This window comes from Euzebya sp. (genome assembly GCF_964222135.1).
Lineage (GTDB): Bacteria > Actinomycetota > Nitriliruptoria > Euzebyales > Euzebyaceae > Euzebya.
Genome location: NZ_CAXQBR010000078.1, coordinates 1 through 48,216 on the forward strand (window position 1 = coordinate 1; position 48,216 = coordinate 48,216).

Below are 48,216 nucleotides of genomic sequence, written 5' to 3' on the forward strand. Positions count from 1 at the left end.
CCCCTCGAGGCGGTGGGCCTCCGCAAGTCCTACGGCCGCCGCCTCGCCGTCGCCGGGATCGACCTGACGATCCGGCCCGGCGAGTCGGTCGGCCTGCTCGGCCCCAACGGCGCCGGCAAGACCACGACGGTCAAGATGCTGCTCGGACTGGTCCACCCCGACGCCGGGCACGCCCGGCTGTTCGGCGTCGACGCGAGCGACCCCCGCGCCGGCACGGGGGTCGGCTACCTGCCGGAGACGTTCGCCCAGCCGGTCTGGGCGACCGGCCGCCCGGTGCTGGCCACCCACGCCCGCCTGGCCGGCGTCGACCCGGCCGGCTTCGACGGCGCGATCGACCACGCCATCCACACCGTCGGGCTGGCGGGCCGGGGCGACGACAAGGTCGGCGGGTACTCGAAGGGCATGCGCCAGCGCCTCGGGCTCGCCGCGGCCCTGCTCGGCGACCCCGGCCTGATCATCCTCGACGAGCCGACCTCGGCGATGGACCCGATCGGTCGGCGCGAGGTCCGTGACGTCGTGCGGGATCTGGCCGCCGGCGGGACCGCGGTCCTGCTCAACTCCCACCTCCTCAGCGAGGTCGAGGCGGTCTGTGACCGCATCGTGGTCATGCACCGCGGCAGGGTCCTCGCCGACCGGCCCGTGCAGAGCCTGCCGACCGGTGGGGAGGTGCGGATCACCGCTGACGCGCTGACCGACGCGCACCTCGCGATCGTCGAGGGCCACGGGGTCGTCGGCCACCGCGACGACCGCTCCGCCGTGGTCGTGCTGGACGACGCCGACGCGCTGCCCGAGCTGGTCGCCGCCCTCGTCGGCGCCGGCGCCGCCATCCGGGCGGTGGTGCCGCTCCAGTCGAGCCTCGAGGAGCTGTTCATCCGGCTGGTCGACGCCGACGACCTCGACACCGCCGCGCAGGACGCCGCCGCCCGCGACACCCGCGCGGGGGAGGGGGCGGGTCGATGACCGTCTTCCTCGATGCCCTCCGCGAGGCCCGCAGCCGGAAGATCCTCGCCGTCGGGATCGTCGTCAGCCTCCTCTTCATCGCGCTGTTCTGGCTGGCGTACTCGATCGGGTTCTCCCGCCTCGAGACCGACAACCCCCAGGACCGCGCGATCGCCGCGACCGCGATGACCGTCCTCGGCCTGTACGCGGTGCAGTTCCTCGCCGCCTTCCTCGCGATCCTGCTGTCGACCGGCGCGATCGCCGCGGAGGTCGACTCCGGCCGGGCCCTGTCGATCCTGGCCCGCCCGGTGCCGCGCTGGTCCTGGCTGGTCCAGCGCACGGCCGCGTTCGGCAGCCTGGTGGTCGCCTACGTCGTGGTGATGGTCATCGCCGTCCTCACGATCGCCGCCGGCATCGGCGGGTTCTCGGCGTTGGACCCCGGCCGGGCCATCGCCCTGCTGATCGCCGAGGTCGTCTTCCTCATCGCCGCCGGGGTGTGCCTGTCGACGCGGCTGTCCGCCATCGCCGCCGGCGTGGTGGTCGTCGTCGCCTACGGCCTCGCCTGGCTGGCCGGGATCATCGAGTTCGTCGCGGCCACCCTCGACAACCAGTCGCTCGAGCGCGTTGGCATCGCCATCTCGCTGGTGATCCCGAGCGACGCCCTGTGGCGCAGCGCCTCGTACTACCTGCAGTCGCCCGCGCTGCTCGCGGCCGGGGACTTCGGGCTCCCGTTCGCCTCGACGGATCCGCCGAGCGGCTGGCTGGTCCTCTGGGGCCTCGTCTACATCGCGCTGCTCGCCGCCGCAGCGATCTGGTCCTTCCGCCGACGCGACCTGTAGCCCCTCGAACGGGGTGCGTGCGGGACCGCCGGGTTGGGGACGGTAGGATGAATTCGAACGACTCCGAAAGGCCCGACGTGCAGGTCCGCTTCTACTTCGACCCCCTCTGCCCGTGGTGCTGGATCACCAGCTTCTGGCTCGACGAGGTCGCCCCGCACCGAGACCTCGAGGTGGATTGGCGCTCGATCAGCCTGCTGGTCCGCAACGAAGGTCGGGACGTGGACCCGGAGTACGCCGAGCGGTACCTGCCGGCCATGCAGCGCTCCTTCGGCCTGCTGCGCATCGTGGAGGCGCTCCGCGCCGACGGGCACGCCGACCGGATCCGGGACGTGTACGTCGCCTTCGGCCGCCACTTCCACCAGCCCGACGCCGAGTCGGGCGAGGCGGGGCTCGACTTCGACATCGCCGAGGCGCTCCGGTCCGCCGGCGTCGACGACGGCTACGCGAAGGCCTACGACGACACCGCCTACGACGCCGCGGTCCGCGCTTCCACGCGCGAGGCGGAGGAGGTGGCCGGCGACGACGTCGGCACGCCGATCGTGGCCGTCCAGGTCGGCGACGAGTGGAAGGGCTACTTCGGGCCCGTCATCCCGTCGGTCATCCGCGGTGACGAGGCGCTGCGGCTGTGGGACGGTCTGGCCGCGCTGGTGCAGACCGAGGGCTTCTACGAGCTGAAGCGCACCCGCACCGTCGGCCCGCAGCTCGAGACCGTGCCCTTGGACCAGCGCCGTCCCGCTGGACCAGGTCGGCAGTCGGACTAGACCGGACGGGTCATCCGCGGACCTCCTTCAGATCGCCATCCACCCCGCCGATGACGTAGGGGATGGAGGGTCAGGTGGAGGAGTCGGTCGACGCCCGGTTGGCGCGGGCCTTCCTCGCCGCGCCGAACGGGATGATCGTCGTCGACCGCGACGGCGTGATCGTCGCGACCAACCGCCGGGCGGCGGAGTTCATGCGCTGCCACGGCCAGGACCTCCTCGGCAACCTCGCACGGGACATGGTCGACCCCGCCGACCTCGCTCGGAACCTGCCCGCGATGAGCCGCCTGTGGCGCGAGCCCGGGGCGACCGTGACGATGCAGATGGCGTTGCGGGATGTCGACGGCAACCGGCTGCCCGCCGAGATCAAGGCCAGCCACGACCCCGTGAGCGGCGACGTGGTCATGTACATCGAGGACCTCCACGACCGCCTCCAGGTCCAGGCGCGCCTCGAGACCCTCAGCCGCTACGACGCCATCACCGGCCTGCCGAACCGGCGCAGCATCCTGGACCAGATCGGCCACCACCTCGCCGACGCGTCACCGGCACGGCCCTGCGCGGTGCTCGCCGTCGACGTGGACCGCTTCCAGGCCGTCAACGACCTGTTCGGGCAGGAAGCCGGCGACTGGGTCCTCGCCACCCTCGGCGAGCGGCTCGGATCCGTCGTCGGCCACGCGGACGTCGGCAGGCTCGGCGCGGACGAGTTCGTGGCGGTGGTCCCCGACGTCCCCGACGCCGCCGCCGCGTTCGCGATCGCCCGGCAGCTGCAGGACGCGGCGTCGCAGGGGATGTCGCGCAACGGCGTCCCGCTCCGCCTGACCGTGACCGTCGGGATCGCCCTCGCCGGCGAGCCGGTGGACCCGGCCTCGCTGATCCAGCGGGCGGAGATCGCGCTGCACCGCGCCCGCGCCGCCGGGCGGTCCGCCGACCTCGCCGAGAGCGCCGACGTCGCCGAAGCCGTGCGCGACCTCCGCCTCGAGACCGCTCTGCAGGCGGCGGTCCACGACGACGACCTCGACGTCGCCTTCCAGCCCCTGATCGACATGGCCGGTGAGGTCGTCGCGGTCGAGGCGCTCGTCCGCTGGCCTGGCAGCGGCGTCTCGGCCGGGCAGATCATCGAGGCCGGCGAGCGCGCGGCGCTGATCGTGCGGGTGGGGGAGTGGGTGCTCGACCACGCCCTCGCCGCCCTGCCGGCGCTGTCCGCCGCGGCCGGGCGTGACCTGCGGTTGAACATCAACTGGTCCACCCGGCAGCTGAACCGGGGCGGGCTGGTCGAGACGATCCGGACGGCATGTGACCGCCATGGGCTCGACCCCTCGCGGGTGTGCGTGGAGCTGACCGAGACCGCCGCCATGCTCGACCAGGCCGCCACCGTGCAGACGCTCCGGGACCTGGCCGCGCTCGGCGTCCGGGTCGCCGTCGACGACTTCGGGATGGGCTACTCCTCGTTCGCCTACCTGCGGGACCTGCCCGTCGACGAGGTCAAGCTCGACCGCACCTTCGTGCAGCGGGCCGGCACGGACGCCTCGGCCGCCGACGTGCTGGACGGGATGAGCCGGCTTTGCCGCGGCCTCGGGCTCGACGTCGTCGGGGAGGGGGTCGAGAACTCCCACGAGCTCGAGCTCGTCCGCAACGCCGGCTGCACCTACTGGCAGGGCTACCTGGGCGCCCGTCCGATGGCGGCCTCGGAGCTGGTCGAGAAGCTCGCCGCCTGGCCGGACCGGATGGGCTTCGCGCTCGGCTCCGACGAGGACGCCGCTGCCGCCGACGCGGACGAGCGCGACGTCCTGCAGGCCGTCCGCGGTCTGCTGCGCTACGACGGCAGCGACGTGGCGGGGGCGTTGGCACACCTGCTCGCGGTGCTCGTCGACGCGCTCGGGTGCGACGTCGGCGTGGCGTGGACGGCCGAGACGGGCGCGGTCGGCCACGGCCTCGCGGTCACCGACGCCGTCGGTGCGGCTCTGGCCCGGAGCGTCAGCCGGGGCGGCCAATGCGTCCAGCACGCGGTCGCCGACGACCTGCCCGGCGACCTGGTCCGGCGTGCCGGCATCCGCTCGTGGTTCGCCCTGCCCCTCCACGGCCGTGACGGCGCGGTGCTGGTCGCCCACACCGGCGACCGGGACTTCAGCGGCATCGCCCAGCGCCTCGCCAGGACCGTGCTCGAGTCGAGCGACGTGCTGTTCAACTCCGCGTCGGCGAAGGAGCGGCTGCGCCGCGAGGCGGCCCAGGCGGCCACCGAGGCGCGCACCGACGGGCTGACCGGGTTGTTGAACCGGACGGGGTGGGAGGAGGCCGTCGACCACCGGCGTCAGGTCCCCGCCCCCACCGGTGTGGTCATCTGCGACGCGAACGGCTTCAAGGCGCTGAACGACACGCTCGGCCACGCCTCGGGTGACCGGCTGCTGCGCCGCATCGCCGGCCAGATCGCCCGGTGCACCCCTCCCGGCGGGGTCTCCGCGCGCCTCGGCGGGGACGAGTTCGGCGTCCTGGTGCCCGGCGCGGCCGACGACGTGCTCGCCGGTCTGGCCCACCGCCTGCGGGAGGCGCTGACCATGACCGTCCCCGAGACCGGCGGCACGGCGACGGTCGCGGTCGGGACCGCGCTGGCCATCGCCGGGGACGACGTGGACGCGGCGATCGTGCGGGCGGACGCGGCGATGTACGCCGCCAAGGCGAGCCGGGGCCCACGGTCCCGGCGGGTGGGGTCGGCCGGGTGACGGTGGGTCGGGTGACGACGGGTCGGGCCACCCCGGGCCGCTCCCGCGCCGAGGCGCGACTCGCCGGCGTGCTCGACGCCGTGCCGGGTGGCATCGCCGTCCTCGACGCGAGCGGGGTGATCCTCGAGGTGAACGCCGCGCTGGCGACCCTCGCCGGTCTGGAGGCCGCTGACCTGGTCGGCCGCAACGGGATCGAGCTGGTCGACCCCGGCGACCTCGACCAGCACCGCCGCAGCATGTGGCGGCTGTGGCGCGTCCCGGGCGCCTCGGCGACCATGCACATCGGCCTGCGGCGCGCCGACGGGACCGCCATCCCGGTGTCGGTGACCGGTGCGGCGGTCTCGGGCGACCACGACGCCGATGTCGTCCTCTACGTCGAGGACCAGCGCGACGCCATGGCCGCCGAGGCGCGGGTCGACTACCTGTCCCGCATCGACACCGTCACCGGGCTGCTCAACCGCCGCACCGTCACCGGGCGGATCGGCACCGCGCTGCGCGCCGCCGACGGCACGGCCCACGTCGCGGTGGTGGTCGTCGACCTGGACCGCTTCCAGACCGTCAACGACCGGTTGGGCCACACCTTCGGCGACCACGTCCTCTCCACCGTCGCGGCCCGCATGACCGAGGTCTGCGCCGACTCGGAGGTCTGTGGGAACTCGGCCACCGTCGGGCGGCTCGGCGCCGACGAGTTCGTCGTCGTGGTCGCGCGCGCCGGCGACGTCGACGGGCTCCTCGCCACCGCGCGAGCCATCCGCCGATCGATCGCCGAGCCGATCCACGCCGGGGACGAGTCGATCCACCTCACCGCGACGGTCGGCATCGCCGTCGAGGCCAACCCGGACGCCCACGCCGAGGCGCTCGTGCAACGGGCCGTCATCGCGCTGCACGGCGCCCGCGCCGCCGGTCGGACCGTCGACGTCGCCGACGAGGGCGACGCCCGCGCCGTGGTCGCCCAGCTCGAGGTCGAGGCCGCCGTGTCCGTCGCGATCCACGACGACGGGCTGTACGTGGTCTTCCAGCCGATCTACGACGCCGCCGACCGCCCGGTCGCCGTCGAGGCGCTGGTCCGCGCCCACGACGACGCGATCTCCGCCGCCGACATCGTCGCCGCGGCGGAGCGGTCGTCGCTGATACTCGACCTCGGCCGCGTGGTCCTCGACCAGGCGCTCGCCGCCATGCCGACCCTGGACGCCGCCGCCGGCCGCCCCCTGCAGCTGAACGTCAACCTCTCGGCCCGCCAGATCCACGAGCCGACGATCGTCGAGCAGATCCTCGGCGCCGTCCGCCGCCACGGCTTCCCGCCGTCCCAGCTGTGCGTCGAGCTGACCGAGACCGCGGCCATGTCGGACCCCACCGCCACCATCGAGGCGCTGTCGGCCCTGCGGCGCGCGGGCGTGTCGATCGCCATCGACGACTTCGGGGCCGGCTACTCGTCGTTCAGCTACCTCCGCGACCTCCCGGTCGACCGCGTGAAGGTGGACCAGGCGTTCCTCCACCGGGCCGGCGAGGACGCGGCCGCCCGCCAGGTCCTCGAGGGGATGGTCGGGCTGTGCGCCGGCCTCGGCCTCGAGAGCGTCTGCGAGGGCGTCGAGAACACCCACCAGCGCGACGTGGCCATCGCGGCCGGCGCGACCGGCTGGCAGGGCTACCTCGGCTCCCGCCCGCTGCCCGCCGACGAGCTGGCCGCGGTGCTCGTGGCGTCCGGGGGCGCCGAGGACCCGCTGCCCGCCGACGAGCCGGACCAGGTCGCGGACCTGCTGGCCGATCTCGGCATGGTCGACCTGCTGGTGTTCCGGCGCCTGGGGGAGGGACGGTACGCCCACCTGGGAGGGGTGGGTCGCGGGGCCGGCTGGGCCGGCGTGGTCGAGATCGACCTCGCCGCGGAGACCTTCGTCGCCGGGGCGCTCGGGCGCAGCGACCGGGTGTTCATCTCCTCGAGCGAACCGGTCCGCGTCGTCGGGCCGTACTACGCCACCACGAGCCTGGTCGTGGCGACCGACGACGCGCTGGTCGTCCTCGGCCACCCCGACGAGGCCAGACCCCTCGACCGCGGCGACCCCCGGGTGGACCGGCGGGGCGCCGCGGCGCTGGCCGAGATCGTCGAGGTGTCCCCCGCCAAGCCCCTCGCCGACGAGCTCGAGGTGCTCGAAGCGGTCCAGGAGCTCCTCCGCTTCGACGGCGCGGACCTCGGCGAGGCGCTCGCCCACCTGCTGGCTGTCACCTGCGACGCGCTCGGCTGCGACGTCGGGTTCGCCTGCCTGCCAGACGTGGGCGTCGTCCGGTTCGGCGTCGCCGACGACGTGGACGTGTCGGGCTGCAGCGAGCTCGGCGACGCGCCCCGCTGCCTGCAGTACGCCGCCGAGGACGACCTGCCCGGCGGCCTGGTCCCGCGCCTCGGCATCCGGTCCTGGTACCTCCTCCCGTTGCACGGCGGGCGGGGCCGCATGCTCGTCGCCCACACCGCCGACAGCCCGCGGGGCTTCACCGGGTTGTGCCAGCGGGTCGGCCGGACCCTCGCCGAGTCGAGCGACGTGCTGTTCCGCGCCGCGCAGGCCCGGGAGGAGCTGACCCGGCAGGTGGACCAGGCGGCGTCAGAGGCCCGGACCGATGCGCTGACCGGGCTCGCCAACCGGCTGGGGTGGGACGAGGCGGTGGAGGAGCTCGCCCACGGCCCCGGCGGGGTCGGCGTGCTGGTCGCGGACCTGGACCGGTTCAAGGAGCTGAACGACACCCACGGCCACGCCGAGGGGGACCGGGCGCTCAAGGTGGTCGCCAGGGTGCTCGCGGAGGCGGTCGCCGAGGTCGCGCCGTCGGGGGCGCTGGCGGCACGCATCGGCGGGGACGAGTTCGGCGTCGTGCTGCCGACCGAGGACCCCGTGGTGGTCGAGCAGCTGCGCAGGCGGGTGCGGGACCGGGTCGAGGCGGTCGACGCCGGCGTGTCCTGCACCGTGGGGACGGCCTGGACCGAGGGGGGCGCCGGCCTCGAGGCCGCCCTGATCGCCGCCGATCGGGCGATGTACGCCGCGAAGTTGGGGTAGGCGCTCGCCGTCGGGTCGCCGGTGGTGGGTGACTGCACGTCGTCGGGCGGCCGGCGGTGGCCGACTGCACGGTGTCGGGTGGGCGGCCGCGGTCAGCTGCACGGTGTCGTGTGGTCGGCGGTGGCCGACTGCACGTCGTCCAGTGCACGGCGATGGCCGACTGCACGTCGTCCAGGACGGTCCCGGAGAGCGTGCAATCGCGCGGCCGACCCAGCCAGACGACGTGCAGTCGGGGGACGGACTGCTCGACGACAGGCAGCCCGTCGCACCAGCCTGGCCGCGGACGTGGCCGTCCCGCCCGTCAGATCGTCGCCGTCAGCCGGACGCCGCGCGCACATCGTCCGCCATCTGCTGTCAGCACCACCCAGACCGGACGTCTTGTCGTCAGAGGCCTTGTCCCCGCGTCGACCTGCACCCTAGGTTGAGCCCCGACCCGGCCGTGTCCGGTGCGCCATCCCCACCCCGCGGCCGCCGCGCCAGTGCGATGCTCGTCCCGGCGATCCCGAGCCGAGCGAGGAGGCCCCCGAAGTGAGCGACCCCTCAGGGCAGAGGCCCGACCCGACCGACCTGCTGCCGCCGCAGGAGCCGATCCAGATCCTGGACGACGACGGCCACCTCCACGACGTGGAGGGCTACCCGATCGACGACCTGACCGACGACGACCTGCGGGACCTCTACCGGTACATGGTCGTCAGCCGGCGGATCGACAAGCAGGCGATCAACCTGCAGCGCCAGGGCCAGCTCGGCGTCTACGCGTCCCTGCTCGGCCAGGAGGCAGCCCAGGTCGGCGGGGCCTACGCCCTGCAGGAGCGCGACTGGGTGTTCCCCTCCTACCGCGAGATGGGCACCGCGATCGTCCGCGGCGTCGACCCGGGCAAGATCCTCCACCTCTTCCGCGGCACCTGGCTGAGCGACTACGACCCGTACGAGTTCAACTTCGGGCTGCTCAGCATCCCGATCGGCACCCAGGCCCTCCACGCCGCGGGGTTCGCGATGGGTGCGAAGTTCGACGGCACGGACCTGGTGGTGATGGCGTACTTCGGGGACGGCGCGACCTCCGAGGGCGACCCGCACGAGGCGATGAACTTCGCCGCGGTCTACGACGCCCCGTGCGTCTTCTTCGTCCAGAACAACCAGTACGCGATCAGCGTCCCCCTCAGCCAGCAGACCAAGGCCCCGACGATCGCGCACAAGGCGGTCGGCTACGGCATGCCGGGCTACCGCTGCGACGGCAACGACGTCCTCGCGACCTACGCGGTGACCAAGCAGGCGGTCGAGCGGGCCCGCCGCGGCGAGGGCCCCTCCCTCATCGAGGCCGTCACCTACCGGATGGAGGCGCACACCACCGCCGACGACCCGACGCGCTACCGCACGCCGGAGGAGATGGCGGAGTGGCAGCGGCGCGACCCGATCGCCCGCTACGAGCGGTTCATCACCGAGCGCGGGCTGATGGACGCCGACCTGAAGGCGGCGATCGACGCCGACGTCGAGGAGCTGGCCGGCAAGATCCGCGAGGAGATCTACGACGCGCCGCACGGCGACCCCCTCGAGCTGTTCGACCACGTCTACGTCGACCCGATCCCCGACCACGAGGACCAGAAGGTGATGCTCAGGCGCGAGCTGGACGCGGCGGGCACCACCGGAGAGGAGGCGTAGGCAGATGGCGATCACCATGGCCCAGGCCCTGAACACCGCCCTCCACGACGCGTTCGAGAAGGACGACCGGGTCGTCCTGTTCGGCGAGGACGTCGGCACCCTCGGCGGCGTCTTCCGGATCACCGACAAGCTGCAGGAGCGCTTCGGCGCCGACCGCTGCTTCGACACCCCCCTCGCCGAGTCCGGCATCGTCGGCACCGCCGTCGGCATGGCCATGTACGGCTACCGGCCGGTGGTCGAGATGCAGTTCGACGGCTTCACCTACCCGGCGTTCGAGCAGATCGTCAGCCACGTCGCGAAAATGCGGAACCGGTCGCGCGGCACGGTCACCCTCCCGATCACGATCCGGATCCCCTACGGGGGAGGGATCGGGGCGGTCGAGCACCACTCTGAGTCCCCCGAGGCCTACTTCGCCCACACGGCCGGGCTGAAGGTCGTCACGCCGGGCACGCCGAGCGACGGGTACTCCCTGCTGCTCGAGTCGATCTTCTCCGACGACCCGGTCATCTTCTTCGAGCCCAAGCGCCGCTACTGGCTGAAGGAGGACGCGACCCTGCCGACCGCGACCGAGCCGATCGGCCGGGCCGTCGTCCGCAAGGAGGGGACGACCGCGACCCTCGCCGCCTACGGCCCGATGGTGAAGACCTGCATGGAGACCGCCCAGGCCGCCGAGGCCGAGGGGTGGGACCTCGAGGTCGTCGACATCCGCTCCCTCACCCCCTTCGACCACGAGACGATCGTCCGCTCGGTCGAGAAGACCGGCCGGTTGGTCGTGGTCCACGAGGCCGCGGTGAAGCTCGGGTTCGGGGCCGAGGTGGCCGCCCGCATCCAGCAGCACGCCTTCTACTACCTCGAGGCGCCGGTCCAGCGGGTCGGCGGCTTCGACATCCCCTACCCGGCGGCGATGCTCGAGGAGTACTTCCTCCCCGACGTCGACCGGATCCTGGACGCCGTCGCCACCACGCTGGAGTACTAGGCATGCCGACCGTGTCGAATTCCGAGACGTCCCGCTCGAGGGACTTCCTGCTCCCCGACCTGGGCGAGGGGCTGACGGAGGGCGAGATCGTCTCCTGGCTCGTCGCGGTCGGCGACACCGTCGCCGTCGACCAGTACGTCGCCGAGGTCGAGACCGCCAAGGCCGTCGTCGAGGTGCCCTCCCCCTACGCCGGGACGGTCACCGCCCTGCACGCGGGGGAGGGGGAGGAGGTGGAGGTCGGCGCCCCGCTGATCACCATCGAGGTGGCCGACCCCTCCGCCGGCCCGCCGGAGGAGCCGACCCCGACCACCCCGGTGGCCGACGACATCCCGGTGGTGGAGGAGGACGGGGCCGACGACGACGAGGACTCCGGCAACGTCCTGGTCGGCTACGGCACGTCCGGCGGCAAGGGCTCGCGCCGCCGCCGGGTGACCGCCCGCGGCGACTCCGCCGATGCAGGGGCAGCGCCGGGAGGCTCGTCGACGCGGGTCGAGCGCGCCACGACCCCGCCGGCCAAGCCGCCGGTGCGGAAGATGGCGAAGGACCTCGGGGTCGACCTGACCACCGTCGAGGGGACCGGCCCGGACGGGATCATCACCCGGGCCGACGTCGAGGCGGCATCCGCGGGCGGGCCGGCGGTCCCCGCACCCGAACCCGCCCCGGCGCCGGAGCCCGCCGAGCCCGTCACGATCCCCTCCGCGCCGGCGGGCGCGCTCGAGGCCGAGCGCGTGCCCCTCACCCAGCTCCGCAAGGCCGTCACCGCGCAGATGACCCGCTCGCGGCGGGAGATCCCCGAGGCGGTCACGTGGGTGGAGGCGGACGCCACACCGCTGTGGGAGCTGCGCGAATCGCTCAACGACGGCCAGGACGACGTCAAGGTCTCGGCCCTCGCGATCATCATGCGGATGGTCGTCGCCGGGCTGCGGCGCTTCCCCACCCTCAACGCGTCGCTCGACGTCGAGGCGCAGGAGATGGTGCTGCACCGCCACGTCAACCTCGGCGTCGCCGCCCAGACCGACCGCGGGCTGGTCGTCCCCGTCGTCGAGGGCGCCGACCGGATGGACATCCTCGCGCTGGCCACGAGCCTCAACGACCTGGCCGCCACCGCCCGCGCCGGCAAGCTCGCGCCGGACCAGATGCGCGGCGGGACGTTCACGATCTCGAACTACGGGGCCTTCGGCGTCGACGGCGGCGACATGGTCATCAACCACCCCGAGGCCGCGATCCTCGGCGTGGGTCGCATCCACGACAAGCCGTGGGTCGTCGACGGCGTCGTGCAGGTCCGGAAGGTCATCACCTACTCGATCGCCTTCGACCACCGCATCATCGACGGCGGCGAGGCGGCCGGGTTCATCCGGTTCCTCGCCGACGTGACCGAGGACCCGACCCGCCTGCTGGCGTCGCTGTAGGGCCCGGACCGATGGCTGACCACGACGTCATCGTCCTCGGCGGCGGACCCGGCGGGTACGCCTCCGCCCTGCGCGCCGCCGTGCGCGGCCTGTCCGTCGCGATGGTGGAGGCCGACCGCGTCGGCGGCACCTGCCTGCACTGGGGGTGCATCCCCTCGAAGGCCATGCTCCACGTCGGCGGCATCCTCGACGAGGCGCGCGACGCCGAGCGGTTCGGCCTCGACCTCACGGTCGGCGGCATCGACGTTGAGCGGATGGCCGCGTTCCGCCAAGGCGTGCAGGACCAGCTCACCTCAGGCCTCGAGGGGCTCGTGAGGGCCCGCGGGATCACCCACCTCACCGGCTGGGGCACGGTCGGTCCCGACGGGCACACCGTCACGGTCACCGGCGACGACGGAGAGCGGGCCCTCACCGCCGACCACGTCGTGATCGCCGTCGGCTCTGCGGTCCGGTCCCTCCCCGGGGTCGAGGTCGACGGCGATGTCGTGATCACCTCCGACACCGCGACCCACCTCACCCGCATACCCGAGCGGGCGCTGGTGATCGGCAGCGGCGCGGTGGGGCTCGAGTTCGCCAGCCTGTTCCGCTCCCTCGGCGCGTCGGAGGTGACCGTCGTCGAGGCGCTCGACCGGATCGCCCCGCTCGAGGACGTCGACGTCTCGACTGCCCTCGCCCGGGCGTTCCGCAAGCGGGGCATCACCACGGTGGCCGGGACCACCGCGACCGACGTGACCGCCATCGACGGTCCCACCGGCACGGCCGCCACCGTGAGCCTGTCCGATGGCGACGCCCACGTCGTCGACACCGTCCTGGTCGCGGTCGGCCGACGCCCCCGCACCGAGGGGATCGGCCTGGACGACCTCGGGGTCCTCGACGAGCGCGGGTACGTCGTCGCCGACCCGTCCGGCCGGACCGCGGTCGACGGCGTCTGGGCGGTCGGGGACGTGCTCGCACCGCCGTCCCTCGCCCTCGCCCATGCCGCCTTCGCCGAGGGGTTCGCCGTCGCCGACCAGATCGCGGGCGAGCGCGTCACCCCGGTCGACCACACCCTCGTCCCGCGGGTCACCTACTGCACGCCCGAGGTGGCGAGCGTCGGCCTGACCGAAGCCCAGGCCCGCGAGCGCCACGGCGACGCCGTCACCGCCACCACCACGAGCATGCGCGGGAACGCGAAGGGGATCATCCACGGCTCGGACGGGTTCGTGAAGGTCGTCGCCGGCGGCCCGGAGGGGGCGGTGCTCGGCGTCCACGTCGTCGGCCCGCACGCGACCGACCTGATCGCCGAGGCCCAGCTCATCACGGCGTGGGAGGCCCTGCCCGCGGAGGTCGCCGCGCTCGTGCACCCGCACCCGACCGTCGCCGAGGCCATCGGCGAGGCCCACCTCGCCGCCGCGGGCCTCCCCTTCCACACGCACTGACCACGCATGCCGCGGCGGAGCTGGACCACGTGATCTGCCCCGCCGACTGCACCAGGTCGGTGTGATCGGCTAGACCTGGCCGCGACGAACCCGCTGCCCGGAGGTGATGGTGGACCGCGACCGCGACCGCGACCCGAGCCGACCGCGGCTCTGGGTTGCCCTCGCCGGCGCGGTCGTCGTGTGCGTGGCGGTGCTGGGCCTGGCGGTGCTGCTCGACGCGGGCGGGCCGGCGGGGCATGACGGCGTGGCCCTGCCCTCCGGGTCGGTCGTGCTCATGCGGCACACCGCGACCGACACCTCCCAGACCGACGCCGACCCGACCGCCCGCGGCAGCTGCGCGCAGCAGCGCAACCTCTCCGCGGCCGGGGTCGCGCAGGCCCGGGCGATCGGCGAGGCCATCGGTGCGCGCGACGTCGCGGTCGACGCGGTCCTGGCGAGCCCGTTCTGCCGGACCGTCGACACCGCGGTCGCCCTGGGGCTGGGGGAGGTCGAGGCCACCGACCTCCTGCTGTCGCTCACCGCCGCTCCCGACCGGCGCACGGCCGACTGGCTGGTCGCGGAGGCGACCCGGCTCATCGAGGTCCACCTCGGCGGGGACGACATCGCGGTCATGGTCACCCACACCCAGAACATCGAGGCGCTCACCGGCGAGCTGGTCGAGGAGGGCGGCGCTGTGGTCCTGACCGCGGGGGAGGGAGGCGCGCTGGCCGTCGGGGGTGTGATCGCCCCGGACGACTGGTAGCCGCGCCGTCCGTCCCGGGTCAGCCCTCCGCGCCGAGGACGTGGCGTTGCAGCCCGCGCATCCCCTCGAGCCAGCGGTCCCGGTCGCCGGTCCGGTTCTGCTCCATCCGGGCGACGTCGGGGTGGGGGAGGATCAGGAACCGCTCCTCGGCCAGCCCGCGCACCACGGCCTCGGCGACGTCCTCGGGCTGGATGACGCCGAGGGCGGTCAGACCCTTCCCGCCCGGCCGGGTCCGGAGCTCGGCCACCATCGGGGTCTCGACGAACATCGGGCACAGGCACGAGACCCCCAGCCCGTCGTCGCCGTGGGTGATCGCGAGCCACTCCGCCAGCGCCACGACGGCGTGCTTCGAGACCGAGTAGGGCGCCGCCCCGATGTTGGTCAGCAGCCCCGCGGCGCTGGCCGTCTGCAGCAGGTAGCCGCCGCCGCGCTCGAGGGCGCCCGGCAGCCAGGCCCGCACCGCCCACACGTGGGCCATCACGTTGACGCGCCAGGCGACGTCCCAGTCGGCGTCCGGCGCCTCCACCCCGCCGTCGGTGCCGACCCCGGCGTTCAGCACCAGCAGGTCGATCGGCCCGACGGCGGCCTCGGCCTCGGCCAGCATCGCCGCGTTCGCCTCCGCCCCCGCGCCGACGTCGCAGGCCACGGCGGTCCCGCCGATCTCGTCGGCCACCGCGCCGGCGGTCCCCGCGTCGAGGTCGGCGACGACCACCCTCGCACCCTCCGCCGCGAACCGGCGGCACAGGGCCGCCCCGATCCCTCGACCGCCACCGGTCACCAACGACGTCCTGCCCTGCAGCTCCATCGCGGCAGCGTACCGGCGGTCGGGGTGAGACCCGGTGTCGCGCTGGTCACCCCCTCCACTGTGTCGGTACGCCGGTCGTGGTGGCGTGCGTGCCGACACAGCGCGTGGACCGGGCCGGTGCACGTGGGGCTGATGTGGCTCATGTTGACGATGTGGCTGATGTGGGGCACCGTGGTGGCCTATGGGCGACGTCTTCCCCACGGCCCTGCAGCGCACCTCCGACGAGCGGTGGGTGACGCTGGACGTCGTCGTGCGCGAGGACGACCGGACCGTCGCGCGGATCCCCGAGAGCCCCGGGATGGCGGCCGCCATCCGCCTCGACGGCGGCGAGGCCCACGACCTGCGGCTCCGCGCCCTCCTCGCGAGCCCCCCGCCCGACGCCGGCCGCGGGGTCCACATCAGCTGGCCGGTCGACCTCCTCCACGACCTCGACGGGCGGGTGGTCGGCTACACGTCCCGCCGTCACACGTCGGGCCGGACGTTCCCGCTCGCGGAGTTCGTCGACCCCGCCCGCCGCGCGGAGATCGCGCCCCTCGCGACCCGCCGCCACCTCCTCCGGGTCGCCCGGAACGTGGCGACGGCGGTGGCCGCCCTCCACCACGCCGGACACGCCCGGATCGACCGCTCGCAGTTCCGCGTCGACGACCGCGGCCGGGTGGTGGTGGTCCGCGTCGACGAGCTGGTCCCCGACGCCGCCGCCGGGCAGCGGACGGACGACGAGCGCCGCCTCGCCAACCTGATGGTCCGACTCCTCGACGGCCAGCCGTGGCCGACCGGCGAGGTGACCGCGCTGCTGGCCACCGCGTCCTCGCCCGGCGCGCCCGCGCCGCCTGCGACGGCGTGGTTCCACGCCCTCCGGCAGGCCGAGCGGGAGCTGCCGCCCGCCCCGCAGGTCGCCCGCCCCTCGCCGCAGGCCCCGGAGACCACCGCGGTCGCCAGCCGGGACCTCGCGAGCGCCCTCCGCGAGGCCCGGACCCCGCGCACCGAGCCCGCCCACCCGGGACCCCGTGACACCGGGTCCGCGGCGCCGGAGGTCGGCCCTGCGCCGACCGTCCCCTCCCCACCCGCTGCCGCCGAGGAGGGGGACGACCCGGAGACGCCGCCCCGCCCTCCTGAGGGTCCACCCCCGCGTCCCGCCCTCCGGCACACCGACCTCGGTGCCGGCCGGCCGACGTTCGCGCTGGCGGTCGGGCTGTTCACCGGGGTGGTCGCCAGCGTGGCGCCGTTCCTCGTGTTCCTCGCCGTCCTCGCGTCGATGGTGCTGGCTCGCGCGGTCCAGGTCGCCCTGCGCCGCTCGAGCCACGGGCCGCACCAGACCGTCGCCATCGCCCTCAGCCGCCTGGTGCCGTTCGCGACCGGCGGGATCGCCTTCGGGGCGTTCATCCTCCTCGACCTGCTGCTCGTCCTCGGGCTGTGCATGGCCCTCGCCGAGCTGCTGTTCGACTACGGGCCGGGCTTCACCCTCACATGGATCCAGCAGCTCCCGGAGGTCCCCGGCCTGGTCCGGGCGTTCGCCTTCGCGGTGGCGGCCCTCGGCGGCACGGCCGTCGGCGGACCGGTGTACGACCGGGTGCGCGAGACCGGGCGGCGTCGCGCGATCGCCCTGCCCGCCGTGGCCCTCGCCGTGGCGGCGGGCGCGCTCGCGTTCGACGCGACCGTCGTCTGGTGGCCGCTCCCGATCGTCGCCTGATCCCGCGGGAGGGCTGGACGTGGCCCCCGCGCAGGAGTAGCCTCCGCGACGCAATGCTGTAGGACGCACCCGCACATCCCCCCGCCGACCCTCCCTGTGGTCGGCGTGCGCGAGGATCGGGTGCGGTCGTCGTCAGGCTCCACGGCCGCCCGGTCGTGCGCGCGGCGTCGCAGGCTCCCGGCCCCCTCGTGCGGTTGCGCGCTCGAGAACGGAGGACCCCCATGCGTGCACTCGTCTACTACGTGGCCACGAGCCTCGACGGCTTCATCGCCGACCCCCAGGACCGCTACGACGCGTTCGTCGTCGATGACGACCTCCTGGCCTTCCACACCGGCTACCTGGACCGCTTCGACGCGGTCGTCATGGGCCGCCGGACCTACGACATCGGGCTGGCGCTCGGCGTCACCAGCCCGTACCCCCAGATGGCCGAGCAGGTCGTGTTCTCCCGGACGCTGACCCGGTCGCCCGATCCCGCCGTCACCGTCACCAGCGACGACCCCGTCGCGGCCGTGCGGGCCATGAAGGCCCAGGACGGCGGGGACATCTGGCTGTGCGGCGGAGGTGACCTGGCCGCCCAGCTGCTCGCCGCCGACCTGGTCGACGAGCTCGTGGTCAAGCTCAACCCGTTCGTGATGGGCGACGGCATCCCGCTGTTCGCACCGCACACCGCGGCCACGCGGTGGCACCACGCGTCGACCGAGACGGCCGGCGACCTGGGCATCCAGGTGCTGACCTACCACCGGTCACCGACAGCCGTCCGACCGCCACGCCGCGACCGCCGCGGCGCCGGCCGCGGACGGCACGGGCGCCCCCCGACCCCACGCGAGCGCGCCGGCGGTCCGCCCCGGCGCACCCCGCCGCGGGCCATCCAGGCCGCGCGCGCGAGCCGTCGCGGCAACCGGTAGGCGGCGCACCCAGCGGACACCCCCCCCCGCCACCCCCTACCCCGGTGGAGGGGTGGGGTCGCCTCATCCCCGCTCGTAGTGGGGCCGCGGCGGCGGGGGAGGGGGCTCGTGGACGTCCGGCGGTCCGGGCGGCGGCGACAGCGGCACGCCGAGGTACCCGAGCGTCCGCTGGGCCGACGCGGCCAGCACGCCGGCGGCGTCGGGGTCGGCCAGCACCACGTGGTAGCGGTCGTCGACCCACGTCGGCTGCGCGTGCACGGCGACCACGCGCCAGCCGGTCCGGGAGTCGCTGAACTCGAGGGTCACGACCGCGCCGTCGCGCCGCTCGGTCGGGCGCTGCCCGGACAGGAAGTTGCCCAGGCCGTAGACCACCGGGCGGCCGGCGATCCACTCGACCGGCTGGACGACGTGGGCGTGGTGGCCGATGATCGCGTCCACCGCGCCGTCGCCGAGGACTGCGGCGGCCACCTCGCGCTGGGACGTCGTCGGGGTGTGGACGTACTCCGCACCCCAGTGGAGGCTCGCGATCACGACCTCCGCGCCGGCGGCTCGCAGGGACCGGGCCCGATCGAGGATCACCGTCGGGTCGATGCGGAGGACCGACCACTCGTGGCCTCCCGGCGCGGGCAGCCCGTTCAGGCCGTAGGTCGCCGAGATCAGCCCGACCGCGATGCCGTCGACGTCGAGGAGCCGGAGGCCGCGCCACTCATCCTCGCTGCGGTACATGCCCTCGTGGGCGACCGCCGCCGCGTCGAGGGCCGCGAGGGTCTGGACGACCCCGTCGAACCCCTGGTCGGCGGAGTGGTTCGACGCCGTCGAGCAGGCGTCCCACCCGGTCGTGGCGATCCCGGCGGCCAGCTCCGCGGGGGCGTTGAAGCGCGGGTACGAGCTGTAGGGGCCATCCGGGTCGAGGGGCACCTCGAGGTGGCAGACGGCCAGGTCGGCGGCGGCGATGTCAGCCGCCGCCGCGGCGAGCTGGGGCGCGAAGTCGAACCCGCCGCCCGGCAGCGCCGCCCGCGTGCGCACGGGAGTGTGGATCAGCAGGTCACCGGTGGCCGCCACGGTGAACGTGCGGTACGGCTGCGTGGGCGGGCGGGTGTAGCGGTCGGGCGTGGTCCGCTGCCGGACGACCGACGGACCCGTCCACGGCGTGGGCGCCGGCGCGGCCATCTCGGTGACGTGGCCGGCGATCCCCAGCGCGGGACGGGCGGTCTCCACGGCGACGGCGTGCGGCGCCGCGGACGCGCCCACGGCGAGCGCGGCCACCAGCACGGCCACTGCCGTGCCGAGGGCGGTCGTCGCGACGACGTCCCGCTGGCGGTCCACCTCTCGAGCGTACGAGGTGTCCGTCGTCATCCCGGGGCCCATCGGCCTGCCCCGCGCAGGGCGATCGACCCGAGGGGTCCCGACCCGCGGCGAGGTCCCCCCGACGAGAGCCCCGCCCGGCGCCGGAGGACCGGTGCCGGGCGGGACCTCACCTCGCCGCGGGGTTCGGGCGACGAGGGCGTGGCAGCTAGCCGCGGAGGCTGGCCGCCAACCCGTCGGTCACCTCAGCCACCGCGTCGACCAGCGCGACGACCGTCGCGCCGGTCGCCGCCGCGCCGCGGAGCGCCACGTCGACCAGCGGCGCGCGCGTCGCGGGCAGGTCGAGGGCGTGGAGGGTGCCGGAGTCCGCCGCCACCTGCTCGGGGCGGTCCCCGAAGTGGGCGGTGATGCCGTCAGCGCTGTCGTGGTGGACCAGGAGGGTGTCGACGCGTCCCTCGAACAGCATCTCGAGGACCTGCTCGCGGCCGGTCACGCCGTTCCCCCGCTCGACGGCGGCCAGCACGTCCCGCTGGGCGTCGGCGCGCCGGCGGGCGGCCTCGCGGCGCACCGCGGCGTCGACGGCGGTGTGCACCGCGTCCTCGGACCCGTCCTCGGCGCGGCCGCCGGCCTCGAGGTCGACGATGTGGTCGGCGATCTCCTGCGGCAGCTGGTCCACCAGCCGCGACAGGGCGTCGGGCGGCCCGCCGGTGACCATCACGAGCTCGATCCCGGTCGCCCGCACGATATCGGTCAGCGCCTCGGTGACCGACTCGATGTTGTCGTCCCGGTGCTCGTCGGCGCGCTGCTGGAAGCGGCGCTGCGACCACCCGCCGGGGTTCGACTTGGTCACATGGCTCTTGGTGCCCTGGATCGTGCCGTGCTGGGTGACGCCCTGGGCCTGCACGACGTCGATGTCGGCGCCGATCCGGTCGAGCACGACCAGGACGTGGGGCACCCATGCCTGCTGGGCGGCGAGCAGCCGACCGAGGGAGGGGAGGGGCCCGCCGACCACGTCCTCACCGATCTCGTCGGCCAGGTGCCAGACGCGGTCGCCGTCCTCGGCATCCCCGCCGACCACGCCGACGAGGGTGCGGCCCTCCGCGTGGCCGTGGGCTTCGAGCGCGGCGACCATGCGGTCGGCGGCGTCGTCGCCCGCGACCTCCGCCACGGCGCGCCGCACGTTGGAGAGCGCGGTCTCGAACCGCTGGGCCGCGTCCTGCACGGCGCTGGTGGTGGGCACGTAGGCGGTCGCGTCGGCGGTGGCCAGGTAGCGCTGGAGGATCGGGTCGGTCGTCAGGGTGGTCGCGTCGGTCATGGGACCCCCCTACCCACCGTCCGCGGGGTCTGACGCGGGTGGACGGGCGGCGAGATAGATTCCCGGGGTCATGGATCCCCGGGAGAACCGCGACCGCGAGCTGCTGCAGCTGCTGGTCCGCTTCGCCACGACGGTCGTGACCGACTACACCGCCGAAGCCGCGCTCGACCGCCTCGTTGCGCAGGTCCCCGAGCTCCTCGAGGTCGACGGGGCCGGCATCATGCTCGAGGACGACGCCGGCGAGCTGCGGTTCGTCTCGGCGTCGGACGACATGGTGCGCCTGATCGAGGAGTACCAGATCCAGACCGGCCAGGGCCCCTGCGTCAGCGCCTACGTCGCCGGCGAGCACGTCGCGATCGACGACCTCGCCGACGAGACCCCGTTCCCCGACTTCGCCGACGTGGCCATCAACGGCGGCCTGCGGGCCGTCCACAGCTTCCCGATGCTGCTCGGGGGCCGACGGGTCGGGGCGCTGAACCTCTACCGCGAGAAGCCCGGTCCCCTCCCCGAGGACGGGATCGAGCTGGGCCAGCTGTTCGCCGACGTCGCGACCGCCTACCTGTTCAGCGCGCGCGCGCAGGGGAGGCTGACCAGCCAGATCGAGGGGCTGCGGCAGGCGATCGCAGAGAACGGCGCCGTCGACCAGGCGAAGGGCGTGCTGATGCACACCTTCGACCTCGACGACCGGGAGGCCTTCGGCGCGCTCCGCCGCTTCGCGAGGGCCAACCGGCGGCGCGTGCTGGACGTCGCCCAGGACGTCATGTCGGGGACCCTCGTCCCGTCGGACATCATCCCCGGCTGAGCAGGGCACGTTTGACGTAGCGGCGTCTGGTCAATCCTGACCACACGCGCCCGACCCCCGCGCGAAGAGACCACATACGTCTGATCGCACAGGGAGGTCCTTGTGTCAGCACTTCTGCACGACGCAGCCCAGCAACGCCTCACGAAGGACGAGCTCCACGAGTTGGTGCTCCGCTACCAGGACGAGGGCGACGACCGCGACGCCGAGGCGGTCCTCGTCCAGATCGAGCCGCTCATCCTCTCGCGGGTCCGCCGCGTGCTGCGCCGCACGACCGAGTTCGACGACCTCTACCAGACCGCCCGCATGGCGGCGTTCCGCGCGATGGAGCGCTGGCGCCCCGACGGCGGTGCCTCGTTCACCACCTACGCCACCCGCACGATGGACGGCTCGCTCAAGCGGTACTTCCGCGACCGCATGTGGGACGTCCACGTCACCCGCGCGGCGAAGAACCGCTCGCTGCGGGTCACCACCTTCAAGCGCCACTTCGAGTCCGACCACGGCCGGTCCCCGACCCTCCCCGAGCTCGCCGACTTCAGCGGCATGACCATCGAGGAGGTCCACGAGGGCCTCGAGGCCGCCGGCGCCTACACCTCGGACTCCCTCGACGTCCCCGTCGGCGAGGACGGCGCCGAGCTCGGCGACCTGATCCCCGACGAGCAGCCCACGACCGACCGCGAGCTGCTGATGGACGTCTACGAGGCGATCCGCGACCTGCCCGACCGGCAGCGCCGCATCGTCTACCTCTCCTACTTCCGCGGCCTGACCCAGCGGGAGATCGCCAAGCGGGTCGGCTGCAGCCAGATGCACGTCTCCCGTCTGCTGCGCCGCAGCCTGAAGGCGGTCCGCGAGGACCTGGTCGTCGACGAGTAGGCCGACGCCCAGCCCACCTGCTGGATGACCGGTCCCCCAGGGCCGGGCCCACGGCCCCCACCGAGCAGACCGCGGTGGGGGCCGTGGTGCGTCTGCGGGCACGTGGGTGCGTCTGCGGTCAGCCGGTCGCGTCGGGGGAGGGGGCGGTGAACGTGATCGTCGGACCGTCGTCGTCGCGGGTCAGCTCACCGCGGGCGGCGAGCAGCTCGAGGTGGGCGGCGGTCTCCCACGTCGCCAACACCTTGTTGAACAGGTCGAGCTGCTCGAACGGCGTCTCCCGCCGCGTCCAGCCGAGCCGGCCGGCGACCTGGTAGGCGTCGGCGGTCCCGCCGGGTCCGATCGCCGCGACGCAGTGCGCCAGCCGCGTGTCGTGGTGCGCGGTCAGCTCGTCGACCCGGCCGGCCAGGTCGGTGAACGGCTCGCCGTGGGCGGGCAGGACCAGATCCACGTCCATCGTCCGGACCCGGGCGAGGGAGGACAGGAAGTCCGCCAGCGCCATCCGGTTGGTGATGCTCTCGAAGCCGATGGAGGGGGTGATGTGCGGCAGGACGTGGTCGCCGGAGAAGAGCACCCGCCTGCCCTCGTGCTCGAAGCACAGGTGGCCGTTCGTGTGCCCGGGTGTGTGGATCGCGTGGATCGGCTCGGATCCTCCGTCGTAGCGGTCCCCGTCCTCTGCCCAGTGGATGGGCTCGTCCCAGTCGACGGGCTCGAGGGAGGGCGGTTCCACCTCCCGGTTGTCCGCCAGCTCCGCGCCGCCGTGGCGGCGCAGCTGCGCCAACCGCTCGCGCCACGCCGCGTACGGGTCATCGACGACGCTCTTGAACGAGTCGGTCTCGTGTGTCCCCAGCCAGTAGCCACCGGCCCCCGCCCGGACCAGCTCCGTGGCCTGCCCGACGTGGTCGTAGTGGATGTGGGTGACCAGGATCCGGCGGACGTCGCCGATCTCCGCGCCGGCCGCGGCCAGGCCGGCGTCGACGGCTTCCCGCGCGAGCGGGGAGTCCCACCCGGCGTCGATCATCGTCACCCCGTCCCCGTCCTCGATCAGGTAGGTGTTTATCGCGCGGAGCCCGTCGTGCGGCAGCGGCACGGGGGCGCGGTGCACGCCGGGCAGGACGGTCTCGACGACGGGGTCGCTCCAGGTCATGGCTCCGCAGTCTGCCCGATCTGCTGACTGGAGTCAGTTCAGGTGGTGTGTCGTCGACCTCCCGGGTCGCTCACGACACCCCGTGCCGTCGGCACCACGCGCGCAGGTAGCCGGCCTTGGCGCCGAGCCAGTGGTGGAGGAGGGACTGGGTCACGTCGTGGTCCTCCGCGAGACCGAGGTCGGCCCGCACGAGGGGGGCGAAGCGGGACGGGCTGCTCTGCACGGTCCGGGTGCTGAAGCCGGTGGCGCGGGCGATGTCAGCCCACGTGCTGGCGCGGTCCACCACGACGGCGCGGGCCAGGCCGCGCAGCAGCGCGCTCTGCGACAGCACGGCGTGCAGGCCGGTCCGCTGGTCGTCGACGACGAGGTCGGGGTGCGCGCCGCCGCGGGCGACGGCGGCGAGCACGGCGGCGAGGGTCCCCGGCGCCATGTCGGCAGGGACGCGACCCGCGACGGCCGGGTGGTCCATCGCCTCGATCGCGACGTCCGGGTCGCAGGCCCGGCCGAGCAGCACGACCGGCGCGGCGATCACCGACGCGAGCCTCGCGACCGCATCGGGGAGGTCGGGTCCCGCCCACGCCGCCACGAGCAGGACGTCGACCGACCCGGGCGCACCGCCGACCTCCACCGGCCGTGCCACGACGTCGGGACCGTCCGGCTCGCTCGTCAACCCACTCGCGATCAGCGCCGCCGACGGCGCCACGACGCCGACGTCGACCACGCCCACGCCCCGATCCGACGGTCGGACCCGCGAGGCCAGCACCGGACCGCCGCGCGAACGATCCTCACCACCGCGACGCCTCCCACCCACGCCTACGCCCGACCCCCCGCGCAGGCCGGGTGCCGCCGGCACCACGAGCGCAGGTACGCCGACTTGGTGCCGAGCCAGTGGTAGAGCAGGGGCTGGGTCACGTCGTGCCCCGCCGGCAGGTCCAGGTCGGCGCGGACGAGGGGGGCGAAGCGCCGCGGGGCGGTCTGCACGGTCCGGATGCTGAACCCGCTGGCGCGGGCGATGTCCGACCACGTCGTGGCGCCGCCGACCGCGATCGCGCAGGCGACCGTGGCCATCAAGCGGTTGTCCGCCAGCGCCTCGGCCAGCGTCGGCCCGGCGGGCGCGACGTCCACCACCGCGGGGTGCGGGCGGCGGTCCGCCACCGCGACGAGGGCTGCGGTGAGCTCCTCCGGCTCGATGTCGGCGCGGACGACCCCGACGACCTGCGGGTGGCCGAGGGCCTCGTCGATGAACGCGGCGTCGACCGACCCGCGTCCGAGGACCAGGACCGGCGCGTCGCTGCGATCCGCCAGCCAGGCCACCGCGTCCAGCAGGTCGAAGTCACGGCCGACGTGCACCGGCCAGTACGTCGACACGAGCGCCACGTCCGCGACCGGTGACGGGACCGGCTCGTCGGCGTGCACCGCCACGGGATCGACCGCCGCGCCCGAGGCCGAGGAGCGCAGCGCCCGCACGATCAGACCGGCCACGGGGGAGAGCACGGCCACGTCGACGGCGCCGCCCACCCCTCGACCTCCGGATCGTCCCGACACGCCCCACCCCTCACCGACCGCGCCCCACCCCTCGCCCACCCCACCTCGACCCGCAGCGCCGGAGGGGTGGTTCGGGGGGAACGGGACGTGCCCGCTCCCCCCAGCCCCCCCAGGAGCGTTGGACCAGGTCCCAGGAGGATCGCCCGGACCGGCGAGGCGCACAACGGGGGCCGGACCATGTCTGCTACAACGTGTCGGTGACGACGTGTCCGCGGGGACATGTCGACGGCGCCGTACGGTCGCGTCTGGGGAGGTGGGACGATGCGCAGCCACGTGGCGGTTCAGGACCTCGATCTGGCGGCGGCGGTCACCGCGGGGCCGTCCTACTGGGGCTGGCAGCCGGTCGCCGGACCGGAGGTGGCGGCGGCGCTCGCCGAGGTCCTCCTGACCGCGATGGTCGCCAGCACCGCCACCGCGGCGCTCCTCGGCCAGTCGGCGACCGGCATCGCCACCGCGTCGCTGGTCGCCGGCGTGTGGGTCGCCCTCGGGCTGTGGCTGGTCCTCGGTCTCAGGGCGGGGCACCGGCTGCCGCGGCTGGGTCTGGTCGTGGCCGCCCGCCTGACGGCCCTCTCCGCCGTGGTCGGCCTGTGGGGCGTCGCGCACGGCGGGGACATCCGCCTGCTGGCCCTGTTCCCCCTCGGCGCGGCCGTCGGCCTGGACGCCTTCATCACCCTCCGCTCCCTGGGCGTGCCGGTCGACCCGCGGCAGGCCGCCGCCGCGGTGGCGCTGAGCGGCGGCCACGCCGGCCTGGTGCTCGGCCTGGTCGGCCTGTCGGTGACCGGGCTCGCCGGGTTCACCGCTGCCCAGGGCCTGGCGCTGTACGTCGCGGTCGTGGTGAACGTCGCGGTGGCCATGGCCGCCGTCGCCGGCGCGCAGCGCGTCGCGGTGGCCGTCGATGCCGGTCTGGCGCGCCACCGGGCCGACGAGGCCCTGCGCCGCGCCAACTGGATCCACGACGAGGTCTGCGGGATGCTGATCCCCGTCCGCCAGTCGATCCGGTCCGGGCTGCTCGACGATCCGGGCGAGATCGTGGCCCGCCTCGACGACATCGACTTCGAGCTGCGCCAGCTGCAGCTGTCCGAGGCCGCCAGCCACCACCACCTGAGCATCGCCGACCTGGTGCAGATCTGGGGTCGGCGCATCCAGGGTGCCGGCGTCGAGCTGGTCGCCCCGCCGTGGGAGGTGACCAGCCGGACCCTCGACGCCGCCGACCAGCACCGCCTGTCGCGGCTGCTCGGGGTCGCCGTGCCGAACGCCCTGGCCGCGAAGGCATCACGCATCACGATCACCGCGGAGTGCGACGACCGGGGGCTCCACGTCGCGGTCACCGACGACGCCGGTGGCTTCGACACCTCAGCCCTGCCGCCGGGCCACGGCCTCCACCGGCTCCGCGAGGAGTTCGGCTCGGCGATCGCGGTGTCCGCCGACGGGTCGGGCACCACGGTCGCCACCACGCTGACCGGAGCGGTCCGGTGACGACCGCCCACGACCCGTCCCCCGAGGGGTGCGCCCCATGACCCACAGCCTGATCGTCGACGACCGCCGGTTCATCGCCGAGGCCTACCGGAGCCTCCTGGTCGACGTCGGCCACGACGTGACCGTCCAGACCGACCCGACGGCGGTGACCGCGGCGTCCCTCCGGGAGGACCCACCCGACATGGCGTTCGTGGACCTGTCCTTCCCCGACCACGAGCTGAACGGCCTCGACGTCCTGCTCGCGCTCCACGACGAGGTCCCGCAGGCGAGGGCGGTGATCCTGACCCAGGCCGACGCCCCGTTCCAGGAGCTGCTCCGCTGCGCCTGGGACGCCCTGCCCCTGGCCGGTGCGATCTCGAAGGACCTGCTGCCGGCGGACTTCGCGCGGGCGGTCCGGGCGCTCGAGGCGGGCGAGGTGGTCGTCGACCCGCTCATCAAGCTCTACCTGCCGGCCCGCCGGCGGACCGAGCGGACCCTCGACGCCTACGGCCGGCTGATGGCCCACGCCGGCCACGCCGAGCTCTGGGTCGCGCTCGCCACCGCCGAGGACCCGCCGGACTACGCGACGTTGGCGGCCCAGCTCGGCAAGAAGCACAACACGATCAAGAACTACCGGGACGACCTGGCCACCTACCTGATGGCGTTCGGCATGGACACCGGCACGTCCCTCGTCGACCTGCACCGCTTCGCGCGGACCTGCCGCCCGCTGCTGCTCCGCGCCGCCGCCCCCCACGTCCGCGGTCGCGTCGCCGGGGGTGCGCGATGACCTCCGCCGACACCACCCCGCACGACGGCCACGCGGCAGACGACGTCCCGACCGCCCCTCCCACCCCGCCGGGCACCGCGCGGCGCACCCCGTGGGTCCGGGCCGGCATCGCCGTCGTCATCGTGCTCGGCGTCGCCGCGATGGCCGCGATGGCGCTGCGGGAGGCCCAGCCGGTGCGCCTCTCCGAGCGGTTCCCGGCTGACTACGTCGGACCGGTCTGGTTGACCCTCGAGGGAGACGACCGCAGCTACGAGGTGCGCGTCGAGTGGGGGCGGCTCAGCCGCAGCTTCACCCACACCGGCCCGGAGGAGCGGACGTACTTCTTCGACCGGGGCACGGCGATCTACGGCCGATCGGGTCCGCTGCAGGTCGAGGTCACGCCCGGCACGGATGTCGAGTTCGGCTTCGGGCCAGCCCCCGCCGGCGGCATCGACGTCGGCGGGGAGCCCTGGGACGTCGCGCCCATCCCGACCGAGGACCGGGTGGGCCCCAACCGACCCGCCTCCGCCGACGACCCGGTCGCGAGCGCCGAGGTCGACGAGACCATCACCTACGGCCTGCTGGTGGAGGGGGTCGGGGTGCGCGCGGCGCCGGACCTCGAGGCGGAGACCGTCACGATGGTCCGCCACGGCGACCGGCTGGACGCCCGGTGCTGGGTCGAAGGCCAGCAGATGACGAACTCCAACCTGCAGGACCCCTCCGACGACGCCGCGGCCTACACCTCCCGCGTGTGGTTCCTGGTCGACACGCCGGAGGGGGAGGGGTTCATCGCCGATGCGTGGTTCAGCCGGTCCGCCGACGACGGCCGCCTCGGCCTCGAGGAGTGCGACGGGACGCCCACCGGATGACCGCCCGCACCGGGGGAGGCGGGGGCGCGCGCCACCTCCGCCACCTGCTGGTCGGCGCGCTGGTCGCCGTGGCCGTCGGGGCGGTCGCCGGCATCCGCCTCCCGGCGGCGGACGTGCGCGCCGCCTCGTCGTTCGTGACCGCCGACGTGCGGGCGGGCGGGCACGTCGTGATCGCGGTCGTGGACCCGGCCGACAACCACGTCGTCGATCTGCGCTACGGCAGCCGCCGCACGTCCTTCGGGCTGTCGGCCGGCGACACCGACGCCGTCGTCGCCGTCCCGGTGCTGGCGGAGGGCGCCGACCTGCAGGTGGAGGTGGAGCCGGGAGCGCCGATCACCGTCCGCCCGCACGCCGGCCCCGCGGACACCCGGGTCCGGTGGACGCCGGTGCGGGTGCCGACCGAACTGCCCGCGCCGATCCCGCTCGATCCCGCCACCGGGTTCGCCACCGCCGCCGTCGACGAGACCGACACCTACGGCCTGCGCCCCCGCGGTGTGGCCCTCCGCACGGCCCCCTCGACCGGGGCGCCGGTGGTCGAGGAGGTCTTCCACGGCGAGATCCTGCGGGCCCGGTGCTGGGCGCGCGGCGACGTGGTCGGCGACGGGCACGAGGCCAACCGGCGGGGGGAGTACGTGAGCGACGTGTGGATCCGCGTCCGCACGTGGGCGGACGAGCGGGCGTGGATCCCCGACACCCGCTTCGCGCGGACCGGCGCCGGGGGGCTCGGGCTGCCGCCGTGCGCGGAGCTCAGCTGACGGGAGCCGTTGGCTGGGTCGTCGGCTGGGCGGCGAGGTGGCCGATGCGCTCGAGCTCGCGTCGGACCGCGGCGACCCGGGCCCGGTCGCGGCTGCCGGCGGCGACGGTGTCGACGTCGCCGAACGCGCCGAGCTCCTGGCGGGCGGTGCCCACCTGCGCGCTGATCGTGCCGAACAGCTCCACGACGGCGCCGCCGATGTGGGCGCGCGCCCCCTCGATCCGGCCGTCGACCGCGAGCACCCGGATGGACTCGAGCTCGGTGCGGACGTGCCCGGCGTGGGCGGCCAGGCTGGTCAGCAGGCCGCCGAGTCGCTCCTGCAGGCCGAGCAGGTCCTCGACGCTGTCGACGAGGCAGCGCGTCAGGACCCGCAGGTCGGCGCCCGCGCCGCCGTCGCCGGTCGCGAGCAGCTCGCCGATGAACACCGTCGCCATCTCGGTCTGCAGGTTGCTGACCGCGATGCGGAACCCGAGGTCACCGAGGAGGTCGACGGCGCGGTCGATGTCACCGCCGAGGGCCTCGATCTGGGGGCGGATGGTCGTGAAGTGGCCCCGCATGATCCCGGCCACCGCGCTGAGGGTGGCGCCTCGCACCCCCAACCGGTCCGAGGCCAGCTGGGCGTTGAGGCTGAACAGGCGGATCTGCTCGGCCAGGCCCAGCACGTACTCCGACCGGTCCGCCAGGGTGCGGTTGAGCGTCGCGTAGGCCTCGATGTCGCGCAGCAGCTGGACGAGGAAGTCGTGGACGGTGGTGCACGCGTCGAGCAGCCCGTGGAGGTCGGCGCGCTCGTGCGCACCCCCGCCGTGGCGGCGGCCGTGGGCGCCCGCCGTGCCGAGGGCGGCCTGCCGTGCGGTCACCTCGGCGGTGAACCCGGCTCGCATGAACGCCTCGTAGCCGTCGAAGCCGGCCTCGGCGAGGCGCTGGGCCAACCGCTCGGCCGCGGCGTCCATGCCCCGCTCGTGCGCGCGGGGCCGGCCGTCCAGGTCGACGAGCCGTTCGATCTCGCGGAGCTCGGCGTACAGCGGGACGACCAGGCCGAACACGTCGCTGGTGGGCTTCAGCCGGATCGACAGGTAGCCGCCGTCGATCGGCACCACGGAGGCCATCACCCAGTAGTGGCACCCGTCCGCGGCCATGTTCTTCACGTAGGCGGCGATCGGACGGCCGGACTGGATGAAGTCCCACAGCAGCCGGAACACGGCGCGCGGCATGTCGGGGTGACGGATGATGTTGTGGGGGCTCCCGACGAGCTGGCCCTCTCCGTAGCCGCTGATGCGGGTGAAGACCTCGTTGCCCGAGAGGATCCGGCCCTTCAGGTCGGTCGTCGAGAAGAACAGCTCCTCGACGCCGAAGGGCCGTTCCCTCCCGGTCGGCTGCGGTGCGGTTCGTTCCATCCGTGGTCCCTGGTCCGGACCCGCGACGATGCGGGTGACGGCGCCAGATCGGACGATCGGCCCGCCGGTTGAGGGGTTCGGGTGAACTCCCGTGAACGGGACTCACCGGTGGTCACCGGGTGGTGACGTGCGGGCCGTACCCTGTCGGCATGCGACGTCGCGCCGCCCTCACCGCCTCGGTCGCCATCGGCGTGCTGGTCGTCCTGGCGCTCGCCGGCCAGGGGCGGCTGTCGGGACCGATCCTCGTCTCGGTGACGTCGCGGCACGGGATCCACCTGGGCGACCTGCTCGTGGTCCTGGCCGGCGTGACGGCGATCGCCGCGGTGATCCGGCTGGCCCGCCGCTGAGGGTCAGCCGTGCAGCCCACCGTGATCGACGTCGCCCCCGGCACCCACCGGATCCGGGCGTCCCACACCAACGCCGTGCTGATCACCGACGGTGCGGACGCGACGCTGATCGACACGGGGTACCCGCGCGATCGCGAGCTGATCGAGTCCGCGCTGCGTGAGGTCGGGCGGCGGCCGGCGGACCTGTCGGCCGTCCTGCTCACCCACGCGCACGCCGACCACCTGGGCTGCGCGGCGTGGCTCGCCGAGACCTGGGGCGTGCCCGTCCACTGCCACGTCGACGAGGCCCCGCACGCCCGCGGCGAGGTGGACCAGGTGATCGGTGAGCGCGACATCCTCCCGCACATCTGGCGGCCGGGGGTGCTGGCCTTCACCCTCAACGCGGTCACCAGGGGAGGGTTGCGCCCACGCCGCCTGCGGGAGGTCACCACGTTCGCCGACGGCGAGGTCGTCGACGTCCCGGGCCGTCCCGTCGCGGTGCACACCCCCGGTCACACCAGCGGCCACGCCGGGTTCCACCTGCCCGACCGCGGGGTGCTGGTCACCGGCGACGCGCTGACGACCGTCGACGTGTGGGACCACCGGCGCCGGGGGCCGCAGACCCTCCGGCCGGCGTTCAACCACGACCACGAGCGGGCGCTCGCGTCCCTCGAGCGGTACGCGGCGCTCGCCGCCGACGTCGTCCTGCCCGGTCACGGCCGCCCCTACCGGGGGACGCCGGCGCAGGCGGTGGCCGAGGCGCGGTCCCGCTGACGGCGCCCCCTCCCACTGGCCGCTGACCCAGTTCCCAGATCTGAGCTGTAGCTCAGCCGGCGGGCCTGGACCCCAGATCCGAGGGTCCTGCGCCGGACGCTTTACCACAGATCTGAGCCGCAGCTCCGCCGGCGGTGGTGAACCCCAGATCTGGGACCTGTGTGGTGGACGTCTCAGGTCCCTTCGGGACCGGCCGATCGGAGAGCCGCATGGCCACCACGCGTGCGCGGACAGCCGGGCCGGTCGTCGACCGGGCCGCAGGCGTCCGCGACCCCGGGATGCGGCGGACCGACCGGCACCTGCTCGGGCTCCCCGCCGCGCGCCCGCGCACGGTCGACCTCGACGACACCGCCGACCTCGGCGCCGTCGCCCGGATCGTCTACGTCGCTCCCGCAGACGGCTCCCGGGAGGCGCGCACGATGCCTGCCCCGATCCCCGCCGAGCCCCTCCCGGTCGAGCCGAAGGCGATCGGGGTGATCGTCGTGGTGCTGGCGATCATCGCCGGCATCCTGCTCGCCACGGCCGGCGGACCGGATGCCGAGCTGGTGAGCGACACGCCGTCCGTCGTGCCCCTCCCGCCCGAGGTGGCCGCCCCGATCGCGGCCGGCGACCAGGTGCGCGTCCCGATGGACCTCATCGGCGAGCCGCTCGAGGACGCCATCGACGAGCTGCAGGCCTCCGGACTGCAGGCCGCCGGCGAGCACGTCTTCGCCACCGCCGATGGCCGTGTGCCCGTCGTCACCGGCGTCGCGCCCCGCTCGGGTGCGCTCGTGCCGGCCGGCAGCGCGGTCACCCTGACCGCCGAGCTGCCCGCTGCCCCCTCCACCCCGACCCCCGGGCCGGAGGCCTCGGACCGGACTGACCCCTCCGACGACGAGCCGGTGCCGTTCGCCGTCGAGCTAATCGCCGGCAGCCCCGCGGGGTCCGGCTGCACCCCGGGGCCGGGTCCCCTCCCCGACGGGCAGTGGGTCGTCCTGGTGGACGGCGTCGACGACGCCGGCATCGCCGTGGACCTCGTCTGCTACGACAGCGCGACCGGCACGGTCACGAACGAGAGCCCGCAGCTGCGGACCGTGGCCCTGGCTGCCGACGCCCCCCTCACCTGCGGTGACGAGCGCTGCACCCGGGCGGACCTGGACGACGCCATGGTGGCGGTGCTCGAGACCCGCGGCGGGAGCGCCCGCGCCGTCCACGTGCTCCTGAACGGCTGATCAGGCCCCACCCCTCACCCGGTTCGCACAGGGCCCCGGAACTGGATGGCAGCGGCGGTCAGCTCGCCGGCGCGCCCGGTGGCTCCGCCAACCCAAGTACCCGGAGGCGGGCGGTGACCCGCTCGGCGAGGTAGGCCTGGCCGGCGGCGGTCAGGCCGGTCCCGTCGGCGGAAACGGACCGGTCGGCGTTGCCGTCACCGGCGGGGGCGGCGACCGTGCCGGTGCCCGTGATCCACTGCTCCGCCAGCGGGTCGATGAAGGGGATGTTCCGGCGGCGGGCGGCCGCCTCGATCGAGTCGCGCACCGCGAGCACCTCCGCCGGCGGGGAGCCCTCGTGCCAGATCGGCCCGACGACGACGAGCTGGGTGTCGCGGCTGGTCAACAGGATGGTGTCGAACAGCTCGTCGGCGGCCGGTCGCACCGCGGCGATCGCGTCGGCGTCGTCGGCGCCGCCGGCGATGACCATGAGCCCCGGCGGGTCGGTCTCGAGGATGGCCGCCTCGGCCGCGGCGGCGAACGCGTCGCCCGACGGATCGACGTAGGCGCCGGTGCCGCCGGCATCGACGACGTCCCAGCCGGTCAGCTCGGACAGGTCGGTCGCGTACCCCTCCTCTCCGTCGGGTCCGACGGCGTAGCGGTCACCGAGCACGACGGCGCGCCTCGAGCCGGCGACGGACGCCGTGGCGGTGTCCGAGGGGGCAGGAGTGGCCGTCGCTGGTGCATCGGTGCCCGGTGGGGTGGCGGTCGTGACGGCTGCGGGGGGCTCCGGCGCAGCGGCGGTCCGGTCCGGCGTGGGCTCCTCGTCCACGTCGACCGGGCCCTCGCTGGCAACACCGACCTCGACGTCTGACCCGCTGCCCGGCCGGTACATCGCCATCACGCCGAACAGCACCACCACCCCGATCACCGCGAGGGCGAACCGCAGACCCTCGGACCGCGCCCACCGGCTGCGGCGGCGACGTTGGCGGCGATCGGACCCCGAACGTCCTTGCCCCGTCCTGGACCGCCCTCGTGAAGTCCCCACCACCTCATCCTGTCAGATCTCCTGGGTTCCCCTCCCCGATCTGCAGCGACGCCCGTTCCGCCCCCTCGAGTGCACCTCGACGGGTATGCCACAGCCGGCGTCCGGCTGTGGACGACGGCGACCGGGACGCGTCCAGGGTCCTAGACTCCCTGCATGGCCGGTGCCCCCGACGACGACCTCCGCACGATGCTGCGGGAGTTCCGCGCCAGCGTCTCAGCGCAGCTCGACGACCACGGCCGGCGGTTGGACCGCCTCGAGGCCCGCATGGGCGGGCTTGAGGGGCGCATCGATGGGCTCGAGGGGCGCGTGGATGGGCTCGAAGGGCGCATGGTCGAGCTCAGGGATGAGGTGCGGGACCGCACCCGCACGATGGAGACCGCGATCCTGAACGCCATCCGGGACCTCGCCCGCGATGTCGACCGACGGCTGACGGCGCTCGAGGGGTAGCGCCACGCCATCGCGCTGGCGGTGCGGTCCTGGCCGGACATGCAGGCGCGGCGGCTCAGCGGCAGTCGTGATGTGCCGATGGCGGTCGGGTCATGCCGTCTTCCTCCCACTTCCCAGGCTCCACCCACGCCCGCCCACTGCGCACGACCGTCGTGCTCGCGATGACCGCCGTGCTGGCCCTGCCCACCCTCGTACCCACCAAGCCGGTCGTCGCCGAGGTCCCCGCCGCGCCACCGGCCGTCGTCGCCCCGACCCTGCCATCGCCTGCCGACGTGCTGGCCCAGGCGGCCGCCGCTCCTGACGCCCGGCAGGCCGTCGCCCCCGTCCGACCCGAGACCGCCGGGGGCTGGACTCCGCCCGTCGACGCCGAGGTGACGTCGGGGTTCGGCACCCGCACCCACCCGATCTCGGGGAGCGCACGGCACCACGACGGGTTCGACTACCCCGCCCCGGGCGGCACGACGATCCGCGCCGTCGCCGACGGCGTGGTCGCCTCCGCCGCTTGGCAGGGCGGGTACGGCACCACGGTCGTCATCGACCACGGCGGCGGACTGACCACGTTGTACGCCCACCAGTCGACGACCGCCGTCGCGGCGGGTCAGCCCGTCGGGGCGGGCGACGTCATCGGCGCGGTGGGCTCGACCGGCGCCTCCACCGGTGCTCACCTGCACCTCGAGGTGCGCATCGACGACACCGCCGTCGACCCGGCGGCCTACCTCGCGACGCACTGACCGGACACGCCGTCCCGCACGTGCTGCAGTGTCCACGGCGGCCCGGTGGTCTCACTCGAGGCCCGGGACGTCCGCATCGACGGGTCATGGGTCGTGGCCGGCAGTGGTCCGCCAGCCGTGGAGGGCGAGGAGTCGCCGCCGGGTCTGCACGGCAGCGTCGATCCCACGGTGCAGCGTCGCGTCGATGGTGAGCTGCCGTCGTCCGCAGCCGTCGGGCTGAGGAGTCAGGTCGTCGTGTCCTCGTCGACGGTTGTCGGGGTCGGTGGCGATGGTCCGGCCATCGGGGTCGAGCCATCGTCGTCGACCGGGCGGGCCGGTCAACCGGTAGCCGCCACGGGTCTTCTCGCGGTGGTGGGCCGAGCACAGCCAGGCGAGCTGGTCCAGCACCGTCCGGTGGGTTTCGGCCCACGGTGCGACGTGATCGATCTCCAACAGGTGGCTCGACCTACAGGTAGGTACTTCACATTCATACCCCCGGGCCTCGAGCGCGGTGCGCTGGTGGGCGGTGGCCTGACGGCTGAGGTGGGTGACGTTGGCCACGTCGACGCCGTCGCGGATCACGACCGCCAGCTCGGCGTCGGGGATGAGCGGCAGCACCGCCGACACCGGCACCCGCCCGACGCCGGCGATGTCACAGGTCTCACCCGCGAGGGCATGGCCGCGTCGCAGGGCGGCGGCGTCGACGGTGACGATGACCTTCTGCTGGCGACCACGGCCACTGCCGGTGGGCGGGCTGGCAGGGGCCTCGCCATCGGTGGTGGCGTCGCCGGCCTGGTCGCCGTCGACGCCCGGTGTCGTGCCGGCCGCGGCGAGCACGTCGAAGAGCGCGTCGAAGCGGTAGGCCCCATCGTCCTCACGCCGCCCCTCCGCACGCGCAGCCCTGAACCGGTGGTCGTGGGCGGCGCGGAGGGCGGCGTCGAAGCGGGCGCCGAAGTCGGCGGGACCGGAGATGAACGTCTTCCACTCACCATCAGACTCCCGCCACGACCGACACGTCCGCCGGCGCCAGTGCAGCTGCCGGGTTGCCTCCGGGTCCGGATCGGCGTTCGCTCGGGTGTCACGGCAGGTGCGCCGCAGATCCTCCGCCGACTGCTGGGATGCCGCCGTCACCAGCGACCCTGCCGCTTCCGGCGCGGCCGTGACCGCGTCAGCGATCGCGTCGACCTGGGCCTCTGACAGCGCACCCTGGCGGACCGCGTCAGCCACCTCGGGCTGGTCGGTCAGCCGGGTCGAGGTGCGGTGCCGCTGGCGGGCCTGGGACTGCGTGGTCCCGGTCGCTTTGGCGAGCGTGACCGTGTCCGTGCGGCGGGCCATCGCGGTCACCATCCCGTCGACCAGCCGCTTGGCCTGACCGAGGTCCGCCACCACCCCACCCACGTCGGCATCGGCGATCGCGTCAGGGTCCAGCCGTGCCGCGAGGTGCTGGAGGTCCGTGACGAGATCGGTCACCTCCACCGGCTCCACCACCCCACTCCTGACCATGCGATCACCATACGCAGGGGGTGCGACACACCACCGCCGCCTACATCCACATCTCCAGCTGGCTGAGCAGACGTCCGCCGCGAGCGGTCACCGCCGCAGTCAGTGGTCGAGGTCGGCGAGGACGGCCATGGCGGCGTTGCGGCCGTTGATGGCCATCACGCTGCCGCCCGGGTAGGTGCCGGCGCCGCAGAGGTACACGCCGTCCATCGGGGTCCGGGCGGGCAGCCGTCGGTCCCACATGTGCTCGGGGAGGCACTCGCCCTGGAAGATGTGGCCGCCGGTCAGGCCGACCTCGGCCTCGATGTCGGGGGGACCCATGACCTCCATCGCCACGATCGACTCGGCGAAGCCGGTCGTGAACCGGCCGATCGACTCGATGACGACATGGCCGACCCGCTCCCGCCAGGCGTCCCACCCGCGCCCGTCGGCCCACCGGTAGGGGACGTACTGGGCGAAGACGCTCATGACGTGGCGGCCCGCGGGGGCGATGGAGGGGTCGAAGGCGGTCTGGATGTAGTCCTCGGTCCACACCCGATCCGACAGACGGCCCGACCGGGCGGCGTCGAAGGAGGCCTGCCACTCCTCCCGCGACAGCGGCGTGTTGATCTGGGCGCGGTGGTGCGGCTCGTCGGTGCCCGGCCGGGCGGTGAAGTCCGGCGCGTGGGCGAGTGCCAGAGAGACCTTGACCGTGCACCCCTCGATCGGCACGGCCTCGACGGCGGCCGCCCACCCCTCCTCCGCCGCGTCACCGAGCAGCCGGCGCGTCACGACGGGATCGGCGTTCGCCACGACCACCGGTGCGGCCACCAGCGTCCCGTCGTCCAACCGCACCCCCGCGCCAGGGTCGATCGCCGCGACCGGCACGCCGGCGGCGACCACCGCGCCGGCCTCGACCGCCGCGTCGTGCAGCAGGAAGGAGACCATCCCCATCCCTCCCTCGACGAAGCCCCACGTCCCCGGCTTGTCGGGATCGATCCGGCCGGAGGAGTGGTGGAAGTGGATCGACGCGGTCCCGGGGTCGAAGGGGCTCGCGTTGGTGCCGATGACGCCCTGGCCCATGAGGGCGAGCTTGAGCCGCTCGTCGGTCAGGTACCGGTCGAGGAGCTCAGCCTGGGACCACTCGAACAGCAGCCCGTGCACGTCCGGGTCGCCGTCGACGCGGTCCATCAGCTGCTCGCGGGTCGGTGCGTCGCCGATCCACACGTCGCCCAGCCACCCATCGGCCTCCGACAGCGGGCGGAGCGCATCCGCCGCCCGGGACACCAGCGAACCCATCGCCCGGTACCCGTCGACATCGGCGGGCGCGAACCGGCGCAGCTCGGCGACGCAGCGGTCGTGGTCCTCCCACAGCTGCACCGACGAGCCGTCCTCGAAGGGGACGAACATGCCGCCCTCGGCCGCGGTCCAGCGGAACCCTCGCGCGACCAGCCCGAGCTCGTCGATCACCAGCGGGTGCAGCAGCCCGGCGAGGTAGGCGCACGGCGAGACCCGGTAGCCGGGCCACGGCTCCTCGAGGGTGCAGGCGCCGCCGATGCGCTCGCGGGCCTCGAGCACCAGCACCGCCTTGCCGGCCCGGGCCAGGTAGGCCGCGGCGGCCAGCCCGTTGTGGCCGGCACCGACCACCACGACGTCCCAGCGACGGGCGGCCAGCTCGGACAGCGGGGCGGGCAGCCCGATCCGTCCGAGGACGTCAGCAGCAGCACGGGAGGGGGAGGGTGGCACCACGCTCACTCGGGCACCGCAGGCCGCATCGTCGCGCCGGCGCGTGACGCCAGCACCCCTGCGAGGTGGTGGAGGTGGTCCTCGACGTCGGGGTGGTGGTCGTAGGTCGAGTGGCCGCGGACGGGCACGGTCCGCCCGGCCGCCCGCCGCCACCTCGCCGGATCCGCCACCAGCAGCTCGACCCGACGCGGCGGCGAGAGGTCGGTCGCGGCGCACGCCGCGCAGCCGTCGACGGCGGCGACCGACGGCAGGCCGGTCAACAGCGGCCACCCACGGGCCAGGGCGGCCGGGTCGGGCTCGGCGACGCCGTCGACGGTCCAGAACGGGAAGGCGAACGGCTCGGTCATGCCGAACAGGTGGTGCCAGCTGTGCACCCGCCCCTCCACGACGTCGAACAGCGTCCGCCCCTCCGCGTCGGTGAACGTGCCGCGGAAGAACCGCTCGTAGAGGATCGCGAGCGGGCTGCCCCAGGTCACCAGGGCCACCCGGTCGCGCCTGGCGGGGTCCAGCTGGGCGACGGCGGCCGCGGCCACGACCGTCCCCTGGCTGTGCGAGCCGAGCAGGACCCGCAGGTCGTGGGGGCTCCCGGTCAGGAACTCGATGCGCTGGCGCAGGTTCGGCACGACGGCCTCGGCGTAGCACGGCGGCGCGAAGGGGTGGGTGACCCGCGGCAAGAACGTCGCGACGTCCCAGATCCGGCCGATGTCCCGCCGCTGGTTCCGGTCCCTCGTCGCCGACCAGATCACCCGCACCGCCAGCAGCGGGACGGCGACCGCCAGCCACAGCGACGCGGTCGGCACCCACCCCCAGGCACCCCAGTCCGCGCGACGCACCCACGGCCCGACGATGAGCACACCCAGCACGACGACCGACACGACGCCGACGACGCCGAGCACCTCCCCCACGAAGCGCACCAGCCGCGAGGTCAGCCACGCCTTCCCGATGTCGGCCGTCCGGGCGTCACCGTCGTCGTCCAGCGGCACGTCGCCCCAGGCGGCGCGCAGGTTGGCGCGGACGTCGGCGTGCGGGGGACGGTCCGCCTCCCGTCCCGCCCACCCCGCGTACACCCCGACCGCGAGGAAGGTGAGGAGCAGCACCACGACCACCGCGACGGCGGTGGCGGTCCACCACCACGGCAGGACGAGCTCGACGTCGCCGGCGAAATCGACCGCCTCCCTCGGCGGGACGTGCTCGCCGAGCAGGTCCAGCACCGCGGCGTGGATGCCCGCGCCGACCGCCATGGTCATGAACAGGCTCAGCACCGCGATCGTCACCGCCGACAGGTTCCCGGCGATCGGTCCGGTGTCGAGCGGCCCGTGGTCCGCCCGCCGGCGGGGGACCCGCTCGAACGACGTGACGGCCAGGGCGGCGACCAGCACCACCTGGAGGACCGCCACCGCCAGCAGCCACAGGTACGGGCCGGCGAAGACCCCCGGGAACAGGCTCGCCCCGAACGGTCCGAACGCCATCCCGTCGCTCGTCAGCGTCGCCGGCGCCGCGTACGACGCGGAGGCCCCGGTCACGCCCACGAGCGGCCACGTCAGCCCCCAGCCCAGCAGGACCCCGCCGACCGCCAGCCGCCAGTTGGGCCCGAACGCCCGCGTGTCGGGGGCGGGCACGGCTTCCGGGGTGTCCGACGACGGAGTGGCGCGTGACCGCCGCAGCCACCACCCGACCAACCCCGCCCCACCGACCAGGCCGACGACCTTCCAGCCCGGCGCGCCGGCGGCGATCCCGTCGAGCAGCGTCATGCCGCACACCACGCCGAGCAGGCCCATCCCTCCCAGCCGGAGGAGGGTCAGGGCCCTGCCGAGCCGCCGGTCCGGCCGCGGGACGACGATGGCCGGGAGCGCCACCACGACGCCCGCGGCCAGCACCACCGCGGCGCTGGCCACCGCGGCGGCCAGCCAGGCGGCCCGGGTGCCGGCACCCGCGTCGAGGTCGCCGAGGACCGCCCAGGCCGACAGCGACAGCGATCCCGTCACCCAGGCGAGGCCGGCGCTGACGTGCAGGGCGCGGAGGCGCGAGGCCGGCCACGCGCCGTTCCAGAACTGCGGGTCGGTCAACGCGGTCGGCTCGGCGTCCCCCGCGGATGGGCGGCCGGTGGGCGGCGTGCCCTCCAGCTGGATCGTCGCGTAGCGCCCGGCGCGCCACAGCCCGATGACGAACGCGGCGGCGATGACCGCGGCCACGCCGAGGCGGCCGAGGACGTCGTCGGCGAACAGCCGGAACGGGGCCAGCCAGACCGGCGCGCCCTCGGTGCCCCCCAGGCACGCGGCGCCGAACCCACCGCACTGCAGGGCCAGCAGGTCCATCCCGATCCCGCAGACCGTGCCGGTCACGACCAGGGTCATGGTGAGCGCGAGCACGCGGCAGACCGCCCGGTGGGCGGCACCACGGCGGAGGGTGTGGCGGGCGGCGTCGTCGCTCGCGTGCATCCGCCCGGCGAGGTTGAACAGCGCGAAGGGGAGGAGCAGCACCCAGAAGGCGTGGCGGACCGACCCGGAGGTCTGACCACCCCAGGCGAGGACCTCGCGGACGTGGAGGGGTGGGTCGGCGCCGGGGTCGCGGTCCGGGGGCGTCGGGCCGAGCTCGCCGACGACCGGGTCGTGGGCTCGCCAGAACCCGGCCTTGTCGTCCCCGCCGACCAGCACGGGCGACAGGTCCCCGGTCATGTCCTGCGGGGTCGCCCCGCCCACGCCGTGCACCCGCACCTCGACGACCGACCCGTCGGGGTACTCCGGGTACTCCCAGTCGGGCCTGGTCCAGCCCTGCCCTCGTGCTCCTGTCCCGGCTGTGCGTCCCACCGCCACCGCTGACCCTCCCTCCACCGGAGGTCGCTCGTGGTCGGATCCTAGAACCGCCGGCTGCCAGCCGTCAGCACCCCGTCCGGGCACGACGGGTCGGGGCCGTCCGCATCGGACAGGGCCGAGGTGATGGCCTCCTGGACGACGGCCTCGACGTTCATGGCGGTCATGCCGGTGCATCATGATGCAGCGATCGTGATGCTATGATGCGTCCGTGCGCACCACGATCACGCTCGATCCCGACACCGCAGCGCTCGTGCGCCAGGAGATGCGACGGCGCGGGGTGACGTTCAAGGAGGCGGTGAACAGCGCCATCCGAGCAGGGCTGACCAGGTCGCCGAGCCCCGCCGAGCCGTTCCGCACGCGTGCGGTCCCCATGGGCACGCCAGCCGTGAACCTCGACCGGGCCCTCCAGATCGCCGGTGAGCTCGAGGATGAGGAGCTCATCCGTCGGATGCGGGTCGGCAAGTGACCCTGGTCGACGCGAACGTCCTGCTCTACGCCGTCAACGCCGATGCGCCCCACCACGCCGAGGCGGCCGACTGGTTGGACGGCGAGCTCAACGCCGGACGTCCGGTGGGGTTCGCCTGGATCGCGCTCCTGGCATTCGTGCGGCTGTCGACCAAGATCGGGCTGTTCCCCTCGCCGCTGCCGGTCGCGGAGGCGCTGGCCCAGGTCGAGGCCTGGGTGTCACACCCGGCGGCGGTCGTCGTCGAGCCCACGACACGCCACGTGACGGTCCTGGCCGGCCTCCTCGCAGAGGTCGGGACCGGCGGGAACCTCGTCAACGATGCGCACCTGGCCGCCCTGGCGGTGGAGCACGGTGCGGACGTGGTCAGCTACGACACCGACTTCGGCCGGTTCGAGGGTGTCGTGGTGCGCCGACCTCGTTGACCTCCGCGTCCACGGTCGTCGCGGGACCGCGTGCATGATGTATACGACATGCCGAGGACGCGTAGCATGTCCCGCATGTCCGGTCGACGAGATGCAGGCCCGACGGTGGTGGCCACCGCGGTCGTCGTCGTCTGCGTGCTGCCGGTGTTCCTCACCGGCGGGATGGTCACCCAACTGCGCGAGGACCTGGCCCTCGACGTGAGCGCGATCGGCGTCGCCATGTCGGCCTTCGTCGCCGCCCAGGCGCTCTGCTCCCGATCGCTCGGGCGACGCGCGGACCGGATCGGCGCCGCGGCCGCGCTGCGGATCGCGACCGGCATCGCGCTCGCCAGCTCGGTCCTCCTCGCCACGCTCGTCACCGACGTCGTCGGCCTGACCGTCGCGCTGTCGCTGGCGGGCGTCGCCAACGCCCTCGGCCAACCGGCGGCCAGCCGGCTGCTCTCCCGGGTCGTCGGCGAGCGCCGCCAGGGGCTCGTCTTCGGCATCTACCAGTCCTCCAAGCCGATCGCGGGCTTGCAGGGCGGGTTGGCCGTGCCGGCCATCGCGCTGACGGTGGGGTGGCGGTGGGCCTACGCCGTCGCGGCCGTCGCCACCGTCCTGTTGTTGGTCCACCTCCTCCGATCGCCCGCGGAGGACGCGAGCGAGGGCCGGACACCGCCTCCCGTCGCATCCGACCGCCCGCGCGCCGCCGGCGCCCGGCCGACCCTCGACCGGTCGGTGCGGGTGCCCCTGCTGATCGGCGCGGCGCTCGGCTTCGGCGCGGTGAAGGTGTTCGCCACGTTCGTGGTCGACGGTGGCGTCGAGGCCGGTCTGTCCCCGGCGACAGCCGGACTGGTGCTCTCCGCGGCCAGCGCCCTCGCGGTCGCCTCGCGCCTCACCGTCGGGCTGGTGGCCGACCGGCGCAGCGGCCACCAACTCGGGATGGTCGCGGCGATGCTCGGGGTCGGCAGCCTCGGCTTCGTCCTGCTGGCCCTGTCGCGACCCGGACCGGTCGTGGCCGGCGCGCTGGTCGTCGCCGCCGGCGCGTGGGGCTACAACGGCCTGTTCTACCTCTCGGTCACGCGTCTGCTGACCGCGGCGCCCGGGACGATCACCGGCCTCGTGCTCTCGAGCTCCTCGGTCGGAGGGGTGCTCGCGCCGTTGGCCTTCGGGCTGGTCGTCGACCGGTGGTCCTACACCGTCGGGTGGGGCGCGACCGCCGCGTGGGGCCTGGTGGCGGCGGGGATGCTGCGGGTGGCGCACCTCCGCACGGCCGCGCCGACCACCGTGCCCGCGACGGGAGGATCGTGATGGGCCGCCTGCACCCCCTGGAGCAGCCGCCGATCCTCCGCGACCGGGTCTACGCGACCCTCGAGGAGCTGATCATCGACCGGACGCTCGCGCCGGGCTCCCGGCTGCTCGAAGGCGAGCTCGCCGAGCAGCTGGACGTCAGCCGCAACCCGGTCCGCGAGGCGCTGACCATGCTGGCCCACTCGGGCTGGGTCGATCTGCGGCCGCGCATCGGCGCGGTCGTCCACACCCCGACGGCGAAGGAGGTCGACGACTTCTTCACCGTCCGCGGGGCGCTCGAGGAGGAGTCCGCGCGGCTGGCCGCGGTCAAGGCGACGCCCGGCGACGTCGCGGACCTCCGAGGTCTGCTCGCGGACGGGTGGGTCAGCGTCGCCGCGGAGGATCCGGCCGGGATGTCCACGGCCAACGCCGCGTTCCACGCGCGGGTCGGACGGGTCGCCGACAACCGGGTGCTCGACGAGGTCCTCGCCCTGATGAAGAAGCGTCTGCGGTGGTACTTCAGCTCTGTCGCCACCGCCCGCGGCGCGGGGTCCTGGGAGGAGCACGCCCGGCTCATCGATGCCCTCGACGCCCACGACACCGGCGCCGCCGCGCAGGTCAGCCGGGACCACACGCGCGCCACCGCCGAGCTGTACCGCGACACCGCCGCCGCGGACCCCGCCGACCGGACGTGAACGCCTCCGCGGTCACGCCCGTGACGTGGCTCCTCGCCGCGACCCCTGTCGTGGTGCTGTTCGCCACCGCGCTGGTGCGGCGCATCGCGACCCACCACGCCGCGCTGGCCGTCGCGGTCCTCACCGCGGTCATCGGGGTGACGGCCTTCGACGCCGGCGGCGCGGTCCTCGGCGTGGCGGTCGGGAAGGGCCTGTGGCTCGGGCTCTGGATCCTCTGCGTCGTCTGGCCCGCGCTGCTCCTGTACGGCGTGGCCCGCGCCGGCGGTCTCGAGCAGATCGGCCGGACCGTCGCCGCGCTCCTGCCCCGGCGTCGCGAGCGCCTCCTCCTCCTCGCCTGGGTCCTCCCCTCGTTCATCCAGGGCGTGGCCGGGTTCGGCACACCGATCGCGGTCAGCGCGCCCCTGCTGCTCGCCGCCGGGTGGTCCCCGGTCCGCGCCGTCGTCTACCCGCTCATCGGCTACCACTGGTCGGTCACGTTCGGGTCGATGGGCTCGTCGTTCTACATGGCCGCCCTGACCGCGGAGCTCGGGCTGGCCGACCAGACGGCGTTCGCGCTGCTCGCCTCGACGGCGCTCGCGATCCACTGCGTGGTCGCGGGCGCCCTGGTGCTGTGGCTGGACGGCGGTCTCGCCGCGGTCCGGGAGGGACTGCGCATGCTCGTCGTCGCCGGCGCGGCCATGGGTGGTGCGCTCGTCGGCGTGGCCCTCGTCGTCCCCGCGGTCGCCAGCCTCGCCGCCGGCACGGTCGGTCTGGCCACCGTCCTCGTCCTCTCGTCGCTCCGCGGAGCCGATCGGCGCACGCGACCGATCCTCGGTGCCAGCGCGGACCACCCGGTCCTGGACGAGGGGCAGCGGACCTCTGCGACCACCTCGATCGCCGCCTTCGCCCCCTACCTCTGGTTGCTCCTCACGGCGCTCCCGGTGTTCCTCGTCCCGGCGTCGCGCAGCTGGGTCCGAGCCAACCTGCTCGTCGCGCCCGGCTTCGGCGAGACGGCGACGGGCCTCGGGTGGGTCAACGCCGCGGTCACCGACTACACCCCGATCGCCCTGCTCGGCCACCCGGGGTCCTACGTCGCCCTGGCCGCGGCCCTGGGGTACCTGACGTACCGCGCCGTCGGGCTCCTCGGCCCGGGCGGGAACCGCATCCTCCGGCCGTGGCTCGCGTCGCTGCCGAAGAGCTCGACGTCGATCGCCAGCCTGGCCGTCCTCGCCACGGTCATGGCGGACACGGGCATGGTGGCGGTCCTGGCCGAGGGGATCGCCGGCGTGGCCCGTGGCACCTTCCCGGCCCTGTCGCCGGTGGTGGGCGGCATCGGCTCGTTCATCACGGGATCCACCACGACGTCGAACGCGCTCTTCGCGGGGCTGCAGCTGCAGATCGCCGAGCGCCTCGACGTCGCGCCGACCGTCCTGCTCGCCGCCCAGACCGTCGGGGGCAACGTCGGCAACGCGGTGGCGCCCGTCGTGATCCTCATCGGCGCGACCACGATCGGCGACCCCGACGTGCTCGGGACCGTCCTGCGGCGCTGCCTGCCCGCGGCGGGGGTGCTGTTCGCCGTCGCGGCGCTCATCACGCTGCTGCGCGTGTGACCCGACCCACCTCCGCCGCCCGCATCGCGTATACCTGATACGTCAGCAACGGGGGGTCCCTCCCGTCGAACGTCAGCGCGAGGAGGTACTGCCGTGAGCGAGGTCCGCATCCCGCCCCTCGAGCAGTCGCCCGTGCTCCGCGACCGGGTCTATGAGACCCTCGAGGAGCTCGTCATCGACGGCACCCTCGCGCCCGGCGCCCGGCTGCTCGAAGCGGAGCTCGCCGAGCAGCTCTCGGTCAGCCGCAACCCCGTCCGCGAGGCCCTCACCCTGCTCGCCCACTCCGGCTGGGTGGACCTGCGACCGCGGCAGGGCGCGGTCGTGCACCGCCCGACCCGGAAGGAGATCGAGGACTTCTTCCAGGTCCGGACCGTCCTCAAGGTCGAGGCGGCCCGCCTGGCCGCGATGAACGCGACCGAGGCCGACGTGGACATCCTGAGGGATCTGGTGGCACAGGGCAGCGCGCAGATGGCCCGAGATGACCTCAAGGCCAGCCTCGCCACGAACAGCGCGTTCCACGAGGAGGTCGGGCGCATCGCGGCCAACGCGGTCCTCGACGAGGTCACCACGCTGATGAAGAAGCGGCTGCGCTGGTACCTGAGCCCGGTCGTGCGGATGCGCGGCCTCCGCTCGTGGGAGGACCACCGCGCCCTGGTCGACGCGATCGCCGCGGGCGACGCCGACGCGGCCACCGCCACCATGCGCCGGCACTGCGCCACCGCAGAACGGCTCTACCGCGAGCACGTCGCCGGCCTGACCGGCTGACGTCCCCCGCATCCCCTCGGATGTGACGGGGGTGTTTCCATCGTGGAAAATCCGGTATCTCGTATCTTGTATACCGTTGACAAGTCCCTCGGATGGGTGGAGTGTCTGGATCCCCACCCCCGGCAGAGGGACATCGATGACCGCTCTCGTCGCACCAGTCGACGCACCGCCCCGCAGTTGGACCGCCACCCTCCTCGACGGCCTGGAGGCCGCTGGCGTCACCCACCTGCCCTACCTCCCCGACAAGCCGCTCGCGACGGTGGTCACCGACGCCGAGCAGCGCGACGGGCTGGTCACGATCCCCCTCACCCGCGAGGAGGAGGGGGTGGGCATCGCCGTCGGGCTGAACCTCGCCGGACGCCGGTCCGCGCTGATGATGCAGGCGAGCGGGATGGGCAACAGCCTCAACGCGATCGGGTCGGTCGCGATGGCCCAGCGCATCCCGCTCCTGCTGGTCGTCACCGAGCGCGGCGGACTGGGTGAGACCGTCTCGACCCAGGTCCCCTTCGGCGCGGCGCTGCCACGGGTGCTCGACGCGATGGCCGTCCGCTGCGTGCCCCTGACCGACGCCGAGGATGTGGAGGAGACGACGCGCCTCGCCGCCGAGCTCGCCTTCACCTCACGCCAGGTCGTCGTCCTGCACGTCACCGCCGGCATGATCAAGGGACGCCGGGGAGGGGTCGCCTGATGGCCGTCGACCGCGCCGCCGCCGTCACCGAGCTGGTCGCCCGCCTGGCCGACACCGACCTCGTCGTGGCCGCCCTCGGGAACCCCGCCTACGACCTGTACGACGCCGGCGACCGCCCGGGGAACGTCTACCTGTGGGGCGGGATGGGCCTGGCTCCCTCCATCGGCCTGGGGGTGGCCCTCGGCCGTCCGGACCGACGCGTCGTCGCCATGGAGGGCGACGGCGGCGTGCTGATGAACTTGGGCGCCCTCGCGAGCATCGGCTCGCTGGCCCCGCCGAACCTGATCACGATCGTCTGGGACAACCGCAGCTTCGAGCTGACCGGCGGCCAACCCACGGCCACGACCGACGGGGCCACCGACCTCGCCGCCGTCGCGACGGGCTGCGGCATCCCGGCCGTCCGGACCGTCGCGGACCTCGACGCCTTCACGACCACGATCGACGAGGCCCTCACCTCCCCCGGGCCGTGGTGCCTGGTCGTCGACACCCTCCCGACCCCCGCCGACCGGGTCAAGCCGCTCGCCGCGCTGCGCCGCCGCTTCGTCCGCACCGAGGAGTTCACCGACCTGGCCAGCGGAACGGCGAGCGGAACGGCAACCGGAGCGGTCGCGTGACACCCCCCGCGGCCACGCTCGACGCGCGGTTCGCCCTCGCGGTGGGGGAGGGGCCTGCCCCCGACCGCCCGCTCCTCCCCGTCCAGGACCCCTACCGCGGCGACACCGCCTTCTGGGTCGCCCGCGCCAGCGCCGAGGACGTGCAGTCCGCGGTCCGGCTTGCCCGTGCCGCGCTCGCCGACCCGCTGCCCGCCCACCGCCGGTCCGCGGTGCTCGACACCGCCGCCGACCTGGTCGACGACGCCGCCGAGGACCTGACCCGCCTCCTCGTCCGCGAAGCGGGCAAGCCCCGCCGTGCCGCCGCCGGCGAGGTCGCCCGGACCGCCGAGACGCTGCGGTGGAGCGCCGGGGAGGCGCTGCGGATCACCGGTGAGGCGATCCCCCTCGACGCCGCAGCCGCCGGGGAGGGCCGGCTGGCGTTCACCCTCCGCGAACCCGTCGGCGTGGTCGCGGCCATCACCCCGACCAACGCGCCCCTCAACCTGGCGGCCCACAAGGTCGGTCCGGCCCTCGCCGCCGGGAACGCCGTCGTCCTCAAGCCGCCGGACGCCACCCCGTGCACGGCCCTCGCGCTGCGCGACCTGCTGCTCGCCGCCGGCCTGCCCGCGGCCTGGTTCAGCGTCGTCGTCGGGGGCGGTCTCGGACAGGCGCTGGTCGCCAACCCCGACGTCGACCTGATCACCTTCACGGGCAGCGTCGAGACGGGTCGGCACATCCGCGCGGCCGCCGGCATCCGCGACGTCATGCTCGAGCTCGGCGGCAACAGCCCCGTGATCATCCACGCCGACGCCGACCTCGACCGGGCGGTGGGCGCGTGCACCGCGAAGGGCTTCGCCGGCGCCGGGCAGGCGTGCACGTCGGTGCAGCGGATCATCGCCCACCGCGACGTCGCCGAGGAGGTCGCTCGCCGCCTCGTCGCCGCGGTCGCCGAGCTGGGCGACGGCGACCCCGACGACCCCGCCACCACGGTCGCGTCCCTCCGCGACGACGAGTCCGCCGACCGGGTGCGGTCCTGGGTCGCCGAGGCCGTGCAGCGCGGCGCCCGCCTCCTCACCGGCGGACGGCGG

The 48,216-nt window shown here is 74.4% G+C and carries 44 protein-coding genes; 32 read left to right on the top strand and 12 right to left on the bottom strand.

What is annotated here, in order from left to right; genetic code table 11:
- From ACEQ2X_RS17190 to ACEQ2X_RS17235, 10 genes are all read left to right on the top strand, one after another.
- Positions 1 to 960 (top strand): ABC transporter ATP-binding protein (locus ACEQ2X_RS17190; protein WP_370327067.1); only part of this gene is annotated, 960 nt, incomplete at its 5' end.
- The gene (locus ACEQ2X_RS17195) at positions 957 to 1,778 is read left to right on the top strand and encodes an ABC transporter permease subunit (RefSeq protein ID WP_370327068.1); all 822 of its coding nucleotides are present in this window, start codon (positions 957 to 959) and stop codon (positions 1,776 to 1,778) included. The genes ACEQ2X_RS17190 and ACEQ2X_RS17195, both read left to right, overlap by 4 nt.
- Before the next feature lie 47 nt (positions 1,779 to 1,825).
- A complete protein-coding gene (locus tag ACEQ2X_RS17200; protein ID WP_370327069.1) occupies positions 1,826 to 2,539 on the top strand; it encodes a DsbA family protein in 714 nt (237 codons plus the stop codon).
- A 62-nt stretch (positions 2,540 to 2,601) separates the two neighbouring features.
- On the top strand, positions 2,602 to 5,253 hold the full coding sequence (locus ACEQ2X_RS17205) for a diguanylate cyclase domain-containing protein (RefSeq protein WP_370327070.1): 2,652 nt from the start codon (positions 2,602 to 2,604) through the stop codon (positions 5,251 to 5,253).
- 11 nt (positions 5,254 to 5,264) lie between these two features.
- Entirely contained in the window at positions 5,265 to 8,291 is a 3,027-nt protein-coding gene (locus ACEQ2X_RS17210; protein ID WP_370327071.1) for an EAL domain-containing protein, read from the top strand.
- Positions 8,292 to 8,819: 528 nt separating this feature from the next.
- Entirely contained in the window at positions 8,820 to 9,947 is a 1,128-nt protein-coding gene (gene pdhA / locus ACEQ2X_RS17215) for a pyruvate dehydrogenase (acetyl-transferring) E1 component subunit alpha (protein ID WP_370327072.1), read from the top strand.
- A gap of 4 nt (positions 9,948 to 9,951) precedes the next feature.
- On the top strand, positions 9,952 to 10,923 hold the full coding sequence (locus tag ACEQ2X_RS17220) for an alpha-ketoacid dehydrogenase subunit beta (RefSeq protein ID WP_370327073.1): 972 nt from the start codon (positions 9,952 to 9,954) through the stop codon (positions 10,921 to 10,923).
- Positions 10,924 to 10,925: 2 nt separating this feature from the next.
- Positions 10,926 to 12,332, top strand: coding sequence for a dihydrolipoamide acetyltransferase family protein (locus tag ACEQ2X_RS17225; RefSeq protein ID WP_370327074.1), 1,407 nt, complete (start codon positions 10,926 to 10,928; stop codon positions 12,330 to 12,332).
- 11 nt (positions 12,333 to 12,343) lie between these two features.
- Positions 12,344 to 13,750, top strand: coding sequence for a dihydrolipoyl dehydrogenase (gene lpdA / locus ACEQ2X_RS17230; RefSeq protein ID WP_370327075.1), 1,407 nt, complete (start codon positions 12,344 to 12,346; stop codon positions 13,748 to 13,750).
- A 106-nt stretch (positions 13,751 to 13,856) separates the two neighbouring features.
- Positions 13,857 to 14,492: a histidine phosphatase family protein gene (locus tag ACEQ2X_RS17235; protein WP_370327076.1), complete on the top strand. Its 636-nt coding sequence runs from the start codon at positions 13,857 to 13,859 to the stop codon at positions 14,490 to 14,492.
- Positions 14,493 to 14,511: 19 nt separating this feature from the next.
- On the opposite strand, the gene ACEQ2X_RS17240 is transcribed toward ACEQ2X_RS17235, so the two are convergent.
- Positions 14,512 to 15,297 carry an SDR family oxidoreductase gene (locus ACEQ2X_RS17240; protein WP_370327077.1) on the bottom strand — a complete coding sequence of 262 codons (786 nt, stop codon included), beginning with the start codon at positions 15,295 to 15,297 and terminating at the stop codon, positions 14,512 to 14,514.
- Positions 15,298 to 15,478: 181 nt separating this feature from the next.
- On the opposite strand from ACEQ2X_RS17240, the gene ACEQ2X_RS17245 reads away from it, so the two are divergent.
- Both ACEQ2X_RS17245 and ACEQ2X_RS17250 read left to right on the top strand, forming a co-directional pair.
- Positions 15,479 to 16,987 carry a hypothetical protein gene (locus tag ACEQ2X_RS17245; protein WP_370327078.1) on the top strand — a complete coding sequence of 503 codons (1,509 nt, stop codon included), beginning with the start codon at positions 15,479 to 15,481 and terminating at the stop codon, positions 16,985 to 16,987.
- 221 nt (positions 16,988 to 17,208) lie between these two features.
- Positions 17,209 to 17,892: a dihydrofolate reductase family protein gene (locus ACEQ2X_RS17250; protein ID WP_370327079.1), complete on the top strand. Its 684-nt coding sequence runs from the start codon at positions 17,209 to 17,211 to the stop codon at positions 17,890 to 17,892.
- Between the two features lie 63 nt (positions 17,893 to 17,955).
- On the opposite strand, the gene ACEQ2X_RS17255 is transcribed toward ACEQ2X_RS17250, so the two are convergent.
- Both ACEQ2X_RS17255 and ACEQ2X_RS17260 read right to left on the bottom strand, forming a co-directional pair.
- Positions 17,956 to 19,218, bottom strand: a complete 1,263-nt coding sequence (locus ACEQ2X_RS17255; protein WP_370327080.1) for a CapA family protein — start codon at positions 19,216 to 19,218, stop codon at positions 17,956 to 17,958.
- Between the two features lie 187 nt (positions 19,219 to 19,405).
- A complete protein-coding gene (locus ACEQ2X_RS17260; protein ID WP_370327081.1) occupies positions 19,406 to 20,512 on the bottom strand; it encodes a Vms1/Ankzf1 family peptidyl-tRNA hydrolase in 1,107 nt (368 codons plus the stop codon).
- 70 nt (positions 20,513 to 20,582) lie between these two features.
- Here ACEQ2X_RS17260 and ACEQ2X_RS17265 point away from each other — a divergent pair, with 70 nt between their 5' ends.
- Positions 20,583 to 21,314: an ANTAR domain-containing protein gene (locus tag ACEQ2X_RS17265; RefSeq protein WP_370327082.1), complete on the top strand. Its 732-nt coding sequence runs from the start codon at positions 20,583 to 20,585 to the stop codon at positions 21,312 to 21,314.
- Positions 21,315 to 21,416: 102 nt separating this feature from the next.
- The gene (locus ACEQ2X_RS17270) at positions 21,417 to 22,184 is read left to right on the top strand and encodes a sigma-70 family RNA polymerase sigma factor (protein WP_370327083.1); all 768 of its coding nucleotides are present in this window, start codon (positions 21,417 to 21,419) and stop codon (positions 22,182 to 22,184) included.
- Between the two features lie 118 nt (positions 22,185 to 22,302).
- Here ACEQ2X_RS17270 and ACEQ2X_RS17275 read toward each other — a convergent pair whose 3' ends face one another.
- From ACEQ2X_RS17275 to ACEQ2X_RS17285, 3 genes are all read right to left on the bottom strand, one after another.
- A complete protein-coding gene (locus ACEQ2X_RS17275) occupies positions 22,303 to 23,328 on the bottom strand; it encodes an MBL fold metallo-hydrolase (protein WP_370327084.1) in 1,026 nt (341 codons plus the stop codon).
- A gap of 70 nt (positions 23,329 to 23,398) precedes the next feature.
- Positions 23,399 to 24,055 (bottom strand): hypothetical protein, encoded by a 657-nt coding sequence (locus tag ACEQ2X_RS17280; RefSeq protein ID WP_370327085.1) that lies wholly within the window; start codon positions 24,053 to 24,055, stop codon positions 23,399 to 23,401.
- Positions 24,056 to 24,141: 86 nt separating this feature from the next.
- Positions 24,142 to 24,846, bottom strand: coding sequence for a hypothetical protein (locus ACEQ2X_RS17285; protein WP_370327086.1), 705 nt, complete (start codon positions 24,844 to 24,846; stop codon positions 24,142 to 24,144).
- Positions 24,847 to 25,134: 288 nt separating this feature from the next.
- Between ACEQ2X_RS17285 and ACEQ2X_RS17290 the strand changes: the two genes are divergently transcribed.
- Genes ACEQ2X_RS17290 through ACEQ2X_RS17305 form a run of 4 tightly spaced genes read left to right on the top strand, consistent with a single transcriptional unit; the run spans position 25,135 to position 28,718 of the window.
- Positions 25,135 to 26,349: a hypothetical protein gene (locus ACEQ2X_RS17290; RefSeq protein ID WP_370327087.1), complete on the top strand. Its 1,215-nt coding sequence runs from the start codon at positions 25,135 to 25,137 to the stop codon at positions 26,347 to 26,349.
- 37 nt (positions 26,350 to 26,386) lie between these two features.
- Positions 26,387 to 27,115: a response regulator gene (locus tag ACEQ2X_RS17295; protein WP_370327088.1), complete on the top strand. Its 729-nt coding sequence runs from the start codon at positions 26,387 to 26,389 to the stop codon at positions 27,113 to 27,115.
- Positions 27,112 to 27,963, top strand: a complete 852-nt coding sequence (locus ACEQ2X_RS17300) for a hypothetical protein (RefSeq protein WP_370327089.1) — start codon at positions 27,112 to 27,114, stop codon at positions 27,961 to 27,963. The genes ACEQ2X_RS17295 and ACEQ2X_RS17300 overlap by 4 nt, the downstream gene beginning before the upstream one ends.
- A complete protein-coding gene (locus ACEQ2X_RS17305) occupies positions 27,960 to 28,718 on the top strand; it encodes an SH3 domain-containing protein (RefSeq protein ID WP_370327090.1) in 759 nt (252 codons plus the stop codon). Before ACEQ2X_RS17300 ends, ACEQ2X_RS17305 begins: the two co-directional genes overlap by 4 nt.
- Here the strand turns inward: ACEQ2X_RS17305 and ACEQ2X_RS17310 are convergent.
- Positions 28,711 to 30,111: a PAS domain-containing protein gene (locus ACEQ2X_RS17310; protein WP_370327091.1), complete on the bottom strand. Its 1,401-nt coding sequence runs from the start codon at positions 30,109 to 30,111 to the stop codon at positions 28,711 to 28,713. The two genes, ACEQ2X_RS17305 and ACEQ2X_RS17310, sit on opposite strands and share 8 nt — an antisense overlap.
- 149 nt (positions 30,112 to 30,260) lie before the next feature.
- On the opposite strand from ACEQ2X_RS17310, the gene ACEQ2X_RS17315 reads away from it, so the two are divergent.
- The 3 genes from ACEQ2X_RS17315 (at position 30,261) to ACEQ2X_RS17325 (ending at position 32,422) form a co-directional block, all read left to right on the top strand.
- On the top strand, positions 30,261 to 30,458 hold the full coding sequence (locus tag ACEQ2X_RS17315; protein WP_370327092.1) for a hypothetical protein: 198 nt from the start codon (positions 30,261 to 30,263) through the stop codon (positions 30,456 to 30,458).
- 9 nt (positions 30,459 to 30,467) lie between these two features.
- Positions 30,468 to 31,211, top strand: coding sequence for an MBL fold metallo-hydrolase (locus ACEQ2X_RS17320; protein ID WP_370327093.1), 744 nt, complete (start codon positions 30,468 to 30,470; stop codon positions 31,209 to 31,211).
- A gap of 209 nt (positions 31,212 to 31,420) precedes the next feature.
- Positions 31,421 to 32,422 (top strand): PASTA domain-containing protein, encoded by a 1,002-nt coding sequence (locus ACEQ2X_RS17325; protein WP_370327094.1) that lies wholly within the window; start codon positions 31,421 to 31,423, stop codon positions 32,420 to 32,422.
- A 58-nt stretch (positions 32,423 to 32,480) separates the two neighbouring features.
- On the opposite strand, the gene ACEQ2X_RS17330 is transcribed toward ACEQ2X_RS17325, so the two are convergent.
- Positions 32,481 to 33,329, bottom strand: a complete 849-nt coding sequence (locus ACEQ2X_RS17330; RefSeq protein WP_370327095.1) for a hypothetical protein — start codon at positions 33,327 to 33,329, stop codon at positions 32,481 to 32,483.
- A gap of 270 nt (positions 33,330 to 33,599) precedes the next feature.
- On the opposite strand from ACEQ2X_RS17330, the gene ACEQ2X_RS17335 reads away from it, so the two are divergent.
- Entirely contained in the window at positions 33,600 to 33,893 is a 294-nt protein-coding gene (locus tag ACEQ2X_RS17335; protein WP_370327096.1) for a hypothetical protein, read from the top strand.
- A 161-nt stretch (positions 33,894 to 34,054) separates the two neighbouring features.
- Entirely contained in the window at positions 34,055 to 34,624 is a 570-nt protein-coding gene (locus ACEQ2X_RS17340; protein ID WP_370327097.1) for a M23 family metallopeptidase, read from the top strand.
- Between the two features lie 84 nt (positions 34,625 to 34,708).
- Here the strand turns inward: ACEQ2X_RS17340 and ACEQ2X_RS17345 are convergent, their stop codons facing one another.
- The 4 genes from ACEQ2X_RS17345 to ACEQ2X_RS17360 all read right to left on the bottom strand — a co-directional run bounded on the left by ACEQ2X_RS17345 (position 34,709) and on the right by ACEQ2X_RS17360 (position 40,805).
- A complete protein-coding gene (locus ACEQ2X_RS17345; RefSeq protein ID WP_370327098.1) occupies positions 34,709 to 36,106 on the bottom strand; it encodes a DUF222 domain-containing protein in 1,398 nt (465 codons plus the stop codon).
- A 99-nt stretch (positions 36,107 to 36,205) separates the two neighbouring features.
- Positions 36,206 to 37,837 (bottom strand): phytoene desaturase family protein, encoded by a 1,632-nt coding sequence (locus ACEQ2X_RS17350; protein WP_370327099.1) that lies wholly within the window; start codon positions 37,835 to 37,837, stop codon positions 36,206 to 36,208.
- Positions 37,834 to 40,635 carry a hypothetical protein gene (locus ACEQ2X_RS17355; protein ID WP_370327100.1) on the bottom strand — a complete coding sequence of 934 codons (2,802 nt, stop codon included), beginning with the start codon at positions 40,633 to 40,635 and terminating at the stop codon, positions 37,834 to 37,836. The genes ACEQ2X_RS17350 and ACEQ2X_RS17355 overlap by 4 nt, the downstream gene beginning before the upstream one ends.
- A gap of 47 nt (positions 40,636 to 40,682) precedes the next feature.
- The gene (locus ACEQ2X_RS17360; RefSeq protein WP_370327101.1) at positions 40,683 to 40,805 is read right to left on the bottom strand and encodes a hypothetical protein; all 123 of its coding nucleotides are present in this window, start codon (positions 40,803 to 40,805) and stop codon (positions 40,683 to 40,685) included.
- A gap of 98 nt (positions 40,806 to 40,903) precedes the next feature.
- Here ACEQ2X_RS17360 and ACEQ2X_RS17365 point away from each other — a divergent pair, with 98 nt between their 5' ends.
- The 9 genes from ACEQ2X_RS17365 to ACEQ2X_RS17405 form a co-directional block, all read left to right on the top strand.
- Positions 40,904 to 41,107 (top strand): antitoxin, encoded by a 204-nt coding sequence (locus tag ACEQ2X_RS17365; protein WP_370327110.1) that lies wholly within the window; start codon positions 40,904 to 40,906, stop codon positions 41,105 to 41,107.
- Positions 41,104 to 41,529: a type II toxin-antitoxin system VapC family toxin gene (locus ACEQ2X_RS17370; RefSeq protein WP_370327102.1), complete on the top strand. Its 426-nt coding sequence runs from the start codon at positions 41,104 to 41,106 to the stop codon at positions 41,527 to 41,529. The genes ACEQ2X_RS17365 and ACEQ2X_RS17370 overlap by 4 nt, the downstream gene beginning before the upstream one ends.
- A 75-nt stretch (positions 41,530 to 41,604) precedes the next feature.
- The gene (locus ACEQ2X_RS17375; RefSeq protein WP_370327103.1) at positions 41,605 to 42,819 is read left to right on the top strand and encodes an MFS transporter; all 1,215 of its coding nucleotides are present in this window, start codon (positions 41,605 to 41,607) and stop codon (positions 42,817 to 42,819) included.
- Positions 42,819 to 43,493 carry a GntR family transcriptional regulator gene (locus ACEQ2X_RS17380; RefSeq protein ID WP_370327104.1) on the top strand — a complete coding sequence of 225 codons (675 nt, stop codon included), beginning with the start codon at positions 42,819 to 42,821 and terminating at the stop codon, positions 43,491 to 43,493. Before ACEQ2X_RS17375 ends, ACEQ2X_RS17380 begins: the two co-directional genes overlap by 1 nt.
- On the top strand, positions 43,490 to 45,082 hold the full coding sequence (locus ACEQ2X_RS17385; protein ID WP_370327105.1) for an L-lactate permease: 1,593 nt from the start codon (positions 43,490 to 43,492) through the stop codon (positions 45,080 to 45,082). The genes ACEQ2X_RS17380 and ACEQ2X_RS17385 overlap by 4 nt, the downstream gene beginning before the upstream one ends.
- Positions 45,083 to 45,175: 93 nt before the next feature.
- Entirely contained in the window at positions 45,176 to 45,847 is a 672-nt protein-coding gene (locus tag ACEQ2X_RS17390; protein ID WP_370327106.1) for a GntR family transcriptional regulator, read from the top strand.
- Positions 45,848 to 45,983: 136 nt separating this feature from the next.
- On the top strand, positions 45,984 to 46,535 hold the full coding sequence (locus tag ACEQ2X_RS17395; protein ID WP_370327107.1) for a thiamine pyrophosphate-binding protein: 552 nt from the start codon (positions 45,984 to 45,986) through the stop codon (positions 46,533 to 46,535).
- Positions 46,535 to 47,149 (top strand): thiamine pyrophosphate-dependent enzyme, encoded by a 615-nt coding sequence (locus tag ACEQ2X_RS17400; RefSeq protein ID WP_370327108.1) that lies wholly within the window; start codon positions 46,535 to 46,537, stop codon positions 47,147 to 47,149. Before ACEQ2X_RS17395 ends, ACEQ2X_RS17400 begins: the two co-directional genes overlap by 1 nt.
- Positions 47,146 to 48,216, top strand: a 1,071-nt coding sequence (locus ACEQ2X_RS17405) for an aldehyde dehydrogenase family protein (RefSeq protein ID WP_370327109.1), incomplete at its 3' end; no start/stop codon positions are given. The genes ACEQ2X_RS17400 and ACEQ2X_RS17405, both read left to right, overlap by 4 nt.

Bases quoted from the DNA above. Each gene is read 5' to 3' on its own strand.
- ACEQ2X_RS17195 (WP_370327068.1), top strand. From the start codon at position 957: ATGACCGTCTTCCTCGATGCCCTCCGCGAGGCCCGCAGCCGGAAGATC.
- ACEQ2X_RS17200 (WP_370327069.1), top strand. From the start codon at position 1,826: ATGAATTCGAACGACTCCGAAAGGCCCGACGTGCAGGTCCGCTTCTAC.
- ACEQ2X_RS17205 (WP_370327070.1), top strand. From the start codon at position 2,602: ATGGAGGGTCAGGTGGAGGAGTCGGTCGACGCCCGGTTGGCGCGGGCC.
- ACEQ2X_RS17220 (WP_370327073.1), top strand. From the start codon at position 9,952: ATGGCGATCACCATGGCCCAGGCCCTGAACACCGCCCTCCACGACGCG.
- ACEQ2X_RS17225 (WP_370327074.1), top strand. From the start codon at position 10,926: ATGCCGACCGTGTCGAATTCCGAGACGTCCCGCTCGAGGGACTTCCTG.
- lpdA (WP_370327075.1), top strand. From the start codon at position 12,344: ATGGCTGACCACGACGTCATCGTCCTCGGCGGCGGACCCGGCGGGTAC.
- ACEQ2X_RS17235 (WP_370327076.1), top strand. From the start codon at position 13,857: ATGGTGGACCGCGACCGCGACCGCGACCCGAGCCGACCGCGGCTCTGG.
- ACEQ2X_RS17240 (WP_370327077.1), bottom strand. From the start codon at position 15,297: ATGGAGCTGCAGGGCAGGACGTCGTTGGTGACCGGTGGCGGTCGAGGG.
- ACEQ2X_RS17245 (WP_370327078.1), top strand. From the start codon at position 15,479: ATGGGCGACGTCTTCCCCACGGCCCTGCAGCGCACCTCCGACGAGCGG.
- ACEQ2X_RS17250 (WP_370327079.1), top strand. From the start codon at position 17,209: ATGCGTGCACTCGTCTACTACGTGGCCACGAGCCTCGACGGCTTCATC.
- ACEQ2X_RS17260 (WP_370327081.1), bottom strand. From the start codon at position 20,512: ATGACCGACGCGACCACCCTGACGACCGACCCGATCCTCCAGCGCTAC.
- ACEQ2X_RS17265 (WP_370327082.1), top strand. From the start codon at position 20,583: ATGGATCCCCGGGAGAACCGCGACCGCGAGCTGCTGCAGCTGCTGGTC.
- ACEQ2X_RS17275 (WP_370327084.1), bottom strand. From the start codon at position 23,328: ATGACCTGGAGCGACCCCGTCGTCGAGACCGTCCTGCCCGGCGTGCAC.
- ACEQ2X_RS17290 (WP_370327087.1), top strand. From the start codon at position 25,135: ATGCGCAGCCACGTGGCGGTTCAGGACCTCGATCTGGCGGCGGCGGTC.
- ACEQ2X_RS17295 (WP_370327088.1), top strand. From the start codon at position 26,387: ATGACCCACAGCCTGATCGTCGACGACCGCCGGTTCATCGCCGAGGCC.
- ACEQ2X_RS17300 (WP_370327089.1), top strand. From the start codon at position 27,112: ATGACCTCCGCCGACACCACCCCGCACGACGGCCACGCGGCAGACGAC.
- ACEQ2X_RS17305 (WP_370327090.1), top strand. From the start codon at position 27,960: ATGACCGCCCGCACCGGGGGAGGCGGGGGCGCGCGCCACCTCCGCCAC.
- ACEQ2X_RS17310 (WP_370327091.1), bottom strand. From the start codon at position 30,111: ATGGAACGAACCGCACCGCAGCCGACCGGGAGGGAACGGCCCTTCGGC.
- ACEQ2X_RS17315 (WP_370327092.1), top strand. From the start codon at position 30,261: ATGCGACGTCGCGCCGCCCTCACCGCCTCGGTCGCCATCGGCGTGCTG.
- ACEQ2X_RS17325 (WP_370327094.1), top strand. From the start codon at position 31,421: ATGGCCACCACGCGTGCGCGGACAGCCGGGCCGGTCGTCGACCGGGCC.
- ACEQ2X_RS17335 (WP_370327096.1), top strand. From the start codon at position 33,600: ATGGCCGGTGCCCCCGACGACGACCTCCGCACGATGCTGCGGGAGTTC.
- ACEQ2X_RS17340 (WP_370327097.1), top strand. From the start codon at position 34,055: ATGACCGCCGTGCTGGCCCTGCCCACCCTCGTACCCACCAAGCCGGTC.
- ACEQ2X_RS17345 (WP_370327098.1), bottom strand. From the start codon at position 36,106: ATGGTCAGGAGTGGGGTGGTGGAGCCGGTGGAGGTGACCGATCTCGTC.
- ACEQ2X_RS17360 (WP_370327101.1), bottom strand. From the start codon at position 40,805: ATGACCGCCATGAACGTCGAGGCCGTCGTCCAGGAGGCCATCACCTCG.
- ACEQ2X_RS17365 (WP_370327110.1), top strand. From the start codon at position 40,904: ATGCGACGGCGCGGGGTGACGTTCAAGGAGGCGGTGAACAGCGCCATC.
- ACEQ2X_RS17375 (WP_370327103.1), top strand. From the start codon at position 41,605: ATGTCCGGTCGACGAGATGCAGGCCCGACGGTGGTGGCCACCGCGGTC.
- ACEQ2X_RS17380 (WP_370327104.1), top strand. From the start codon at position 42,819: ATGGGCCGCCTGCACCCCCTGGAGCAGCCGCCGATCCTCCGCGACCGG.
- ACEQ2X_RS17395 (WP_370327107.1), top strand. From the start codon at position 45,984: ATGACCGCTCTCGTCGCACCAGTCGACGCACCGCCCCGCAGTTGGACC.
- ACEQ2X_RS17400 (WP_370327108.1), top strand. From the start codon at position 46,535: ATGGCCGTCGACCGCGCCGCCGCCGTCACCGAGCTGGTCGCCCGCCTG.